The organism is Vibrio sp. WZ-1 (assembly GCF_052037695.1).
Lineage (GTDB): Bacteria > Pseudomonadota > Gammaproteobacteria > Enterobacterales > Vibrionaceae > Vibrio.
The window spans coordinates 1-51,924 of record NZ_JBQEQR010000060.1 but is presented as its reverse complement, the minus strand read 5'-3'; the positions used below and the strand labels follow the sequence as shown (position 1 = coordinate 51,924).

Below are 51,924 nucleotides of genomic sequence, written 5' to 3'. Positions count from 1 at the left end.
TGCGTCTACCAATTCCGCCACTTCCGCATAATTACTGAGTAAACTCAATAATCAAAATAGTGGCAGGTCTACCTGGATTCGAACCAGGGAATGGCGGCATCAAAAGCCGCTGCCTTACCGCTTGGCGATAGACCTGCAGGCAATAGTCAAAAGACTATTCAATATATGGTGCGGAAAGAGAGACTTGAACTCTCACACCTTGCGGCGCCAGAACCTAAATCTGGTGCGTCTACCAATTCCGCCATTTCCGCATATATTGTTTAGAGTATTTCAAGATGGTGCGGAAGGAGAGACTTGAACTCTCACACCTTGCGGCGCCAGAACCTAAATCTGGTGCGTCTACCAATTCCGCCACTTCCGCATCTTGAACTCTATAAGCTATCAGTTAATTGGTAAAAACTAATAACTAAATTTTGTCTTTCAAAAGAAAGAATGGTGGCTACGACGGGATTCGAACCTGTGACCCCATCATTATGAGTGATGTGCTCTAACCAGCTGAGCTACGTAGCCATCTTTTTGAGCGAGACAATATAAACCTTCACGCTCTAAGTGACAACCCTTTTTATCAAAGGAATCTCACTTTGAAATAATGGCAGGTCTACCTGGATTCGAACCAGGGAATGGCGGCATCAAAAGCCGCTGCCTTACCGCTTGGCGATAGACCTGCAGGCAGTAGTATTTCTACTACTTAAAACATGGTGCGGAAGGAGAGACTTGAACTCTCACACCTTGCGGCGCCAGAACCTAAATCTGGTGCGTCTACCAATTCCGCCACTTCCGCATCTATTCCTAACAGCACTTTAAGAAGAACAGTTAGGAATGGTGGCTACGACGGGATTCGAACCTGTGACCCCATCATTATGAGTGATGTGCTCTAACCAGCTGAGCTACGTAGCCAAAACCATGTTTTCTTGTTCTCTTCGCTAAGTTGCCTTGTCGTCGGGAACGGCGCGCATTATGCGAAGTTGAGTGAGATCCGTCAACAGTTTTTTTCAATAAATCCTGCAAAATCCATCGTTCGCTTTCTTTTTAAACAAAGAGGCGCGTTTATGATCTAAAACTGGAAATAAAATGGCTTACAGTAACAGACTTAATTTCTTGTCATTTATGAAAGGCATAAAAAAAGCCAGCACTATGGCTGGCTTTTTATGTAAATGAAGTGTTTAGAATTCATTCACTTAATTATACGTTGAAGCGGAAGTGTATAACATCGCCATCTTTTACGATGTATTCTTTACCTTCTAGACGCCATTTACCTGCGTCTTTCGCGCCGCTTTCACCGTTGAATTGGATGAAATCGTCGTAACCAACAACTTCAGCACGGATGAAGCCTTTTTCGAAGTCAGTGTGGATCTTCGCTGCTGCTTTTGGTGCTGTTGCACCTACAGGGATAGTCCATGCACGAACTTCTTTAACGCCAGCTGTGAAGTAAGTTTGTAGGTTCAGTAGTTCGTAACCTGCGCGGATAACGCGGTTTAGGCCTGGTTCTTCGATACCAAGGTCAGCTAGGAACTCTTCACGCTCGTCATCTTCTAGTTCAGCCATTTCTGATTCGATAGCTGCACATACTGGAACAACAACGTTGTTTTCTTTCGCTGCAAACTCACGTACTGCGTCTAGGTATGCATTGTCTTCAAAACCATCTTCGTTCACGTTAGCGATGTACATCGTTGGTTTTAGAGTCAGGAAGTTTAGGTAGCCAATTGCAGCTAGTTCTTCTTTTGCAAGCTCAATAGTACGCGCCATGCCACCTTCTGTTAGTACAGGAAGCAGTTTTTCTAGAACCGTCAGTTCGAATTTCGCGTCTTTGTCGCCGCCTTTTGCTTTCTTAGCGTTACGCTGGATAGCGCGCTCACAAGAATCAAGGTCAGCCATCGCTAGCTCAAGGTTGATAACTTCAATATCTTCAATTGGAGATACTTTACCTGCAACGTGAACGATGTTGTCGTTTTCAAAACAGCGTACAACGTGGCCGATTGCGTCAGTTTCACGGATGTTCGCTAGGAATTTGTTACCTAGACCTTCACCACGAGATGCACCTGCAACTAGGCCAGCGATGTCTACGAATTCCATTGTGGTAGGCAGAACTTTCTGTGGGTTAACGATCTTTGCTAGAGCATCTAGACGTAGATCTGGCACAGGAACCACACCAGTGTTTGGTTCAATGGTACAGAACGGGAAGTTTGCTGCTTCAATACCCGCTTTAGTTAGTGCGTTAAACAGAGTTGATTTACCAACGTTAGGTAGACCAACGATGCCACATTTAAAACCCATGATAGTAACCTTATTCAGCTTTGAACGTGTGGAGGCGATTTTGTGCTTTTGACAGACCATCCTTAATTAGGATGTCCAGACAACGCACTGATTCGTCAGCTGCGGCGTCTAGTAGCTCTTGCTCTTTTGCAGGAGCTTTGCCTAGTACAAAACCTGCCACTTTATCTTTGTGTCCCGGATGGCCGATGCCGATACGAAGACGATAAAAATCTTTGTTATTGCCCAGTTTGCTAATGGTGTCACGCAGACCATTGTGGCCACCGTGCCCTCCACCTTTCTTAAACTTAGCGACACCTGGCGGTAAGTCTAGCTCGTCATGAGCGACCATGATCTCTTCTGGCTTAATTTGGTAAAACTTCGCAAGTGCTGCGATCGCTTTGCCAGACAGGTTCATGAAAGTGGTTGGGATTAACAAACGGAGATCCTGGCCATTGACCATAATGCGTCCTGTTAGGCCAAAGAACTTTGGTTCGTTCTTCAGGGTAACGTTGTGAACGCGAGCTAATTCTTCTACAACCCAAGCGCCCGCATTGTGGCGAGTTTTGGCGTATTCTGGTCCTGGGTTAGCAAGACCAACAAGAAGTTTGATTGGTTGAGTCAAGGTTAGGATCTCTCTGGAATCTCAAAAAGCGCAGTATGATAGCACAGAATTCTCGCGGTGGGCGACCAAGGGATTTTCTGCTTATCGATACAAATAAAAAAACACCCCAAAGAGGGGTGCTTTTGAAATCAGTTTAACTGAAATGTTCGAATTAGTTGAACATTGCAGAGATTGACTCTTCGTTGCTGATACGACGAATCGCTTCAGCCAGCATGCGAGATAGGCTTAGTGTGGTTACTTTGCCTGTTGCTGCCATCTCTTTAGATAGAGAGATAGAGTCAGTTACGATAACTTGGTCAAGAACAGAGTTCTTAATGTTGTCCGCAGCGTTACCAGAGAATACAGCGTGAGTTGCGTAAGCGAATACACGCTTAGCGCCGCGCTCTTTTAGCGCTTCAGCTGCTTTACATAGTGTGCCACCTGTATCGATCATGTCATCAACGATCACACAGTCACGACCTTCAACGTCACCAATTAGGTTCATTACTTCAGAAACGTTCGCACGTGGACGACGCTTATCAACGATAGCGATGTCGATGTCGCCTAGTGCTTTTGCAGTTGCACGAGCACGAACAACGCCACCTAGGTCAGGAGAAACCACAACTGGGTTTTCTAGACCACGAGATTGCATGTCTTCTAGAAGTACAGGTGTACCGAAGATGTTATCAACTGGTACATCGAAGAAGCCTTGAATTTGCTCTGCGTGTAGGTCGATAGTCAGAACGCGGTCAACACCAACGTTAGATAGGAAATCAGCAACAACTTTTGCAGTAATTGGCACACGAGAAGAACGTACACGACGATCTTGGCGAGCGTAGCCGAAGTAAGGAATAACTGCAGTGATACGGCCTGCTGAAGCACGGCGCATTGCATCAATCATAACAACCAGTTCCATTAGGTTGTCGTTAGTCGGTGCACAAGTGGATTGAATGATGAAAACATCGCTACCACGAACATTCTCGTTGATTTGAACTGCAACTTCGCCATCAGAAAAGCGAGAAACAGATGCATCACCTAGAGAGATGTAAAGACGATCAGCAATACGTTGGGCTAGTTCAGGTGTTGCGTTACCAGCAAATAGCTTCATATCAGGCACGGTGGAAACCTCGGGTTTGCGTCCAGTTTTAGTTAGGTCGGTGTGAGGCTGATTGGTATTCAGCCAAAGTCTCTTTTAGTGGCGAAATATTGCGCCCTTGAGCGACAAATGCCGAGACTTTATCAGAGAGTTGTGCAAGGATAGCTTCTGCTTCATATTTGCTGGAAAATTCAGCAAATACGCAAGACCCTGTCCCCGTCAATCTTGACGGCGCGTATTGTAGCAGCCAAGAAAGTTGCTTATCAACCTCTGGGTAGAGCATTCGTACAATTTTTTCGCAATCGTTTACGCTTGGTGCGTTCAAAAGTGTTTCCAAATCTCGTTTTGGCGTATTTCGAGTTAAGTCTGGATGACGGAATATGTCAGCAGTTGCAATGGAAACATTTGGGCGGACCACTAAATACCATTTCTCTTCTGGATGAGCAGGAGATAGCTTTTCACCGACACCCTCGGCGAAAGCGGCGAAACCGCGCACAAATACAGGCACATCCGCGCCGAGTGCTAAGCCAATTTCTGCTAGTTGATCGTCGCTGAGATTGGTTTGCCAAAGGTAGTTAAGGGCGACTAACGCTGTTGCTGCATTGGATGAACCACCACCAATACCGCCGCCCATTGGTAAAATCTTATTTAGGTCGATATGTGCACCGTATGAGCAATTTGCGTAACGCTGAAGTGCTGTGGCGGCTTTCCAGATCAAGTTATCATGCAGAGGTACACCTTCAATCTCAGGTGAAATGCTGATCTCCCCCGAGTTATTCGCTTGAATGGTTAGCTCATCGCCGTGATCGACGAATTGGAATAGTGTTTGTAGTTCATGGTAGCCGTTTTCAGTGCGACCATTGATATATAGAAAGAGATTCAATTTCGCAGGTGATGGCCAGCGGGTTGAAAGATCGATCATTGGGTGATGTTCCATTTTGTGATCACTAAATTAATTTTTACGTCAGACGTACTTAGCTTGAGCTTGTTTGGAAGAGGCAACGTCTGGTTATGCCATTCAATGTCACCGTAACGCTGGTAATCGATATTCCAATCGTTTAAGCCAATCTGTTTATCCAGAACTTGTAACGTGTTGGTGGATGACAGTTGAAAGGAGTCAGCGTTGGTCGGCAAGCCGAGTAGCCAGTCGGGCAGGTGATCAACAGGCATCATTAAGCCAGTTAAACGATAAATTAATTGGTTGGCATTACGCGCGGTGAGTACTTGATCGTCATAAGTTTCGACAGTCGCGCCTTGCGGAGTAATGGTGAGTTTTAATGCGGTTTGGCCTAGCACGGTAGTTAAGCGGAGTTGGCTTAATGTTGTTGATTGCTTCCAATAAAAGTTGAGGCTTTGTCTTTGGTCGGGAGCGATATAGCCAAGTTTACCTGTGGCTTGAAAGTCATTAATGGTTTTGAGTCGCTGTTCGTGTGCTTGCCACTCTACGCTAGTGATGCTGTCAGGGACAGAACTACAGCCTGCGAGCACAATGCTCGAAAAAAATAAGATGAGAAAGGAGCGTAAGGTCATGTTTGATGGCTTATTAATCAGTTTCATCGGTAATCGCTCACAACTATAGCATTGAAAAGCCGAGTGAAGGAAAACAAATCCGGCTTACCCTTTCAATAAATGCGTGCTTACAGTAAAATTCTGAACCTATTTTATAACCGATCTCAGAGATACCACGTTAGATGTCCTTGCTTGCTATTGGAATCAATCACAATACAGCGTCTGTTGACTTGCGAGAGAAAGTGGCGTTCGGACCCGATAAACTGGGCCCAGCACTTGAGCAACTCAGAGACCATGAAGCCGTTAATGGTAGTGTGATTGTTTCAACCTGTAACCGTACCGAAGTGTACTGCGACGTAAAGCAAGGAGCGCGAAATAAGCTTATCGACTGGTTAGCCCAGTTCCATCAAGTTAGTCAAGAAGACTTGATGCCGAGTCTTTATGTCCATGAAGAACAAGCGGCGATTAAGCACTTGATGCGTGTTTCTTGCGGCCTTGATTCACTGGTACTAGGTGAGCCTCAGATTTTGGGTCAGGTAAAACAAGCGTTTTCCGATTCCCGAGATCATCAGGCGGTGGATGCGTCGATTGATAAGTTGTTTCAAAAGACTTTTTCAGTCGCAAAACGCGTTCGAACAGAAACCGACATTGGTGGTAACGCGGTGTCAGTAGCGTATGCTGCATGTACACTGGCGAAACACATCTTTGAATCACTTTCTGACTCCACGGTATTGTTAGTCGGGGCAGGTGAAACCATCGAATTGGTGGCGAAACACTTAGCGTCGAATGGCTGTACCAAGATGATTGTTGCTAACCGAACGCGAGAGCGTGCTCTTGGTTTGGCAGAAGAGTTTGGTGCAGAAGTGATCAGCTTGAATGAAATTCCAGATCATTTATCAAGAGCGGATATTGTGATTAGCTCGACAGCGAGTCCTTTGCCTATTATTGGTAAGGGCATGGTCGAGACTGCGTTGAAGCAACGCCGTCATCAGCCAATGCTATTGGTAGATATTGCGGTTCCACGTGATGTGGAAGCCCAGGTCGGTGAATTAAGTGATGCTTACTTGTATTCGGTGGATGACTTACAGTCGATCATCGATAACAACATTGAACAACGTAAAGTAGAAGCGATTCAAGCAGAAGCGATCGTTAGCGAAGAAAGTGCGGCATTTATGACGTGGCTACGTTCACTCCAAGCAGTGGACAGCATTCGTGATTACCGTAAATCTGCCAACGAAATTCGTGAAGACCTACTAAGTAAAAGCCTGCAATCACTGGCAACCGGTGCAGACCCGGAAAAAGTACTGCGCGAGCTTAGTAATAAACTCACCAATAAACTGATTCACGCTCCGACTCGTGCGCTGCAAAGTGCGGCAGAGCAGGGCGAACCAGCAAAATTAACGGTTATCCGCCAGACACTTGGCTTGGATGATCTGTAACTCACGCTTTTTATTAAGAAAACGACACTATGAAAGCCTCAATTCTGACTAAGCTAGAAACGCTAGTAGAACGTTACGAAGAAGTTCAACATCTTCTTGGTGATCCTGACGTAATTGGAAATCAGGACAAATTCCGCGCTCTATCAAAAGAGTATTCTCAGCTAGAAGAAGTTACTAAGTGCTTCCAAGCATACCAACAAGCGCAAGACGATCTTGTAGCCGCTGAAGAGATGGCTAACGAAGATGACGAAGAAATGCGTGAAATGGCGCAGGAAGAAATCAAAGAAGCAAAAGAAGCGATCGAGCGTCTAGCTGATGAGCTTCAGATCCTTCTTCTTCCAAAAGATCCAAACGATGACCGCAACTGTTTCCTTGAAATCCGTGCTGGTGCTGGCGGTGATGAAGCGGGTATCTTCGCAGGTGACCTGTTCCGTATGTACAGTAAGTACGCAGAGAAGCGTGGCTGGCGCATCGAAGTGATGTCTTCTAACGAAGCCGAACACGGTGGTTACAAAGAGATGATCGCTAAAGTGAGCGGCGACGGTGCATACGGTGTGCTGAAATTTGAGTCAGGCGGTCACCGTGTACAACGTGTACCTGCAACAGAATCTCAAGGTCGCGTTCACACCTCTGCATGTACGGTAGCGGTAATGGCGGAAATCCCAGAAGCGGATCTGCCAGAAATTAAAGCGGCAGACCTAAAAATCGATACATTCCGTGCATCTGGCGCGGGTGGTCAGCACGTTAACACCACGGATTCTGCAATCCGTATTACCCACTTACCAACGGGTACAGTGGTAGAGTGTCAAGACGAGCGTTCACAGCATAAGAACAAAGCAAAAGCGATGGCGGTACTTGCTGCTCGTATCGTTCAAGCGGAGCAAGAGCGTCGTGCTGCAGAAGTGTCTGACACACGTCGTAACCTATTAGGTTCTGGTGACCGTAGTGACCGTATCCGTACTTACAACTACCCACAAGGCCGTGTTTCTGACCACCGCATCAACCTAACCATCTACCGTTTGAACGAAGTGATGGAAGGTGACCTGCAAAGCTTGATTGATCCAGTACTTCAAGAACACCAAGCAGACCAACTTGCGGCGCTTGCTGAGAACAACTAATCGATGAGCCAAGTTCAATCGATTGAGCAAGCACTGAAAAGTGCAACGGCAATTCTGACAGAAGGCGGCAAAGAGTCGCCTTCTCTTGATGCTGCAGTACTTCTTTGCCATGTCCTTGGCAAACCAAGAACCTATCTACTTACTTGGCCAGAAAAAGCACTAGAAGCCGAGCAGCAAGCTCAGTTTGATGTGCTTTTAGAGCGACGTATTGCGGGCGAGCCGGTGGCTTACATCATTGGTGAGCGTGAGTTCTGGTCTTTGCCACTTAAAGTCTCCTCATCGACGTTGATACCAAGACCAGACACTGAACGTTTAGTTGAAGTCGCACTGGATAAAACGTATGGGCAGACTGGAAAAATCCTAGATTTGGGTACCGGTACAGGTGCGATTGCGCTTGCATTAGCATCAGAGATGCCGAACCGCCAAGTGATGGGCGTTGACCTCAAGCAAGAGGCGAAAGAGCTTGCTGAGTACAATGCGTCGCAGTTAAACATCAAAAATGTGACGTTTGACCAAGGTAGCTGGTTTGAACCTATTGCTAGCGGAACAAAGTTTGCTTTAATTGTCTCCAACCCGCCGTATATCGACGAAAAAGATCCGCATCTTTCTCAAGGGGATGTGCGCTTTGAACCAAAATCAGCGCTTGTCGCCGATGAAAATGGCTTAGCGGATATTCGTCATATATCTGACCATGCTCGTCAATATTTGGAAGATGGTGGGTGGCTCGCATTTGAACATGGTTATGACCAAGGAGAAGCGGTCCGTGAGATCATGACTCACTTTGGTTTTGAACAAGTAGTCACGGAAAAAGACTACGGTGGTAATGATCGAGTGACGCTTGGTTGTTACAAGCCTCAATAATAACGAGCAAGTCAGCAGTAACTTATAAAAGAGAAGAGAAATGTACGTAGCTCTAAAACATATTCACTTAGTGACGATCGCATTGAGCGCGATGTTACTATCGATCCGATTCGTGTTGTTGATGATGGACTCTCCAAAACGCAACAATCGCTTCCTGAAAGTTTTCCCACACATTGTTGATACCGCGTTGTTGCTGTCTGGTATTGGTTTGATCATGGTGACAGGCTTTATTCCTTTTACCGAATCAGCACCATGGCTAACCAACAAAATTACTTGTGTGCTTGCGTACATTGCTCTTGGCTTCTTCGCAATGAAGATGGCGAAAAACAAGCTACTGAGAATATTTGCTTTCTTTGGCGCACTTGGTTGGCTAGTGATGGCGGCCAACATTGCCGTATCTAAAAATCCGAACTTATTTGGGTAATCGTCATGCTAGAGTTTTTTGACGAAGATTTTGACAATATGGCATTGGTCGAAGGGGCGTTGGTACTGAACCAATCGGTAAACCCAGACACCAACGTGCATTGGGCAAAGCAAGAGCTAGAGCGCCTTTATAAAGAAGCGGAAGCGATTCTGGTTCATGAGACGGACGAAGAACAACGTTTTGATTCTTTTCTTCGCCTGTTCTTTTATGAATGGGGTTTTAAAGGCGATGATCAAGAGTACTTTATCTCTGACAATAGCTTTATCGACAAAGTGTTGGAGCGTAAAAAAGGCATTCCAGTAAGTCTTGGTGCGATCTTACTTTACTTGGGTAACCGCCTTGGTTTTCCGATGAAAGGCGTGACATTCCCGACTCAATTTCTGATCAAACTGGATTGGATGCACAAAACACCAGACTACATTAACCCTTTCAATGGTGAGTATGTCGGTGAGAAAATTCTTCAAGCATGGTTGATTGGTCAAGAAGGCCCACTTGCAACGTTGAAACCTGAGCACTTTGAAGAGGCGGACAACCCGACCGTTATTGGTCGCTGGTTGGCTCTCATCAAGAGCGCGATGCTACGTGAAGAGCGTTATACATTAGCCCTACGTTGCACCAACCTAGCGTTGACCTTTGTGCCGGATGACCCGTATGAAATTCGCGACCGTGGTTTCATCTTTCAGCAGCTAGACTGTCATCAGGTAGCTGTCTCAGATTTTCAGTACTTTATTGACCAATGCCCTGACGATCCGGCATCGGAGCTACTAAAATCACAAGTTAATGCCATGAGCGAAAAGCACGTTACGCTCCACTAATTTTATCGGCATGCTGAAGACGGCGTGCCGAAGACAGACAAAAGAGAATCAAAATGGAACAGAAAATCGTTAATATTGGCGACATTCAGGTTGCTAACGACAAGCCATTCACCCTATTTGCAGGTATGAACGTTCTTGAGTCTCGTGATCTTGCTATGCAGATCTGTGAGCACTACGTAAAAGTAACGGACAAGCTTGGCATCCCTTATGTATTCAAGGCGTCGTTCGACAAAGCAAACCGCAGTTCTGTTCACTCATACCGTGGTCCTGGTCTGGAAGAAGGCATGAAAATCTTCCAAGAACTAAAAGACACATTCGGTGTGAAAATCATCACTGACGTTCATACAGAAGCGCAAGCTCAGCCAGTGGCTGACGTGGTTGACGTTATCCAGCTTCCAGCATTCCTAGCTCGTCAAACTGACCTGGTTGAAGCAATGGCGAAAACAGGCGCAGTGATCAACGTGAAGAAACCTCAGTTCATGAGCCCTGGCCAAGTGGGTAACATTGTTGAGAAGTTCGCAGAATGTGGTAATGAAAACATCATCCTTTGTGAGCGCGGCTCTTGTATGGGTTACGACAACCTAGTGGTTGATATGCTTGGTTTTGGCGTAATGAAAAATGCATCGAAAGGCAGCCCAATCATCTTTGACGTAACGCACTCATTGCAAATGCGTGATCCATCGGGCGCAGCGTCTGGCGGTCGTCGTGAGCAAACTGTTGAACTTGCGAAAGCAGGTCTAGCGACAGGTATTGCAGGTCTGTTTATTGAAGCGCACCCGAACCCAGATCAAGCGCGTTGTGATGGCCCATCTGCACTGCCTCTAGACAAACTAGAGCCGTTCCTAGCACAAATGAAATCGCTAGATGATCTAATCAAGAGCTTTGCAGACATCGACATCAAATAATCGATTGTTGTGAATGTTTGAATGAAATGGTCAGCCCGTGCGCTGGCCATTTTTGTATCGACTATTTATTCAGCCTCATTATCCTTTTCTCGCTTCTCGCTTCTCGCTTCTCGCTTCTCGCTTCTCGCTTCTCGCTTCTCGCTTCTCGCTTCTCGCTTCTCGCTTTCTTACACCACTTTGATTATGTCTATAATTTGCGTAGATTTGCGGCTATCTAGCTTGCCATAAGCAAACTGCGTCGCAGAAACATGAAATCAATATATTAGTGTTTTACACTAGTTCTAAGTTTGCGCGTTTTCGCACAATGAGAAGACAGTTTCTTCATTGCTGGGCGCGCAATGCAGTGGAACCCGGACAATAATAAGGTAAAACAATGAAGCAACGCCTGATTGTAAAGACCGCTTTGAGCGCGGCTATCTTGGCTACTCTGGCCGGATGTGCAACCCAACCAGCACACGAATGGAATGAAGACACAACTTACAAACTGACGGTATTGCACACCAATGACCACCATGGTCGTTTTTGGCAAAACAAGTACGGTGAGTACGGCATGGCGGCACGTAAAACGCTGATCGATGAACTGCGAGCAGAGATTCAAGCCGAAGGTGGTAGCGTGCTTCTACTATCAGGTGGTGATATCAATACAGGTGTACCTGAATCTGATCTACAAGATGCTGAGCCAGATTTTAAAGGCATGAGCAAGATTGGTTACGACGCAATGGCGCTGGGTAACCACGAATTCGATAACCCACTGGAAGTACTGTTCAAACAGCAAGAATGGGCAAACTTCCCGATGCTGTCTGCCAACATTTACGACAAAGAAACTAGCGAGCGCCTGTTCCAACCTTTTGCCATGTTTAATAAGCAAGGCATCAAGATTGCCGTGATAGGTCTTACGACAGAAGATACGGCAAAACTAGGTAACCCAGAGTACATCGGTGAGGTTGACTTCCGCGACCCGAAACAAGAAGCGAAAAAACTGATAGCTGAACTGAAGCAAACTGAAAAGCCAGATCTTATCTTTGCGGTGACGCACATGGGGCACTATGAAAATGGCAATCGTGGTGTAAATGCTCCCGGTGATGTGGCATTGGCTCGCTACCTAAATGAGGGTGACTTGGACATGATTGTGGGTGGTCACTCACAAGAACCAGTTTGTATGGAAGGTCCTAACGTCATTAAGAAGAACTTTAAGCCGGGTGAGGAATGTAAGCCAGATGAGCAAAATGGGACTTACATAGTGCAAGCGTACGAGTGGGGTAAGTATGTGGGGCGTGCAGATTACGAGTTCCGCAACGGTGAACTGTCGATGGTGAGCTACGATCTGATTCCCGTCAACTTGAAGAAGAAAATCAAAGTGAACGGCGAATCTCAACGTGTGTTGGTGCAAGATGAAATCGCACAAGACTCGGCAATGCTGGATTTCCTTCGTCCTTACCAAGAAAAAGGTCAGGGCCAGTTGAATGTAAAAATTGCCGAATCTAACGGCAAGCTGGAAGGTGACCGCAATGTTGTTCGTTTCCAACAAACCAATCTTGGTCGTTTGATTGCAACTGCCCATATGGAGCGTGCTAAGGCGGACTTCGCTGTGATGAACTCAGGCGGTGTGCGTGATTCGATTGAAGCCGGTGACATCACGTACAAAGATGTGCTGACGGTTCAGCCATTTGGCAACATGGTATCTTACGTCGATATGTCGGGTAAAGAAGTTCTGGATTACCTCAACGTCGTGGCGACCAAACCCGTTGATTCAGGTGCTTACGCTCAGTTTGCTGGTATTTCAATGACGGTAGAAAACGGCAAAGTATCCAATGTCTTTATTGGTGAAAAGCAGCTGCGTCTGGATAGCGAGTACCGCTTTACCGTACCAAGCTACAACGCATCGGGTGGTGATGGCTATCCCAAAGTAAACACTCACCCAGGTTACGTAAATACAGGCTTTACCGATGCTGAAGTACTCAAAGAGTACTTAGAGTCACATAGCCCAATTGACGTAAATGAATACGCTCCTTCAGGTGAGATGGTTTATAAGTAAAAAGCGATTGACTCAAAGTCGCTGATACCATTAACTTAAAGCGCTGCTCCTCGCTAGGGGCAGCGTTTTTTGTTTTATAAGGAGAATCTTGATGACTCCGGCCATTAATCTTGCGAAAAAGAAAAAAGTTACACACACCATTCACCAATACGAGCACGATCCAAGAGCAGACAGCTATGGATTAGAAGCGGCAGAAGTATTGGGACAAGATCCAAAGAAAGTATTTAAAACCTTGCTGTTCTGCTTGAACGGCGAGCCAAAGAACCTTGCGGTTGCGATTATCCCTGTTGATCAAAAGCTAAACCTAAAACTGGCGGCGAAAGCGGCGAAGGGTAAAAAGGCCGATATGGCCGATCCGGAGATCGCACAAAAGACCACTGGGTATGTTGTTGGTGGGATCAGTCCCTTAGGTCAGAAAAAAGCGCTGCCAACTTTTTTACACGAAAGCGCAACAGAGCAAGACACAATCTGTGTGAGTGCAGGTAAACGTGGTTTAGAAATCGAGTTAGCACCGAAAGATTTGCTGAGCTTGACTCGTGGTCAATTTGCACCGCTGTGCTTGTAAGTTGAAGACTAAAAAAGGACGCTCATGAGCGTCCTTTTTTGATCTTGCCATTCAGTGAGGTGTTACTTCTTCAGACTCAATGTGCCACCAGAACGTTTTGCTGGTTTGCTTGGCTTCGCGGCATTTGGGTTCATGTAATGCTGCTTAGGCTTACTCGGTGATTGAGGCTTGTTTGCTGAGTGCGTATTGCTCGATGCATCTGGTTTACGGTGCGATTTACCATGCTCGCCTTGCGGTCTGCCACGTTCACCTTGTGGTTTCGTTTTGTAATGCTCTTTTGCTGGGCGTCCACCTTCATCATCACGTTGACGACGTTGTTGGCCTTTTTTCGAGTTCGGTGCATGACGGAATTCATCAGCATTGTTACCACGGAACGTACGTGTTTTTTGGTTACGACGAGCAGTAGAATCTTGATTTTCTTCACGGCTATCAAATAGCTTGGCATCGGTCGCTTTACGAATGTTGCGGCCTCTAGAATCTGTTTTTGATGCTTCTTCTGTACCCACAGAGCCTTCACACATTGCTAGGATCTCTGCCACTTCGTCGTCACTTAGGTAACGCCATTTACCGTTAGGAATGCCATCAAGTGAGATATTCATAATACGTACGCGACGCAGTTTGAAAACTTCGTAGCCTAGCGCTTCACACATACGACGGATCTGACGGTTCAAACCTTGAGTAAGTACGATACGGAAAGAGAATTTGGTCTCTTTCTCCACTTTACAAGGCAGAGTGACCGTATCAAGGATCTTCACACCGCTCGACATTTGCTTCAGGAACTCGCCCGTGATTGGCTTGTCGACACGTACTACGTATTCTTTTTCGTGGTTGTTACCGGCGCGTAAGATCTTATTCACGATGTCGCCATCGTTAGTTAGGAAGATCAAACCATCTGAAGGTTTATCCAGACGACCGATAGGGAAGATACGCTTTTTGTGACCGATGAAATCAACGATGTTACCTGGGATATTGCGCTCTGTGGTACAAGTGATACCGGTTGGTTTGTTCAGCGCGATGTAAATTGGCTTTTCTTTTGCTGCAACAGGGTTGCCATCAACACAAACATCATCGCCCGGCAGTACTTTAGTACCCATTTCTGGTTGTTGCCCATTAATGGTGACACGGCCTTGCTCGATAAGGCGATCGGCTTCACGACGTGAACAGAAGCCAGTCTCGCTGATGTATTTGTTTAAGCGTTTTGCGTTGTCTTGTGACATATAGGTCTCCTAACGTTTCACAACGGCGGTTAATTGAACTGCCTGCTGCTAATTAAAGCAGCAAGGCGAGATAAGGTCGGGCATTCTAGCACTGAGAATCCGGTTAGCCTAAACGTTTTTGATGACGTTCACGTGTCTCCATTTTCTTTTCTGCACTTTTTCTTAGTAGAACGTACACAGCGCCATTACCACCGTGGAATCGTTGGGCACTATGTACACATTGCACTTCACGGATCTGCTGCAGCCAGCTGCTGACAAAGCTCTTCATTAATGCTGGTGGATTAGAGCGTTCTCCGCGACCGTGTACGATTACTACCGTTCGGATGTCCATCTCGATACATTGTTTGAGGAATTTAACGACTTCATCGCGTGCTTCTTTGAGAGTCTTACGGTGCAGATCAAGTCGAGCTTGTATTGGGTATTTTCCAAGGCGCAGTTTGCGGTATACGCCATCTTGTACACCATCGCGCTTGAACTCGATAAAGTCATCAGGTTTGAGCATTTCTGCATGGTCAATCGACAAGTACTCAGGATCGTCTTCAGTGAGCCAAATTGCAGCTTCGCGTTTCGCTAATTGAGCATCCGTTACTTGATGCACTTTTTTATGCTCAGCAGTGTCGTGGTCGATAGGCTTTACATCGCCCATCATCTGTTGGAACAGATCAAAATCGTCGTCTTGAGACATAACGGCAATCTCATAAAGAACAGGGTAGGAATAGTAAGATTATATCAAGGAGTAGTGCATTGAGATCAAATAAAAAACCGGAGCAGGCAAATAACCAACTCCGGTGCAAAGCGTTTCTAGAGCTAAGCGAGATCTAGTGAGGAGATTTGTCGTTCATAACCTTGTAAATGAAGAAACCGCCGTAAAATAACATCAGACCAATTGCCCCAAAGATTACTATCATTGACGATAGTCCCACCGCATTACCAAATAGGAGATCAAGCCAAAAGTCCATATGTTTCCTCCAAGATATTTCCGACGAGGACTACGGTAATTGGTGGTGTTTTTTTGCACACTGATCTGGATCAATTATGTTGCCAAGGTTAATAAAGTGTGTTTTATTGTGAGTTCTTAGTCACATTTTACGTGCTAGTGTTTAGTAAATAATCAAACGAATTAAGACATTACGTTTTTTTTGAAAAAGCACTTGCGTCTCTGCAGAGAATCCGTAATATACGCATCCGTTGACGGGGATAAGTCCTCAGTTAAACATCTCGGTGAATAGCGCAGCTTGGTAGCGCATCTGGTTTGGGACCAGAGGGTCGGGGGTTCGAATCCCTCTTCACCGACCACATTTAGAAAGCCTGCTCAATGAGCAGGCTTTCGTCGTTTCAGCGGCAGCAAATTTAGACTTTGATAGTATTGAACCAAATGGGGTTCGCCTGAAGTTAGAATATGGCTCTTCACCGACCACATTAGAGAAAGCCGTAGCAGAAATGCTACGGCTTTTTTGCATTTGAGGCTGGTAAAGCTGCAATGCTGCGTGAAGTAAGAGGGCGGGGGCTGGAATGCCAGTCCAATCGAATCCCGAATCCCGTTACTTCACATCACAAGTAATATCTTTAATTGGTGTCTCTGATGTAGTAAAGCAAACGAAGGCGCTCTTAGGATGGTTTGGGCCAATCTTGATGTAACCCGCTTTTAGGTCATCCTCATCGAAAACAACAGAATGAGACGTCGCTTGTTGGCCATCAAAGAATGTGGCTTCAAAACTCTGAACCATCATATGAGCGATGCGATTACGAGTATGAGCGGTAGTGAAAGTAATGTTTGCACAGCGTGTCATGGCTTTTTTGGTGATCAATAATTGACCGTCTTCTTTTTCCAACACGCTAGCTTTTGTTTCTGGTGTGATATCGACTGATTGAATACTCTCGATGTTGCAAGAAGGCTTTGCATAGGCAATGGGCGAAGAAATTAATGCGCAGCTAAGGCATAGGTAGATTCTGTTTTTAGTATTCATATAGATTCTTACTTTACCCAAATAGTTTTTATAATGCAGGGCTCAGAGCATCGCCACTGATACTAGAGCAAAGAATACCAAGCCGTGTTATAGCCTTAACTTTCCGAGTTATCTTGCTAAACCATGCATCTCATAAGGCTACTTGGGTAAATATTTGAGTGTGTTTATACTTTTGGTGAATGTAACCTTATCATTTTCTGTGACTTGTGAAAGCAACGCCCACTAAATTTATAAATAATCTGACGCAGTCAATCACAAGTGAGTCGGTTTAAATATCACAATTTACTTTTTGGGTGTCACCTAATGATTCAACACGAAAGCCGCGTTTTTTGAGTAGTTCGATAAGGTTATCGTGGCCAACCAAGTGCAAACTGCCAACTACAACAGCGTATTGCCCTGCCTTTTGTGGTAGGACACTTCCTGAGTCAAGCTTTTCAGCCCAATCTCGGTTACGGTCATACAAGAAAGCTTGATTAAACTCATCACTTGATTGGTCAGTCATGGACGCTTCTTCTAATGTGCTACCATCACCGCTCTTCCAACTATCGATTAAGCACTGCACTAACTTCTCACCGCCGTCGTATTCTTCAATAGAAGAAAGCAACAGTTCTTTGCCACCGTCTTTTTGTCCAGCAATTAAATCTACTTGAAACTGAACCGTTTCTAGTGGAAGTACGGGAACATGTTTTTTGTCAGCGATATTAATCAAGTGCATATCGACACCTTGATCCGATGCGTATCCCAATTTGTTCATCAGTAACAGTTGAATCGTTAATGCCGCAGACCAAGGGGGAGAATTGAGTAGTTGTGATTCTTGCAAACCGAGGTCTGCCGCGATTTCAGCAAGATGTTTGCGTTGCGCACTATTTAAGACATCTTTGGCGAGAAAGATGCTTTTTGGGTAAGTGACCCCTTCAGTATGTCGAACATCGGCTTCGATGATTAAGCCATCACTGTTTTTGAGGAAGTCAGTCACCGTTTTTGGCAGTGGGTACATGGTTTTGTCACCCACATGAACGGAGCCAAGAATCATGTATTCCGTATTGCCTTTCTTGGCTAGCCAATGTTGTGGCTCGGCTTGAACCGAATAAGAAGTAAAAAAGACGATCAGAGATGACATCACAGACAAGAGTCGAAACATATTTTGCTCCTCGAATTCAATATGCACCTTATCTATAACACGGTTCGGCAAAATCGTCATTTTTAAAAATATTGACGAGTTTTAACGGCGAAGAAGTGAGAGTTAATTCACGAAAGTGTTTCAATTGAGTTTGTTGTTAATGGTTCACTTAATAACCAATAGTGATCAAAACCCTATAAAACCAGTCGAACCCCATCAATATTCGTGATTGAGATCGCAACAAACACGTCAAAAAAAGTTATTCGATTTTGACGTGTTATCTAACTTATTGAATTTAAGATGTTTATATTTTTCATCCTCAACCTGAATTTGAGCTAGATCACTTATTAGTTCCATTAATTTTACGCCTAGAAATAACTACTTGTATGTTGAATGCAACTGTTAAGCGCCTCGCATTTAGGTGCTCACCATTTTTGATAAATGTCGTTTTGAACCACTGACTTTTTGGGGAAAGTAAGATGTTGAAACATAGTCTGATTGCTGCTTCTGTTATCGCTACATTGGCAGGTTGCTCTTCACTACAAAACTCTGAGCAACAAGTTGTAAACTCATTGGCTGACAACCTTGATATTCAATATGAAGTGTTGACTAACCACGGTGCAAATGAAGGTCTTGCATGTCAAGACATGGGTGCTGAGTGGGCGTCTTGTAACAAAGTAAACATGACGCTGATTAACCAGGGCGAAGCGGTTGACTCAAAAGATTGGGCTATCTATTTCCACAGCATTCGTCTGATTCTGGATGTCGACAACGAGCAGTTCAAAATCTCTCGTGTAACGGGTGACCTACATAAATTAGAACCGACAGATAAGTTTGATGGCTTTGCGGCCGGTGAAGAGGTTGTTCTACCATTGGTTGGTGAATACTGGCAACTATTTGAAACTGACTTCATGCCAGGCGCGTTTGTTGCTGCACCAAATGCAGAGCCGAAGATGATCGCTTCTCTAAATACTGAAGATGTTGCGTCTTTTGTGACGGGTCTTGAAGGTAATAACCTAAAACGTACACCAGACGACAACAATGTATTTGCAAACGCTGTGTCTCGTTTCGAGAAGAACGAAGACCTAGCAAAACAAGACGTATCAACCACGTTACTACCAACACCGATGCACGTTGAAGCGGGTAAAGGTAAAGTAGATATCGCGGCGGGTATTGCGCTGCCTAAAGACGCATTCGATGCGGCTCAATTTGCAGCCATTCAAGAACGTGCAGAAGTGGTAGGTGTGGATGTCCGTGGTGATGTTCCAGTTAGCATCACGCTAGTTCCTGCAGACTTCACCGGTGAATTAGCAAAGTCTGGTGCTTATGATATGAGCATCAAAGGCGATGGTATTGTAATTAAAGCGTTCGACCAAGCCGGTGCGTTTTATGCGGTACAATCTATCTTTGGCCTGATAGATAGCCAAAATGCTAATTCTCTACCACAACTGTCTATTCAAGATGCACCTCGCTTTGATTACCGCGGTGTGATGGTGGATGTGGCTCGTAACTTCCACTCTAAAGACGCAATCCTTGCTACGCTAGACCAAATGGCAGCGTACAAGATGAACAAACTACACCTTCACCTAACCGATGATGAGGGTTGGCGTTTGGAAATCCCGGGTCTGCCTGAGCTGACAGAAGTGGGCGCTAATCGTTGTTTTGATACACAAGAGAAAAGCTGTTTACTGCCTCAGCTTGGCTCTGGTCCAACTACAGATAACTTTGGCTCTGGCTACTTCAGCAAAGCAGACTACGTGGAAATCCTGAAATATGCGAAAGCACGTAACATTGAAGTGATTCCAGAAATCGATATGCCAGCTCACGCTCGTGCAGCAGTAGTATCAATGGAAGCTCGTTACGACCGCCTAATGGAAGAAGGTAAAGAAGCTGAAGCGAACGAATACCGTCTGATGGATCCTCAAGATACATCGAACGTAACGACGGTTCAGTTCTACAACAAGCAAAGCTTCATCAACCCATGTATGGAATCTTCAACTCGCTTTGTGGATAAGGTGATTTCAGAAGTAGCAGCAATGCACCAAGAAGCTGGCGCTCCGCTAACAACTTGGCACTTCGGTGGTGACGAAGCGAAGAACATCAAGCTAGGTGCTGGTTTCCAAGACGTTAACGCAGAAGACAAAGTAAGCTGGAAAGGCACGATTGACCTGTCTAAACAAGACAAGCCGTTTGCACAGTCTCCACAATGTCAGACGCTAATTACAGATGGCACAGTTAGTGACTTTGCTCACCTACCAAGCCACTTCGCAGAAGAAGTGTCGAAGATTGTTGCTGAGAAAGGCATTCCAAACTTCCAAGCTTGGCAAGATGGTTTGAAATACAGCGACGGCGAGAAAGCGTTCGCTACAGAAAATACTCGCGTAAACTTCTGGGACGTTCTTTACTGGGGCGGTACTTCGTCAGTGTACGAGTGGTCTAAGAAAGGCTACGACGTGATTGTTTCTAACCCAGACTACGTGTACATGGATATGCCATACGAAGTTGACCCGAAAGAGCGTGGTTACTACTGGGCAACACGTGCAACGGATACTCGTAAGATGTTTGGCTTTGCACCAGAGAATATGCCTCAAAACGCAGAAACGTCTGTAGATCGCGATGGCAATGGCTTTACTGGTAAAGGTGAAATCGAAGCGAAACCTTTCTACGGCCTATCTGCACAACTTTGGTCCGAGACAGTACGTAACGACGAGCAATACGAGTACATGGTATTCCCTCGCGTACTAGCTGCAGCTGAGCGTGCATGGCACCGTGCAGATTGGGAAAACGACTATAAAGTGGGTGTTGAGTACTCGCAAAACTCTAACCTAGTTGATAAAACATCGCTAAACCAAGACTACAACCGCTTTGCAAACGTACTTGGCCAACGTGAACTGGCTAAGCTAGAGAAATCAGGTATCGACTACCGCCTACCTGTACCAGGTGCGAAAGTAGAAGATGGCAAGCTAGCAATGAACGTACAGTTCCCTGGCGTGAAGCTTCAGTACTCTTTAGACGGCAAGAACTGGCTAACTTACGCAGACAATGCTCGTCCAAATGTGAAAGGTGAAGTATTTATCCGCTCTCTATCTGCGACTGGTGAAAAAGTGAGTCGTGTGACCAGCGTGAAGTAATTCTACTAATCATTCACTAAAATCATTGTTCCTTACTCAAAGCCCTCAACCTATGTTGAGGGCTTTATTTATTTCACAGCAGAAAATAAGTGTGATCAATGTCTAATTATTTTTCAAAGATAAATAAGTTGTTTTTTTAGAATCGATATTGAAGTGTGATCTCAGTAACTACTTGGTCTTGTTACGGTCAGTTTTTTCTGCGTGAAATCACATTTTGTTTTGTTTATCTATTTTTATGTTTTCCATAAATAGCTGTTTTTAAATTCGATTTTTAGCATTGTTTCTTTTTGGTTTGAACTCGATCACCTTTTCTTTTTAATTATTTTTCAAGGCGAATTAAATCAAGCAGTATTGCCGTCGTCAGGGAGACTCCCTAAAAAAGTGCGGTTTAAGGTCAGTGAAGACCCATGCAGCCGCCCCAAAACACAAAGGCAGTAATTATGAAAAATGTTTTCGCTCTAAGTGCACTTTCTCTTGTTTTCGCTTCTAGCGCTTTCGCGGGTTCTTCTTACGTAACAGGTAACGTTCAGTTCCACTCGGACTTCCAACCTAACGCGACTTCAACACTTGAAGCTGGCCATACGTTTGATTCTGGCACAACTCTACTAACTGAGTTTGATGGCATCTCACTTGGTAAATACGACAATGACTTGATCCAAGATACAGGTCTAGGTAACTCTCCATACATTACGCTTGGTATTGAGCAAAGCTACAACATTAATGACAACCTTTGGGTTGCTGTGGGTTACCACCACTTGCTAAACAATGGTGAGACAGTTCAGTACCGTCCTCTAGTAAAAATCGGTTACAACTTCGATAACGGTATTTCAATCAGTAACCGTACTCGTTACCACGCAATGGAAGACAGCAAAGCTGATGACCAAACTCGCTTTGACAACCGTATTGGTTACGTAGTGAATGAAGATCTAGCGGTAAGCTACAACAACGTATACGTGATCAGCGACGCTGACAACACGATGGATCACGAGCTACGCGCTACTTGGACACGCAATGGTGTTCAACCTTACTTTGAGTACCGTAACCAAGCAGATAACGCAAACAACGCATTCGTATTTGGTGCATCTTACGGTTTCTAATGAGTCCTAGTTGTTCATATTCATTATGAGCACATCAAAGCTTAGCATTGCCCAAATGCAGTAAGCTTACGGCCTTAACATTGTTGAGGCCGTTTTTTTTGTTTGTGGATCTTGAGAATACCAATTCCGTTAATTGGATGTTCAAAAAATAGCGCGGGTAAAATCACTTAGAACAAGGCAAAGATTGCAGCTAGCTAGTTGCTCTACCTACAAAATCTTTAACACCGTTATAAGTGATTTTAACCAACAAGAATGAGTAGATTTTTGATGGAAATAAAGCATTCAGACAAAAAAGGTCCGCTAGGGGAATAGCGGACCTTTATTCGGGAGGCACCTTAACGTTCAGGTATTTCTAGCAGTTTTACTGCACTATCAACAACGTTGTTGATCACCTGATTACTCTCGAGTTTTCCTGAACTTGCTGGCCCAAGTGCACAAGCATATAGGGCTAGCTGTTTATCGAAGGGTAAATCGAGTTGGTCGTATAAGTTCTGGCGAATTTTCGCATGTTGCTCGGGTTCGTGATTAGCAAGGCTAACAAGCGTGTCATAGATAAGTGCTTTCATAAATTGTCCTTTTTATTGCACGGGGTGCAGCGGTATTTTATGAATTTAAGCGCAATAAATCACAAGAGTCAGTCACACAACGAAGCCTTAATAAAAGGAATATTCACAATAATTCAGAAGCAACATGAAGCACATCTCTACCGGTTACTTCTCATTACCTTGATGGTGACGGTACTCATATACTTGGCCTTTTTCGTTGTAGGCGTATACAACGTAACTGTCTTTTTTGTCACCATACTCCATACCCGGTGAGCCCATTGGCATTCCAGGAACGGCAAGACCTTTGGCATTGCGAGGTGGATTTTCTAAGAAGGCTTTAATGTCTGCTGCAGGGATGTGCCCTTCAAATACGTAGCCGTCAATCTCCGCCGTGTGGCAAGAATAAAGCTGTTCGTTTTTAATGCCTAAGTCGCGTTTGATGGCGTTCATGTCATCATGCAGCTTTTCTTCTACAGTGAAACCGTTCTCTTCCATGTGTTTAGTCCACTCGCCACAGCAGCCGCAATATGGCGATTTGTGGTTGATGACATCAGCGGCTAATACGTTAGCCGATGTGGCAGCAAGCATAGTAAAGGTTAATAATTTCAACTTCATAATATCCTCGAAAAGAAGGTTCGCTTACTTAATTGTAAACAGTCGTAGTCGATTTGCATTACTGACGACTGTGATTGAAGACAGCGCCATTGCTGCACCAGCAACAACAGGGCTGAGCAAAAAACCAAACGTCGGGTAAAGTACGCCAGCGGCAATAGGAATACCCAACGAGTTATAAATAAAGGCACCAAACAAGTTCTGTTTCATGTTTTTTAGCGTGGCGCGTGAAAGCTCAATTGCATGTACTACAGCCATTGGCGATGTATTCAAAACGGTCATTTGTGAGCTTTCGATGGCGACATCGCTGCCACTGCCCATCGCTACCCCGAGATCGGCAAGGGCCAAAGCTGGGGCATCGTTGATTCCATCGCCAATCATGGCAACGACTCGACCTTTAGATTGTAGCAGTTTAATGTGCTGTGCTTTCTCATCGGGCATCACCTGAGCAATGACTTCATCAATGCCGAGTTCTTTGCCGATCGCATTTGCGACATGTTGGTTGTCACCCGTGAGCATGACGGTTTTTATGCCCTGCGATTTTAATGCAGACACCGCTTGTTTAGCATCAGATTTAATCGGATCAGCGATGGCAATTAAACCAATCAGTTCGTTGTTAAGCGCCACTGCCACGGGTGTCCAAGCGTTGTTTGCACAATCTTGAATCGCTTGCTCCATTGGGCTGGTATCAATCTGCTCGTTTTGCATAAATTGCAATGAGCCAATGAATAACGGTTGTGCTTGGTAGGTCGCGGTGATACCACGGCCACGGATATTCTCAAATGAGTCCAATTCAACACTGTTGGTATTGTGTTGCTTAGCATAATCGCACACGGCTTTAGCGAGCGGGTGCTCAGATTGACGTTCAGCTGCGTAAGCCAAAGCTAACAATTGCGCTTGGGTGGAGGAGTGAGTAAACACTTGCTGCACACTTGGTTTGCCTTGGGTCAGCGTGCCGGTTTTGTCAAACACAACGGTATCGACTTTGCTTGCTAATTGCAGCGCGTCAGCGTCTTTGATCAAAATGCCAAGCTCCGCGGCTTTACCGACACCAACGGTGACCGACAGTGGCGTTGCTAACCCCAGCGCACAAGGGCAGGCGATAATCAGCACGGTGGTTGTAACGACAAGCATGTAACTGGCTTTAGGCTCTGGGCCCACAGCGAACCAAACCAACGCAGCAAGGACTGCGATCCCGACAACGACAGGGACAAACACCGATGAAATCTGGTCTGCTAATTTGGCAATCGCAGGCTTACTGCTTTGCGCCGTGCGTACCATGCGAATGATTCTAGCTAGCATGGTGTTAGCACCGATGCCTGTGGCTTCAATGATTAATGCGCCATCAGTATTTAATGTGCCCGCAGATACCTGTGCATCTTTCATTTTTAATACTGGTACTGGCTCACCAGTCAACATGGATTCATCAAGGTAAGATTCACCTTGAACCACGACTCCATCAACAGGTACCTTCTCTCCTGGTTTAATGCGCAGCTTCATACCTAGCGTGATTTGCTCAACCGCAATTTGTTGATCGCCTTGTTCTGTAATCACAGTCGCTTGCTGAGGTTGTAGATTAATCAATGCCTGTAAAGAGCGTGTTGTGTTTGCTTTGGCTTTTGCTTCTATATAGTGACCAAGAGAAATCAGGCCGATGATCATCGCACTGGCTTCAAAGTACACATGGCGTGACGCGATTGGGAACCACTCAGGAAAAATCACCACAAGCATCGAATAGAACCATGCCGCACCAGTACCTAATGCGACTAAAGTGTCCATAGTTGCACGTTTGTGAGTGGCTGCTAACCATGCGTTAGTAAAGAAGTGCTTACCTGCTGTCGCAAGTAATAAAAAACATAGAATGCCTATCGCTCCCCAAGCCAGTTGATCATTGGCATTGCGAATCATCATGTTGCCGCCAAATACACCCCAAAGCATCAGTGGTGCACCGACAACTAAGCCTGCAATGGCATCCAGCTTGAAGCGTTTTTGTTGGGCGAGTTGTTGAGCAGCTTGTTTTTCTTGTTGGGTTGCTGCGTCTTGCAGGATCTCTGCTTGGTAGCCGGCTTGTTTTATGGATTCAATAATCGTTTGGTGAAGGTCTTCAGTATCTTGAGTGACGAACACTAATGCACTTTGCTCTGCAAGGTTTACTTGTGTTTTCTCAATGCCTTCTACGTTAGTAAGTGCTTTCTCTACTGAAGAAACGCAACTTGCACAGGTCATGCCTTGAATCAACATTTGCAATTGAATGCTTTTTGGTGGCCGTTGAGTGTGTTCAATATTGGCCTGCTTTTCTACGGGTTCAGTCTCCGGTGAGCTTTCTTTTTCTACTTCAATAGAATCAAGGCTGGCGGTGTAGCCGAGAGTGGCCACAAGATCAATCACTTGCTGCTCTGAGAGTAGTGTTGTGATGTCGAGTTGTGTTGTAGACGCTTGAAACGTAATGACGTCTTGATTTGATTCTAATAAAGAAGAGAGTTTCTTCACGCATCCACCACAGCTTAACCCTGCAAGGTTAAATTGATATTGATGGCCGGCGTGATAACCCAATGACTCGATCGATTCAACAATAGAAGAAAGAGGGGATTCGGTTTTCACTTCAACCATTGTCGGGGACAAATTGATGATCTCAACACTGTGATTAGCATGTAAAGCTTTCTCAACTTTTCGCGCACAGCCCATGCAGTTAAGCCCTGACATCGGTACAACAAACTGATACATAACTTGTCCTCAATAATAGCAATGTACAGAGCATAAACCTTCCTGCAAGGGGAAGGTCAAGCATTCAATTGCTGAATTCATAACGTCAAAATTAGGTTAAAAACTGAACTTATAGAGATAAATGCTTGCGAGTCATATCAAGGTTTTTTCTCTTTCTTTATAAAGTTCCATTAATCATTGTGAAATACAGGAGCGGTGAGTCACAAATATGCTGTTAGTTTTATAAAAATGGCGTGAACAAATACGTATTTGACGTTTTTTTTTCTTTATATCTTGTGGTAACTCTTTGTTTTTAAGTTGTTTATATTGTTTTTCTTTTTGTTAGTTTGAAGTGGCTCAGATTGCCTCGCCTTTCATTTTTTGAAGCGAAAAAAGTTTGTCATATTTGCTCCGTCCACAAGTTGTTTCAGATTCCATACCTGTCCTAGTTAGCGAATTTGAAAATGGAAAAACTAATAAAATATAGGGGTTAAAAATGTCTTACCTAAAGAAAAGCTTGGTTGCGAGTGCAGTAGCCAGTTTCATGTTTGGTGGGGTTGCGGTGGCCGCCGATCCTGTTGGTCCTGAGTATGCATCAGCAGCATCAGCCTTTTTTGAAGAGTCTACCGTTACCGGTGCGTTGAATTTTTGGATGCGTGATCGTACTCGTGCAGATGTAGATTCTAACGGTAATCAAACGTCTAAGAAGCCAAACCTAGATCATGGTTCTATGTACCTTTCGTTAGGTTTTAGCTCTGGTTACATCAGTGATACCGTTGGTTTGGACCTTAACGTGTACTCGACATTTGATATGTGGAATAACGCTTCACCAGACCATGAAATGAACTTCTGGGGGGTAGATAACCCATATGATATGAACCCAACGGCTTCTTCTGGTTGTAGTGGCACTTGGGATTCTGACTGTACCGACAACGGAGCTGCATTCCAAACTGCGGCATTAAAGTTCAAGTTTGGCGACTCTGTGACGGCGAAAGCGGGTTACTTCCAACCAAGTGTTCCAACAGCGATGGGCGTTAACTGGTCGTTTGCTGCTGGTACGTATACTGGTGGTGAAATTGGGGCAAACTTTGATGATCTAGCGCTTGGTTTTGTCTATGCCGTTGAATACCGTGCTCCTTGGTTTAAGAAGAGCTACGAGTTCCGTGATGGACAAAATAAAGATGCAGGTGACGCATACTCGTTCGGTGCTCGTTACAACCTAACACCAAACTCATCGCTAGATATTGCTTACGCAGGTTTGACTGATGGCCCTCGTAAGAATGCGCACATTAAGTACAAACATACCACTGAAAACGGTTGGTACTTATCTCCTCAAGTCTACATTATGGATGATGAAGATCAGTACGATAGCACGGCATTCCAAGCTGCATTCCTATCTTCTAAATCGGTAGGTGCATACAGCTTCCGTTTAGAAGGTACATACACTTCAGCAGACTCAAGCGATACTCGTGGCAACGTAGGTAACTTTGCTTACCGTTTAACAGAGCAATACGGCGGTTCGAATGGTGCATATGATATCTGGTGGAATAACCGCTCTGACTTCAACCACGATGGTGAGATTGGCTTCTTTGGCCAAATGAGTCGTGATTTCTCAGACCTAGGTGCTCCAGGTTTCAGTGCGGGTATTAACGGTGTATACGCATTTGGTGCTGAAGCAAAAGGCTATGATGAACTTGTAGAATACTCAGGCAGCGTATTTGCTAACTACGCTATCCAAGGTGGTCCTTTGAAAGGTGCTCATCTAGGGATGTACTACACACGCTATGTTAATGACTCAGATGCGCCAAACTGGACTGGTTACTCAAACGGTTTCCAAGACGAAAACGACTTGAAAGTCACTCTAGTGATTCCAATGAGCATCAAATAATTTTTGAGCTTACATAAAAGAACAAGCCCCTCAATGTAGGGGCTTGAATTGTTTTCGGGGAATAAATTGTAGTTGTCGAGTTTGGAGTGATAGAATAACGCGCAAAAATTTAGGTTGCGCTGAGTTAGTCAGCGAATGTCTTAATATTAAGGTAATAAACAATGACGGTTAAAACACGTTTTGCTCCAAGCCCAACAGGCTACCTTCACGTAGGTGGTGCGCGCACTGCACTTTACTCTTGGTTATACGCAAAAAATCAAGGTGGTGAATTTGTTCTACGTATCGAAGACACTGACCTTGAGCGTAACTCTCAAGAAGCAGTAGATGCAATTCTTGAAGGCATGGAGTGGCTAGGTCTTGAGTGGAATGAAGGTCCTTACTTCCAAACTCAACGTTTTGACCGTTACAACGAGATGGTTGATAAACTTCTTGCAGAAGACAAAGCATACAAATGCTACGCATCTAAAGAGCTGCTAGACGAAGTTCGTGCAGAGCAAGAAGCAAACAAAGAAATGCCTCGTTACGATGCAAACCATCCAAAAATTAAAGCGGCAAACGAAGCGGCAAAAGATGGCGAACCATGCGTTATCCGTTTCCGCAACCCGAAAGAAGGCAGCGTAGTATTTGATGACCAAATCCGTGGCCGCATCGAAATCAGCAACACACAAATGGATGACCTTATCATCCGTCGTACCGATGGTTCTCCAACGTACAACTTCTGTGTAGTTGTTGATGACTGGGATATGGGCATTACTCACGTAGTACGTGGTGAAGACCACATCAACAACACGCCTCGTCAGATCAACATCTACGAAGCACTAGGTGCACCAGTACCAACATTCGCACACTGTGCAATGATTCTAGGTGATGACGGTGCGAAACTGTCTAAGCGTCACGGCGCTGTATCTGTAATGCAGTACCGCGACATGGGTTACCTACCGGCAGCACTAAATAACTACTTGGTACGTCTTGGTTGGTCTCATGGTGACCAAGAGATCTTCACTCAAGAAGAAATGATCAACCTATTTAGCCTAAACGCAGTATCTAAGTCAGCGTCTGCATTCAATACTGACAAACTGCAATGGTTGAACAACCATTACATCAAGAACTCAGATCCAGCGTACGTTGCAGAGCACCTACAATGGCATCTAGATCAGCAAAAACTAGACGTAACTAACGGCCCTGCGATCACTGAAGTGATCAAGCTTGTTGGTGAGCGTTGCAACACACTTGTTGAGCTAGCGGAGCAAATTCGTTACTTCTACGAAGATTTCTCTGAGTTTGAAGCAGGCGCAGCGAAGAAACACCTACGTGGCGTTGCTAAAGAGCCTCTAGAACTTGCTCTAGCGAAAGCAGAAGCACTAACTGAGTGGACGACTGCGAACATCAAAGATGGCGTTATCGCAGCAGTATGTGAAGAGCTAGAGATCGGTATGGGCAAAATCGGTATGCCACTACGTGTAGCAGTAACAGGCGGTGGTCAGTCTCCTTCTGTAGATGCAGTAATGGAACTGATTGGTAAAGAACGTTGTGTTGCTCGTATTAAGATGGCACTTGAGTTCATTGCAGAGCGTGAAGCGAACGCATAATTACTTGAAGAAATAGTGAAAAGCCGCGGAAATTACCGCGGCTTTTTTGTTTTCCTTTATCTAGCTACCACCACTTTCTCATCAAAATGAACGAAAGTTCGTCTATTTCTTCGCCAATGTGTTCAATAGTTGATTAGTTTTATTTATTAAAATATAGCTAACACAAATATAATTTGGCTGCTTCTATTCAAAATATACTACTGAAACTTAGAGATAATTCCTAAAGTTCCTCAAAATTCATCTCATAAATGAGAAATTAATTTGCTTTAGATATTCTATTCCAATTATTGGCGCAATCGTTTGCGTCCTTGTGTGGTGGGCTATGACGTGCACTGGATCACATAAATTAGCGTATTTCGATGACATTAAATTGACAGTTTGGGGTTTTGTCTTCGGATTTCTTGGAGTTATAGTGCTCGCCGTCAGTGAAGCAGCGATATGCATCACTGGACAGGATACATACCCAAGTGACTTTTACTCATTGAGTTGGAAGTTATTTCGGTATCAAACTCAAAGGAACTGAAGAAAAGAATAGGAATACAACGTCTCCAAGACAGTGCATTTCGTTAACAAACAAAAGAACTTCTTTTAGAGGAATCAATAATGAAAAAACTAGCAGCGGTAATTTCAGCTTCTTTACTTATGGCTTCAGCAGCACACGCAGAAGTATACATGGGCGGTAAGATGGGTAAGTCTTGGATGGACGACGCTTGTGTAGCTGGCCAAGCTTGTGACAAAGATGGCTCTACTCTAGGTGCTTTTGTTGGTTACGAAATGAATGACTACTTCTCAGTAGAAGCTGGCTTCGACAACCTAGGTAACTTCGACCAAACATCTTTCGGTGGTCACGTAGAAGCAATCACTCTTGCTCCTAAATTCAGTCTACCAATCACTGAAGACATTGCTCTTTACGGTAAAGTGGGTGGCGCTTACCTAATGATGAAAGATGGTAAAGATGATTACTCTTACCTAGGTGCAGCGGGTGTTGAATTCAACGTTAGCGAAAACGTAACAGCACGTGCGGAATACCAAACAATCACAGATATCAACAACGATTCAGTGAAAGCAATGGGTAACTCTGCGACTCTAGGCGTTGCGTTTAAGTTTGGCGGTAACGACGAAGTTGTTGTTGAAGAAGAGCCAATCGTAGAAGAAGTAGTAGTAGAAGAAGTTGTTGCACCAGTTGTTGTAACTAAAACGTTTGAAACTCAAACAATCGGTACTGGTAGCTTTGCGCTAAACAGCACTACTCTTAAACCAGAGAGCGCAGCTAAACTAGATAACCTAGTAGCATTCCTTAACGAGTACCCACAAGCAAACGTTGATGTAATTGGTTACACAGACACTTCTGGTCCAGCAGCATACAACCAAAAAGTTTCTGAGAAGCGTGCAGAGTCTGTAGCGAACGCGCTAGTAGAAAAAGGCATCGATGCTTCACGCATTCACGCTCGTGGCGAAGGTGAGAACAACCCAATCGCTTCAAACGAGACTCGTGAAGGTCGTGAACAAAACCGTCGCGTAGAAATCGTTGTTCCTGAGTTTGAATACCAAGTTCAACAATAAGCGCGAATCTAACGCTAGTCGTTAGAAAGCTGAAAAATAAAAGCCCCAAAGAGTTCGCTCTTTGGGGCTTTTTAATATGAATGAGATACTCAAGTCGTAGAGAAAGTAACGGTTACTTTAGGTCAATGCTGTTAAGTCGGCCCATAAACATCAGGATCTCAAGGTTATCCTTGTGTGCGTCTAGCAATGCTTTTTTGGTTTGCATATAAGCGGCGAGCTTTCCGTACTTGTTAATCGAACGAACCACGGTCTTATACTTGTATTCGCCGGAATCGTTAAATTCACGCCATTTAGCAATGTAGCAAGTGTCTCGGTTGTCTGGATCTTCTAACGTTGGGTTCGGTTTGTGAACAATTTTCGGTTCGACACTATGCGGCAGCCTCGTCATTAGGTAGGGATCCTTCAATAGACGGCGCCAAAACTTGCCCCACATTTCACGCCCAAGCTCGTTACGTAGCTTAATTGCCTTCTTGAGCCCTTTCTTTTCTCCAATACGAATAAATCCCACAGAGCGGTGCAAGACCGTATCATCTGGGGTATGGATATGAATTTTAAAGGCAGTTTTGCCTTTTGAAATAAAGCGGTGTCCAGTATTTGTAATTAAATTGCTCTTAGACATATTGCTAAATAATATTTTTATTAATACCTAAAGGGTAAGCAAAACTTATGGATAGTTAAAGTAATAAAACATAAAACTGCAAAGAGATGACATTTCTCTACGACAAGTTTAGGTCTTAACAGTAAAAAGGGCGAACAATAGAGGTAAATGGGTGTTTTATGCTCAAGTAACCTTGAGGTGCTTGGTTTAGCAAGAATGACTTGGTTTGAAGGCGAGGCAACCATTTGGAAAGAGCTAGCTATTCCGTTTCGTTGTTTTCCTTGCTTACTTTCGGTAAACAGGGAGTCAGTGACAATGCTCTGAACTCTGCATCTTGAAGTCACTTGAGTATATTGCCTTGGCTTTCTGTCATAAAGCCAAGGCAGAGATGGCGCCCCCAGTAGGATTCGAACCTACGACCTGTCCCTTAGGAGGGGACTGCGCTATCCAGCTGTGCCATGGGGGCGTAATCATATATGAAGCGTTACCTATGATATTCAAAAGAAAGCATATGGCAATGCTTTATGTGTGCAGCTATAACAACTTGTTCATTACATCGCCAATTTGCACGCTAGAGGCAAGATTCGGCTGATCAATCGTCAACTCTGCTTCATGTTCGTATACGCGAGAGACGGTAAGGGTTATTTCGCTCTGAGAGACCTTGTTACGTGGTAATCCATTTTGGTCGATGAAAGATGCTGTGTGCCACAATTGTAACTTGTCACCTTCTTGTACGCCGTGTATCCGGCCAAGATCCATTGTCACTGTGTTGCCAAATACCGCAACCACTTCAGGAAGTGTAATTTTGCACGAAAGCTCTGATTCCAGATCCAACATTATGTTGCGGCTAACACGTAGCATCATTTCACCATAAGTTGATGCCCAGAAGCGTGCGCTTCGTGTATCTACTTGGCTTGTTTTAGCAAATGGCCATTTTGCTACTTCGCGGTAATTCTTGTTATAAACTTCATGCCCAGTTTTACCATCATAGACTTGCATTTCTAAAGCAAACTGACGATTGATGATATCGTCTTTTAACAGCTTTGACTCAACAGTGGCAGTCAAATCGGTAATAACGCCGCCAATGATGTATTGTGAGCCAGTATCTTGAGCGATCATTTTTATGCGCTCTGGGTAATTCTTATCGATGGCATAGTCGGTTGTGCCTACAGAAACAAAGCTACGTGATGTTTGAGCGAGTTGTCGATTCACAACATGACTGAAATCATCACCGACACGATAGATCTGTCCCATGACCGCTTGTTGCGGGGAAGCGACATCAATATTACCTACCAGTACCGTTTTTTTGTATTGATCAACGTGGCAACCCGTTGCCGATGGATAGATATCGACGCGGATCTTTAGTTCCATCTTGCCACCACGTTTACGCTCTGATTCCACCAATATGTAGCGTACTTCATGGTTTGTGAATTGATACTCTTTGCGACTCTCTTCTAACAAAGGCATTAAATTACTAATACTACCGATGTCTGCGCCAGAAAAGTTGACGGCTTTAAATAGGGCGTCCTCCAATGCGTGCAATCTAGCCGCATCTTCAGAAGAAACGATCGTGGCAACGCCTGTTACTTCATACCAAGACGCAATAGCTCGAAATGGCATGATCAAGATAAAAGCGGTTGATATTAGGCTTAAAACTATTTTTTTCATTGTGTTTGACCGTTCAGGTATAAATATTGCTTTAACAATTTCAGTAACGTTTGGTGGTTTTTCTTTAGTTCAGCAAACAGAAGAAAAGCAAAGACTGTTCCAATAATACATTTATTTTTAAATGAAGTGGCAGAGAACAGTGACACCCAAGATTATCTGGAGAACAAAACCATGAAGAGATGGCTTATTGCTATATCGATGATGACATTGTTAACATCGTGCGCATATGCACCTATATATAATGGTAAAGAACCATATTCTGGTAGCCAATTCATGTTGATGGATAGCCCTCGCCATACGATGGACTTTTTTATCGAAAGCATGACAGAGGATTTAATGGTATCAAATGTGGCGGTTTCATCACGAACGCCAATTGCTATTACTTCATTTGTCGATCTACAAAATATGGATGCAACTAATTGGCTGGGCAATTCGGTATCAGAAGGCTTTATTCACCAATTTCAACGTCGTGGTTTTAAAGTAGTCGATTTCAAAACAACGGGTTCGATTCAAGTGACTCAACAAGGGGATTTCGCACTTAGTCGAGATTGGCAAGATCTCGCGCAAGAGCAGCAAATTCAGTATGTGCTAACCGGCACAATGCTGCGCCAAGAGGGCGGTGTATTAGTTAATGCACGTGTTGTGGGGATGCAAAGCCGTGTTGTAGTAGCAACGGCTCAAGGGTTCTTGCCTGCTGACCGTATTGGTCGCGATTTGGATACATTAAACAGTATTCGTACACAAGATGGCGTTCTTATCCGTTCTGACCCAACTATTCGTCAGCCGTACACTGTGATTCTCCGCCCGTAGGATACGAAAATGAAGAAATTATTATTTATTATTGCGACGCTCGTGTTAGTGGGTTGCCAACCTTTGCAGCAAATGCGTCAAGATGAAATTTTAGTAGCGGTCGGTTACGCAAGCATTAGTGAGCAAACAGGACGTACTATTGAAGAAAAACGCGTTCGTGCGATGCGTGCCTCCAAAATCGATGCGTATCGTGAGCTTGCAGAACAGGTTTATGGCATGCGTGTGAGTGGTCGTGCTGAGCTTGAAGATCAACGACTGGGTATAGAGAGCACGTCAGGTGCGGTTGATGGCGTTATTCGTGGTGCCGAAGTTGTGCGTAGTTACTTGGTTGAAGATAGTTACGTAACAGAGCTTCGTCTTGATATTCGTAAGATGGACAAGCTGCGTGATTATGGAGAAGTTCAACAAGTTCCGGAGAAGCGTCAGCAGACATTGTTCTAATCGAACTAAGCTTTGTTAACCCGATAATCTTTGTGGGCGGCTGATTGGCAACAATCGGTCGCTTTTTTATGGGCGACATTCTGAGTTGTTGTAGCCATTGGCTAGGTAAATTCTAGGGTGGCTTAGGCTTTGATATTGGTGCCCAGAGTGGAGATTGTGTGAGTCTTACCTCCGGCATTGTAAGTCATACCGACTTTACCGTGGGTACGTTGAAGCATGTTATTAAGCTTATTGTAGCTAGACTGAGCCCGGTTAAGAGATTCGCCATTTACGTGGTTCACTTGTTGGCAGTCTAGGACTATCGACTGTATTTGCTTGACGGTTTGGCTTAGTTGTTCGTCTTCGGTAAGTTGATTGACATGCGGGTGAGAGGCAATACGCTGATCGGTTGTACGAAGTTGATCAATGAGTGTCATCTTTTCTCTGGCAACTTTTTCGATATCAGCAGACACACGAGATGCAATCGCACGTGTTTCTTGCTGTAGTACTTGAGACAATGCTTTCGCGTTCTCAAGTTGGAAATTAACCAAATCGACGAGTGCTGCCATATTGGAGTTACCTTACAAACTAAGCCAATTAACCTTCGGTTTTTAGCTCATTTTCAAACCTGATCATATTATCGGCTAACTTCTCTGGATCAACTTTGTATGAGCCATTAGCAATAGCATCTTTAATTGCAGCAACCTTTGCACTATCGTACGCAGGTGAAGCGGCAAGATCTTGATGCATTTGGCTTACGGCTTTGCCTTGTTTGCTAAGCGATACTGCGTCTTGAGCCACAGTAGATTTTTTCGATTCTGTACTTGTGGTGGTACTAGAATCGCTACGTGCTGGCGAACGACTTGTTGTCGTCATTATTTGCCCAGAACGTATGTTGTCTATACCTGCCATATATCAACCTTTTAGTCATGTCGTAGTATTGGTATCCAAACTATCGACCAGAACGTGTAAAACTTTAGCTTTTTTTCGTGTTTTATTTACACGATTTATTGCTAAGGGATAGTGTCAGATTTTGGTCTAAAATGTAACCGTTATTTCTGCTGCTCCCGTTACTATTCCCTCAATTATACGCTGAGACTTATCGTTTTTCACTCTCACTTGATCTCCAGTCCCGCCATCTTGCAGTGAAGTCCCTTGAGTGGTGATCGTCATTCCTGATTTTATCGCTCGAATGGTCACCTTTTCATTACGGCATACCACACAGATATCGTTTCGTTCTACAACGTCCCCTAAGCGAACATTACGCTTTAGTTTTGCACCGACAACTTGGCTAGGTTCAGAAAAGCCTTCTTTCCTAAATCTCTGGAGTTCGATCATTGTGATCCTAACATCCGATAAAGAGATCATTTCCCCCCGTGCTAAAGGACGAGCAGACACCACCATTGGTATCGAAACAGATAATCGAACGGGAACGTACACTTTCCAGTCATCAATAGGGCACTCAACGAGAACGTTGATATTGCTTCTAGTACTGCTTGTCGAAGATGCTGACGTTGTTAGTGGCTCGGGACAGTCTGTGGCTTTGATACGTTGATCAATATTTGCTGCATTGACACTTAAATTCCCTCCCTCAGGATGGGGAACCGTGGTTAGAATATGGTTTTCTGCTGCTACTTTTATCTGCTCGATCTGATTTTCTGTCGCTGAATGCGCAAAAAAACTAAACATAATGAGTAAAATGCCGATAGACTTAGCGAGATTTGTATAGAACACTCTACATACATTCATAGAAATTGGTATCCAACTAGTATTAAAATACGCCATACTGTTTTTTTTGGTATCGTGCTGCCAGATGTAGAGTATCATTTAAAACCAAAAAGTTTGAGATGGAGATGAGCATATGACGGGGATTCTTGATTCGGTGAATCAACGTACGCAACTCGTCGGCCAAAACCGATTGGAGCTATTGACCTTTCGGCTAATGGGACGACAGCGTTACGGCATCAACGTATTTAAAGTAAAAGAAGTACTACAATGCCCTAAGTTGACTTCTATGCCAAACCTACACCCGCTAGTTAAAGGTGTCGCTCATATCCGTGGCCATACAGTGTCGGTTATTGATTTGAGTTTGGCTATCGGCGGTCGACCAACAACAGACATCGAAAAATGTTTTGTTGTTATTGCAGAATTTAACCGCACGATCCAGGCATTTTTGGTGACTTCAGTAGAGCGAATCATCAACATGCACTGGGAAGCTATTTTGCCACCACCTGACGGTGCAGGTAAGGCAAACTATCTAACGGCTGTAACCAATATTGATAATGAGTTGGTTGAAATTCTTGATGTTGAGAAGATTCTTGCTGAGATTGCGCCTGTTGATGAAACAATGGATAGCACTATCGGTGAAGAGATTGCTCAAGTAGAGCAAGATAAGCCAATTGTGCGTCGAATCTTAATTGCAGATGATTCAACCGTGGCGCGTAAACAGGTTGAACGAGCAATTACTTCAATTGGATTTGAAGTCGTATCAGTTAAAGATGGCAAAGAAGCGTATAATAAGTTGCTTGAGATGGCTCAGCAGGGCAGTATTTACGATCAAATATCTTTAGTTATTTCTGATATTGAAATGCCTGAAATGGATGGCTATACGCTAACTGCTGAAATTCGTCGCAATGCTGATCTTAAAGATCTATATGTAATCCTCCACTCTTCCTTAAGTGGGGTATTCAACCAAGCAATGGTTGAGCGTGTTGGCGCAAACTCGTTCATTGCGAAATTTAACCCGGACGAATTAGGTAACGCGGTTAAATCTGCTTTAACTAAGTAAAAGAGACATTAATGACTGCTATTACAATCAGTGATCAAGAGTATCGTGACTTTAGCCGTTTTCTAGAATCACAATGCGGTATTGTTTTAGGTGACAGTAAGCAGTATCTAGTGCGTAGTCGTTTGAGCCCTTTGGTGACAAAGTTCAAGCTAGCGTCACTTTCTGATCTGCTTCGTGATGTAGTGACTGGACGTAATCGTGAATTACGTGTTGCTGCTGTAGATGCCATGACAACCAACGAGACATTGTGGTTCAGAGATACTTACCCGTTCACGGTTTTAGCTGACAAATTATTGCCTGAAGTGGCGGCGAACAAACGTCCAATTAAAATCTGGTCAGCAGCAAGCTCATCAGGTCAAGAGCCTTACTCAATGGCGATGACAATATTGGAAACTCAACAGCGTAAACCTGGTTTGTTGCCTAGCGTTTCTATTACAGCAACCGACATTTCAGCAAGCATGCTTGATATGTGCCGTACAGGCGTATATGACAACTTGGCTTTGGGACGAGGACTCTCACCAGAGCGACGTCGTAATTTCTTTGAAGATGCGGGCGATGGCCGCATGAAGGTCAAAGACAACGTTAAGCGACTTGTCAACTTCCGCCCACAAAACTTAATGGATAGCTACGCCTTACTTGGTAAGTTTGACATTATCTTTTGTCGTAATGTACTTATTTACTTCTCTCCAGAGATGAAGTCTAAGGTGCTGAACCAAATGGCAAATAGCTTGAATCCAGGAGGCTACTTGTTGCTTGGTGCGTCAGAGTCGTTAACTGGATTAACAGATCGTTTTGAAATGGTGCGTTGTAATCCAGGCATCATTTACAAACTAAAATAGCGGACTGCTTTAATATTTATCAAGCCTGACTTTATGTCAGGCTTTTCTTTTTCTAGCGTCTTCCCCTCTTCAGTTTTTCATTTCTTTTCTGCATTTTTGGCTAAGGTACTTTTGCCTGTATCTGAGCATACGGTGTATTCTTTTAGTGAGTCAGGTGATTAATACCAATTCCATCAATTATCTGCTCATTCTTGCTGGTTAAAATCACTTATAACGGTGTTAAAGATTTTGTAGGTAGAGTAACTAGCTAGCTGCAATCTTTGCCTTGTTCTAAGCGATTTTACCGGCGCAATTTTTTGAACATCTAATTAACGGAATTGGTATAACTGACTTGATATGACACTTCATCATTCACTTTGGCTTGCTTATTGCAATCCTTTACGTCGATAACCTAAGCGGCAAAATGGCATGTTTTATTTTTGGCACGTTAATTGCTTTTTAGTTATCAATAACGGTCAGTTCTTAATGTAGAGGCAAACATGGCTATATCTTTTGACAATGCACTAGGCATCCACCAATACACGGTGGGTGTACGTGAGCGCAACGCTGAGGTGATTTCCACCAATATCGCGCAAGCTAACACGCCTGGGTATAAATCAAGAGGTCTAGACTTTGCTAAGGAATTGCAGGCGGCAACTTCTGGGGCAAGCATTGGTCTTAGCCGCACAGATGGTCGGCACATTCCTGCCACTACAACGTTGGTCGGGGACAAGCTATATCGTTTACCTACTCAGCCAGATACGGGCGATGGCAATACGGTTGATTTGGATTTAGAGCGTAACTTGTTTATGCAGAACCAAATCCGACACCAAGCATCACTCGAATTTTTAGGTAGTAAATTTAAGAACTTAACCAAGGCAATCAAAGGGGAATAATTTAGATGAGCTTATTTAACGTTTTCAATGTAACAGGTTCTGCAATGAGCGCTGAGTCTGTTCGTCTAAATACAACTTCGAGTAATTTAGCCAACGCGGACAGTGTAAGTAGTTCAGCAAAAGATACTTACAAAGCCCGTCACGCTGTCTTTGGTGCCGAGTTAAGTAATGCGTTGCGAGGCGGTGATACAGTACCTGTTCAAGTTTTGGGTATTGTTGAAAGCGATAAACCTCTCAATGCGGAGTATAACCCTGATCATCCACTTGCAAATGACGAAGGCTATATCTACAAGCCAAACGTTAATGTGATGGAAGAAATGGCAAATATGATCTCTGCTTCTCGTGCGTACCAAACGAACGTGCAAGTAGCTGATTCAGGCAAACAAATGCTGCTGCGTACGCTGCAGATGGGTCAATAAGGATAAGGGGGTAGCGTATGGCCGGATTTAACAACGTTGGTCAAAGCGGCTTGTCCTATGTTGATCAGCTTAAGAGTCTACAAGAGAACAAAAAGCCCGATGAAACAACAGGTAAGCAGGATCTTAAACAAGAAGATTTCTTATCCCTGTTGACCAAGCAGCTTTCTCAGCAGGACCCTTTTAAGCCGGTTAGCAACGATCAGATGATTGCGCAAATGGCTTCATTTGCGACCGTAGATGGTATCGGCAAGATGAACTCTCAGTTTGAGAGCTTGAACTCGTCAATGACTTCTAACCAAGCGTTACAAGCTTCTTCATTAGTTGGGCGTGATGTTTTGGTTCCTGGTGCCGCTGGTGTGAAAACAGAGGATGCTGCAATGGCAGCGATGGTTAAGCTTCCTCAAGCGCTGGATAACTTATTTGTCCGTGTCGAGAATCAAGCTGGCCAATTGGTTCGTACCTTTGAAGTTGGTGCGAAGCCCGCTGGAGACACACGCGTGGTTTGGGACGGAAATGATGAAAACGGTAACCCATTGCCTGCTGGAAAATACAATGTCAAAGCGTCTGGGTTGGTTGAAGGAGAGTCGCAAGAGTTTCCGGTATCAACATACGCAAACGTAAACAGTGTATTGCTAGGTAAAGGCGATGGTAACGTACTGCTCAACCTGGCTGGCTTTGAATCGCCAGTTCGACTTGCTGAAGTACTAGAGGTAGGCAAGGCGTAATTGAGCGTTAGCCAGATTAGGAGATTTTGAAATGTCATATGTATCTTTAAGTGGTTTATCTTCAGCTCAGCTGGACCTAAACACAACCAGTAATAACATCGCTAACGCGAACACCTACGGCTTTAAAGAGTCTCGTGCAGAGTTTAGTGATGTATATTCTAACTCGTTATTTACCAATGCTAAAACCACACCAGGTGGTGGTGTTCAAGCAAACCAAGTTGCTCAGCAGTTCCACGAGGGTTCAAGTGTTTATACTAATAACCCAATGGACTTGCGCGTGTCGGGTACAGGTTTTTTTGCAGTAGCAAAAGATCGTTTGATCCCTCAACAAAATGAAATGACACGTAATGGTGCATTTCATTTAAATAAAGACAACTACATGGTGACGGCGAATGATGAGTTTTTGCTTGGCTACCAAGTAAACCCTGAGTCAGGTGAAGTTTCATCTTATGAACCGCAACCAATCAATATTCCGGCTGAATTCGGTAAACCGAAGCAGACTGCAAATATTGAAGTTGGGGTAAACTTACCAGCAAATGGTGACCTTAAAGATCCAACTCAGTTTGATTTCTCAGACCCGGATACATATAACCGTTCAACGTCATCGACAATTTACGACTCGATGGGCCAATCTTATAAGTTGACTACATATTACTTAAAAGATCAGACTCAGCCTAACACATGGCAAACCTACTATACCGTAACAGATAAAACGGGCGAGAAACCGTTAAACGTTGCAAATGGTGATGCGACCACTCCTGGCGGTCACGTTGGCCATACCATGCGATTTAACAATGATGGTACTTTGGCAAGCTTGAATAATGGCCAACCAATTACTTCTGTTGCGCTTGGGGATCCGGCAACTAATGGCACACCTGTCGATCTTAACGGTGCCGATCCTGCTCAGACCCTAAACTTTGGTTTGGACTCAGCAACTCAGTTTGCTGCACCATTTGAACTAACTAAGTTTGATGAAGATGGCGCAACAACAGGTTTCCTGACAAAGATTGACTTTGATGAAAACGGTAGTGTGTTGGGTACCTATTCTAACGGTGAAAACGTCACTTTAGGTCGTGTTGCACTCGTGCGTGTTCCTAATGAGCAAGGTCTGGATAAGAAAGGTGGTACCCAGTGGGATTCAACTCAGTTCTCTGGAGATAAGATCTGGGGCGAGTCAAACAAGGGCTCTTTCGGTACAGTAAATAACGGTATGCTAGAGCAATCAAACATTGATATGACTCAAGAGCTGGTGGATCTGATTTCAGCCCAGCGTAACTTCCAAGCCAACTCACGTGCGCTAGAAGTTCACAACCAGCTACAACAAAATATCCTGCAGATTCGCTAGAGCATTAGTCCGATAATCTGTTTTATCAGGTGTAACGAGCTGATGCTTTTTCACCTGATGACATCATGACATTCATCTGATGCCCAACCTGAATTTTCCTCAATTTGGGTTGGGCATGCTTTGATCTCGCCCTTGCCGCTGTTGCCGCTGGATAGATCAAAAAATTGCCTCTCTGGGAATGAATGCTCTTCATTTCGGTCAGTTAAAATCTTGCCTGTTACCTTAAGTGTTTGATGAATAACTACATTTCAACTATGGCATAACTTTTGCTTTTACTCCGTTGTACAGAGACTTTTGGAGTAATTTATGGATCGCGCACTGTTTCTCGCAATGAGCGGCGCTAAGCAAAATATGCAAGCCCTGCAATTGCGTGCTAATAACTTGGCTAACGTGAGCACAACAGGCTTTCGTGCCGATTTAGCACAAGCTCGTTCAATGCAAGCCTATGGTGAAGGCCATGCTTCACGTGTTTTTAGTATGACAGAGCGACCAGGACATAATTTTGCTCAGGGTAGTGTCATTACTACTGGGCGCGACCTCGATATCACGGTTGAAGGCCAGGGGTGGATCTCTGTTCTTGATCCGATGGGTAAAGAAGGCCTTACGCGCAACGGTAATCTGAAAGTTGATCAAAATGGCTTGCTAACCAATAGCTCAGGCCATGTTGTACTTGGTGAAAATGACGCGCCAATTACACTTCCTATCCCATTATCCAAAATTGAAATTGGCCGTGATGGCACCATCTCTGTACTTCCACAAGGTGCTCCGGCAGAAGAATTAGAAGTTGTTGATCGTATTAAGTTAGTTCGTACTGACGATCAAGGACTTTTTAAAGATATCAATGGCTTATTTCGCCATAAAACTCCAAACCAACCTTACGAAGCAGACGCAACAGTAAGCATCCAAACAGGTGCGATTGAAGGCAGTAACGTCAATGCCGTAGGTGAGATGACCGCTTTGATTGATTTACAGCGTCAATTTGAAATGCAGGTCAAGATGATGAGCACAGCTGAAGAGATGGACAAGTCGTCCGATTCACTGCTTCGTATGAGTTAATTGAGTTAGAGGTTTACAATGCATCCAGCACTATGGGTAAGCAAAACCGGTCTAGACGCCCAGCAGACCAATATCGCAACCATTTCCAACAACTTGGCTAACGCCTCAACCGTTGGGTACAAAAAAAGCCGCGCCGTATTTGAAGATTTGTTCTACCAGAATATTAATCAACCGGGTGGTCAGTCATCACAAAACACTGAATTACCGAGTGGTTTGATGTTAGGCGCTGGTTCTAAAGTGGTAGCAACGCAAAAAGTACATACGCACGGAAACGCACAAACCACTACTAATGCGCTAGATATGATGGTGGAGGGTGATGGTTTCTTCCAAGTTACCCTTCCTGACGGCAACATTGGCTACACGCGAAACGGCCAGTTCACTCTGAACGGCGAAGGCACACTCGTTACCTCTGGCTCTGGTTACCCCGTTGAGCCTGAGATCGTTATTCCAGAAGACGCGATTTCAATTACGGTTGGTACCGATGGTGAGGTGTCTGTACGTGTTCGTGGTCAACAAGATAACCAAGTTGTTGGTCAGTTAACCATCACCGATTTCGTTAACCCGGGTGGTCTCGAGCCTATCGGCCAAAACCTATACTTACCAACGGGTGCAAGTGGTGACCCTCAAGAGGGTGTTCCGGGGCTAGATGGTTTAGGGGAAATTCGTCAATCCATGCTCGAGGCGTCTAACGTGAACGTGACTGAAGAGTTAGTCAACATGATTGAAGCTCAGCGAGTGTACGAAATGAACTCTAAAGTTATCTCATCCGTCGATAAGATGATGAGCTTTGTCAACCAGCAACTATAACGACTAATTCGAATTGAGGGCCTTCAGATGAAACGTATCTCACTACTTGCACTGATTTTAACCATGTCTGGTTGTTCAATGTTAGAGCCAATTGAAACGGATGAAGTATCGCAAGCGACAACGGTAGTTGATGCGGTTGAAGGTGATAAATCTCAAGATGAAAGTAATGGTCTGGTTGATACGCTAAGAGGTAGAACCGATCCTATAGCGGGCGACCCTGCGTGGGCACCGATTCACCCTAAACAAAAGCCAGAGCATTATGCAGCAGCAACAGGTTCATTGTTTAGTGCAGACCATATTTCTGATTTATACGATGACTCTAAGCCTCGTGGTGTCGGCGATATTATTACGGTTACCTTAGATGAGACAACCAGCGCAACGAAAAGCGCTAATGCTGATATGTCTAAATCGAATGATGCGACGATGGATCCTCTCTCTGTAGGTGGTCAAGAGCTGCAAGTTGGTGGCAAGTACAACTTTTCTTATGACTTGAGTAATAGTAATACATTTGCTGGTGATGCTTCTTCTAAGCAAAGTAATAGCATCAGTGGCTACATTACTGTTGAGGTGATTGAAGTTTTAGCTAATGGTAACTTAGTTATTCGAGGTGAAAAGTGGATGACCTTGAACACTGGCGATGAGTATGTTCGTTTAAGTGGCACCATCCGTCCGGATGACATCAATTTCGACAATACCATTGCATCCAATCGAGTTTCCAATGCCCGAATTCAATACTCAGGTACGGGAATCCAACAAGATATGCAAGAGCCTGGATTCTTGGCACGATTCTTTAATGTATCGCTGTAACAAATGCAAATTTGACGACAATTTGACTGCATAAGAAAGGTAACCATGAAAAGAATCGTACTACTGTTGATGAGCATCGCACTATTTTCGGCAACGACACAAGCTGCGCGAATTAAAGATGTTGCACAAGTTGCTGGTGTACGTAGTAACCAGTTAGTCGGTTATGGTTTGGTTTCAGGTTTGCCAGGTACTGGTGAGTCGAACCCTTTTACAGAACAAAGCTTTAATGCGATGTTGCAGAATTTTGGTATTCAACTGCCACCGGGTACTAAGCCAAAAATCAAGAACGTTGCAGCAGTAATGGTAACTGCTGAGCTACCCCCATTTTCGAAACCTGGCCAGCAAGTAGATGTAACGGTTTCTTCTATTGGCAGTGCGAAAAGTCTTCGTGGTGGTACGCTGTTACAAACTTTTCTTAAAGGCCTTGATGGGCAAGTTTATGCCGTAGCGCAAGGAAACTTAGTCGTTAGTGGTTTTAGCGCTCAAGGTGCTGATGGTTCAAAGTTGGTAGGCAACAACCCAACTGTAGGACTTATCTCTAGCGGAGCAATGGTTGAACGTGAAGTTCCGACGCCATTTGGCCGAGGTGACTATATAACTTTTAACTTATTGGATTCTGACTTTACAACAGCACAGCGCATGGCGGATGCGGTAAACAATTTCTTAGGTCCTCAAATGGCAAATGCGGTTGACGCGACATCAGTAAGAGTTCGTGCACCACGTGACATCAGCCAGCGAGTAGCATTTCTCTCTGCGATTGAAAACCTGGAGTTTGATCCAGCAGATGGTGCGGCAAAAATTATCGTAAACTCTCGTACTGGCACCATTGTTGTTGGTAAACATGTTCGCCTTAAACCTGCGGCAGTGACCCATGGTGGAATGACTGTTGCAATTAAAGAGAACTTAAATGTAAGTCAGCCCAATGGTTTTTCTGGTGGGCAAACTGTAGTTGTGCCTGATTCGGATATCGAAGTGACTGAAGAAAAAGGAAAAATGTTTAAGTTCGAGCCAGGACTTACACTGGATGATCTCGTTAGAGCCGTGAATGAAGTTGGTGCAGCGCCTTCTGATTTGATGGCAATTTTGCAAGCATTAAAACAAGCTGGTGCTATTGAAGGCCAGTTGATCATCATTTAATCGATTAGGAGACAAACCATGGTGAACAATCCTAACGATATTGGTTTTATTCATGACATCAGCTCACTTGATACGCTGCGCCAAAAAGCAGTAAAAGAAGGTAAAGACGGTGAGCAAGAAGCGCTGCGTGCGGCAGCTCGTCAGTTTGAATCTATTTTCACATCAATGATGTTGAAGTCGATGCGAGAAGCCAATGAAGGCTTTGAATCCAACTTCATGAATAGCCAAAACGAAAAGTTCTACCGTCAAATGCTAGATGAGCAGATGGCGAGTAATTTAAGTGCGTCAGGCTCGATGGGGCTCGCAGACATGATTGTTAAGCAATTAACAGTTGGTCAAGGTGATGACAAGAGTGAAACGGCAATGCGCGAAGCGGCAAACAATGCTGTGGAATATCGTCGCGTGGATCCAAAGAAAGCGCGTGAAATTGAGCAGCGTTTAATTGAATCTGGCCAGCTATCGCGTCCTGGTTCAGAGCCCTCACGCTTTGATACACCAGAGTCTTTTGTTAACTCAATGAAGCCATACGCTGATCGCGCAGCAAAAGCTTTGGGTGTTGAGCCATCTCTACTAATTGCACAGGCAGCACTAGAAACTGGCTGGGGGCAAAAGATGGTTAAAAATGCCCGGGGTAGCAGTAACAACTTATTCAATATAAAAGCAGACAGAAGTTGGCAAGGGGACAAAGTTACCACTCAAACTCTGGAGTTTCATGATAACACTCCAGTAAAAGAAACCGCCGCTTTTCGTTCTTACTCAAGCTACCAAGACAGCTTTAATGACTACGTTAGATTTTTAAATGATAACCCTCGCTATGAGACGGCACTTCAGCATCAAGGCAGTTCAGAATCATTTATTCGCGGCATTCACAGTGCTGGTTACGCGACAGACCCAAATTACGCAGACAAAGTGCTGCAGGTGAAGCAAAAAATCGAAAGTATGTAATTTATAACGATTCTGAATTTATCCCTCCTCTTTATAAGGCTTGCGATGGTGCAAGCCTTTCTTTTTTCCTCAGTTTACTTCTTACTTCGATGCTGGCACGCCTTTTGCTAACTTCTAATTAGGTGATCGGTCAATACCGATTTTATTTTGTTTGTTGGGGGCATGTATGGCGTCAGATCTTCTGAATGTAGGTACTCAAAGTGTGCTTACTGCTCAGAGACAGCTAAATACGACAGGTCATAACATCTCGAATGTTAATACTGAGGGCTATAGCCGTCAGTCTGTCATACAAGGCACCAATGATCCTCGTCAATTTGGTGGTTCAACTTATGGTATGGGTGTGCATGTGGAAAATGTTCGCCGCTCATGGGATGAATTTGCCGTTAAAGAATTGAACCTGTCCACAACGAACTACGCAAATAAGCTAGACAAAGAAGCAGACCTCGATTTGCTTTCTAGCATGCTCTCATCTGTTGCCTCAAAGAAAATTCCAGAGAACCTTAACGAATGGTTTGACGCGGTAAAAACTTTAGCGGATACGCCAAATGATATTGGTGCACGTAAAGTCGTGCTTGAGAAAGCAAAACTGTTGAGTGAAACCTTAAATGGTTTCCATGAGACAGTACGACAACAGTCTGACGTGACAAACCGTAAACTCGACATGGGTATTGAGCGTGTCAACCAACTTGCTGTTGAGATTCGTGACGTACATCGATTGATGATGCGCTCCCCTGGTCCTCATAACGATTTGATGGACCAACATGAAAAGTTAATTAAAGAGTTATCTGACTACACCAAGGTGACAGTGACTCCGCGCAAGAATGCTGAAGGCTTTAATGTCCATATCGGTAATGGCCATACATTGGTATCTGGTACGGAAGCGAGTCAACTCAAAATGATTGATGGTTACCCTGATGTTCACCAGCGTCGACTGGCTATGGTTGAAGGTGGCGGAATAAAACCAATTAAATCAGATGATATAGATGGAAAAATAGGCGCCATGCTAAGTATGAGAGATGAGCAAATCCCATACATAATGGACGAGCTTGGCCGTCTAGCTACCGCATTTTCTCACGAAGTAAACCAGCTACAGAGCCAAGGGTTAGATCTCTATGGCAACGTTGGTGAGTTGATTTTTACCGATGTAAACTCAGAGCTGCTTGCAAAGTCGAGAGTGGTGACATCAGCTCAATCGACAGCTGATATGGCGGTTTATATTAATGACTTGAGCCAATTAAAAGGTGGTGAGTACGCATTACGTTATGACGGTAATAGCTATAGCATCACCAAGCCTAATGGCGAAACAGTTAAAGTTGATACAGATTCGTCAGGTAAAGCGTTTTATCTTGATGGGATGCGCGTCGAAGTTCGCAATGAGCCTAAAGTGGGTGAGCAAGTGTTAATTCGCCCAACCAGAAGCAGCGCTGCACAGATTCAGATGGAAACCAACGATCCAAAGGTAATTGCGGCTCAAAGTTATGAAGCATCCACGACCTTTGCACAAGGCAAAGCCACATTCGAAATTGTCGATGCAGGTGACCTGCGTGAATTTGAGGTCGTTGTTTCTCCGATGGGAGACCAATTTGCGGTAACAGATACCAACGGCAATGTAGTGATGCCACCTCAGGCATATCCACCATCAGGCCCGGTATCGGTAACATTACCGCCGGAGCACCCTCTATATAAAAATGGTTCGGCGACAGTGTTTGAGTTGTCGTCCGGTGCTATTGCGAATGACAAATTTACGGCAAACCTTGTCCCTTCAGAGGGTGATAACGGCAACTTGAGAAAGATGCTGCATATTCAAACGGATAAAAAAATGGATGGCAAAGAAGCGACCATTTTGAATATCTATCAAAATTTGAATACCAATGTTGGACTTAAAGCCTCTACGGCAAGTCGTTTATCCGATGTCGCTCGACTAGAAAATGAGTCTGCTCAAGAGCGATTAGCGTCTATTTCCGGTGTAAATCTGGACGAAGAAGCCGCGAATATGATGAAGTTTCAACAAGCATACATGGCCTCTTCACGCATTATGCAGGCGGCGAACGACACGTTTAATACCATTCTTCAGTTGCGATAGGGGAGAGAATAAATGTTAACTCGAATTTCTAGCTTCCATAACTATCAATCAGTACAGAATGATCTTCGTCGTCAAGAAAACAAAGTACATCATAATCAAGAGCAACTAGCATCTGGCAAGAAGTTAACTAAACCGAGTGATGATCCACTTGCGACCCACTACATCCAAAGTATTGGTCAGCAAGAAGAACAACTGAAACAGTACTTAGATGCCATTGTTTTAGTACGTAATCGCCTCGAGCATCATGAAGTCACCATTGCAAATGCTGAACAATATACCGATGACGCTAAACGCTTAAGTATGGAAATGATCAACGGTGCAATGTCGCCAGAAGATCGTGAAGCAAAAAAGCGAGAGTTAGAGGAAATATCCAACAACCTCCTCGCACTGGTTAACTCCCAAGATGAAGCGGGTAACTATGTTTTTGCGGGCACCAAGCCGAAAAACCAACCTTTTTTCCGAGATTTTGATGGCACGGTCACTTATACCGGTGATGACTACCAAAGAAAAATGCGCATTTCGTCGAACATAGAAATGGCAACGAACGATCCCGGTAGCAAGCTATTCATGGATATTCCGAACCCTTTCGGTGACTTTGAGCCTAGATATGATCTACAGGAAGGCTCAGAGCTGTTGTTAAGCACCGCGACAACTCGATCAAGAGATGAATCCAATTACAAACTCACTTTTGTTGATATGAGCAATGGTAAATTTGGTTATCAATTGGAAAAGAACGGCAGTGTCGTGCAAGTTGATGACTATTCACCAATTGATGGTATTAAATATGAAGGGGTGAGCATCCAACTGAAAGGGCAAGTCACTGCCGGAGACAGTATTACGATTGAACCGCGTAAGAGCTTTAGTATCTTCGATACATTCAGAGATACGGCAAAATGGTCTGATGAATCAGTTTCTGATGCATCAGCAACCGCACAGCTTCATCAAATGACAGAAGAATTTCAAGCCGCGTTTATTCATTTAAACAAAGCAAGAACTGATGTTGGTGCTCGACTGAGTACGCTAGATATTCAAGAGCAGAATCATGAAGACTTCAATCTCTCTCTGGCCAAATCAAAGAGTAATTTTGAAGACTTAGATTATTCCAAGGCTGTTATTGAATTTTCGGAAAACACAAGAGCACTGCAAGCATCGCAGCAAGCTTTTGGTAAGACGAAAGACTTGACGTTATTTAACTACATCTAAATATCGATGCGTGCTGCGGCGCTTCTCTCTATGCCTTATGTGCAATGCCTTAAGTGCGAGAGATAAATAAGCGGCATGTTATTTCCCAAAGCGGCAAAGTTTGGGGGAAGTTCATCAGGAATGATGTATTTGTTGGGATGAGTAATGCCACTCAACGTATTTTTCGGCGGAATTAATGGGGTTGGCTTTATTGTAACCCTATGCTGATAAAGGCTTTTGCTGATTTTGATTATTTTTTATTAAAGTTGGCATGTATATTGTATCTATGTGGTCAGAATAGATTTACGGATTCTAAACCTTGCCTAGTAGGCAGCTTTAGCAAGTAATTTTTACGGTCAGTGCTTTTCCAAATGAGAGTAAAGCTGGCCGCTTCGCAAAGCTTGCGAACTCAAAAGGAGAGCAAAATGGCTGTAACGGTTAGTACTAACGTTTCTGCGATGACCGCACAACGTTACTTAAATAAAGCGTCAAACGAACTCAATACTTCAATGGAGCGTTTGTCATCAGGTCATAAGATTAACAGCGCAAAAGATGACGCTGCTGGTCTACAAATTTCGAACCGTCTGACAGCTCAGTCTCGTGGTCTGGATGTGGCGATGCGCAACGCGAACGATGGTATTTCCATTGCACAGACAGCAGAAGGTGCAATGAATGAAGCAACATCTATCATGCAGCGCATGCGTGACCTTGCCATTCAGTCGGCAAACGGTACGAACTCGCCAGCAGAACGAGAAGCTATCAACGAAGAGTCAAATGCGCTTCAAGATGAGTTGAACCGTATCGCTGAAACCACATCATTTGGTGGCCGTCGTTTGCTAAATGGTACATTTGGTGAAGCAGCGTTCCAAATTGGTTCAAGCTCCGGTGAAGCAATGATCATGGGTTTAACCAGCATTCGTGCAGATGACCATCGTATGGGTGGTACAACGTTCTTGACTGAGAATGGTAAAGGTAAAGACTGGGGCGTATCTGCAGATAACGCTGACCTAAAAATTACTTTACCAGGCATGGGTCAAGATGAAGAAGGTAATACGACCGATCTAGATATCGAAATCACAGCAAAAGCAGGTGATGATATCGAAGAGTTGGCGACATACATCAATGGTCAGTCTGACTTGATCAATGCATCAGTCGGTGAAGATGGTAAGTTGCAGATCTTTGTAGCAGAACCGAACGTGAAAGGAGATATCTCTATTTCAGGTGGTTTGGCATCAGATCTAGGATTTACTGGCGAACCTATTGCGACCACGGTACAAGATATCGATATGACATCGGTTCAAGGCTCTCAAAATGCAATTGGTGTTTTGGATGCAGCATTGAAATACGTGGACTCACAACGTGCAGACTTAGGTGCGAAACAAAACCGTCTAAGTCATAGCATTAATAACTTGGCAAACATTCAAGAGAACGTAGACTCTTCGAATAGCCGAATTAAAGATACAGATTTTGCGAAAGAAACGACGCAAATGACTAAAGCTCAAATTTTGCAACAGGCAGGTACTTCTATTCTTGCTCAAGCAAAACAGTTGCCAAACTCTGCAATGTCACTATTGCAGTAGTTTACCTAGCCTGTACTCAATACATTCAGACGTGGATGGGAATACAGGCTTTTGGCAAGCAACTTTGCAATAGAATGTGCGGCTCTCTCATCTCTCACCTGCCAATCATTTTCAATGTAAGGTTGCACCCGGTATGTCGGATATGTGTTCATTTCTCTTGATCTCCACATAGGCTCTGGCTACCAACCTAGCCCCGGTTCTCTCAAAGGAAAAGGGGCTTTTTCTTTTTATCTATTCCCTCGCCTGTACTGGCTGTCCCATTTATCAATCGCTAATGATTGATTCAACGAATCCTCGTCGACGTATCGTATTAAAACTTTAGTGTTTTCTTTATTATTTTTTAAAACTGCTGTTCGAATCTCGCATTGCCATTTTTCTTATTTTTTTTCTAAAGCTTCTCAAATTGACGTCGTTATAAGGGTAACTTTGAGAGAACTACTTGGTTTTCCGAGACGTCGGAAACCGCTTTATCGGAAAATCAATTGGAGAAATCACCATGGCAGTGAATGTAAATACAAACGTATCGGCGATGACCGCTCAGCGTTACCTAAACAACGCAAACTCAGCTCAACAAACTTCAATGGAGCGTTTGTCTTCAGGCTTCAAAATCAACAGCGCAAAAGATGATGCTGCGGGTCTACAAATCTCGAACCGCTTGAACGTTCAAAGCCGTGGTTTAGACGTTGCGGTACGTAACGCGAATGATGGTATTTCAATTGCACAGACCGCTGAAGGTGCAATGAATGAGACAACCAATATCCTACAACGTATGCGTGACCTATCTCTA

At 44.2% G+C, this 51,924-nt stretch carries 48 protein-coding genes and 9 tRNA genes; 31 read left to right on the top strand and 26 right to left on the bottom strand.

Annotated elements, in window-relative coordinates; all coding sequences use genetic code 11:
* Nucleotides 1–60: 60 nt before the first annotated feature.
* The 12 genes from ACTS60_RS06090 to lolB form a co-directional block, all read right to left on the bottom strand.
* Nucleotides 61–135: transfer RNA gene (locus ACTS60_RS06090), tRNA-Gln, on the bottom strand.
* Nucleotides 136–166: 31 nt separating this feature from the next.
* Nucleotides 167–251 (bottom strand) — tRNA-Leu (locus ACTS60_RS06085).
* A 25-nt stretch (nucleotides 252–276) separates the two neighbouring features.
* Nucleotides 277–361: transfer RNA gene (locus ACTS60_RS06080), tRNA-Leu, on the bottom strand.
* Between the two features lie 72 nt (nucleotides 362–433).
* A tRNA-Met gene (locus ACTS60_RS06075) sits at nucleotides 434–510 on the bottom strand.
* 80 nt (nucleotides 511–590) lie between these two features.
* Nucleotides 591–665 (bottom strand) — tRNA-Gln (locus tag ACTS60_RS06070).
* Between the two features lie 31 nt (nucleotides 666–696).
* Nucleotides 697–781 (bottom strand) — tRNA-Leu (locus ACTS60_RS06065).
* A 39-nt stretch (nucleotides 782–820) separates the two neighbouring features.
* Nucleotides 821–897 (bottom strand) — tRNA-Met (locus ACTS60_RS06060).
* A gap of 285 nt (nucleotides 898–1,182) precedes the next feature.
* The gene (gene ychF, locus ACTS60_RS06055; protein ID WP_038885382.1) at nucleotides 1,183–2,274 is read right to left on the bottom strand and encodes a redox-regulated ATPase YchF; all 1,092 of its coding nucleotides are present in this window, start codon (nucleotides 2,272–2,274) and stop codon (nucleotides 1,183–1,185) included.
* A gap of 10 nt (nucleotides 2,275–2,284) precedes the next feature.
* On the bottom strand, nucleotides 2,285–2,875 hold the full coding sequence (gene pth / locus ACTS60_RS06050; RefSeq protein ID WP_005438598.1) for an aminoacyl-tRNA hydrolase: 591 nt from the start codon (nucleotides 2,873–2,875) through the stop codon (nucleotides 2,285–2,287).
* Nucleotides 2,876–3,026: 151 nt separating this feature from the next.
* On the bottom strand, nucleotides 3,027–3,971 hold the full coding sequence (locus ACTS60_RS06045; RefSeq protein ID WP_010446481.1) for a ribose-phosphate pyrophosphokinase: 945 nt from the start codon (nucleotides 3,969–3,971) through the stop codon (nucleotides 3,027–3,029).
* Nucleotides 3,972–3,999: 28 nt separating this feature from the next.
* A complete protein-coding gene (ispE, locus tag ACTS60_RS06040; protein WP_440887506.1) occupies nucleotides 4,000–4,872 on the bottom strand; it encodes a 4-(cytidine 5'-diphospho)-2-C-methyl-D-erythritol kinase in 873 nt (290 codons plus the stop codon).
* Nucleotides 4,869–5,507, bottom strand: coding sequence for a lipoprotein insertase outer membrane protein LolB (lolB, locus tag ACTS60_RS06035; RefSeq protein WP_440887504.1), 639 nt, complete (start codon nucleotides 5,505–5,507; stop codon nucleotides 4,869–4,871). The genes ispE and lolB overlap by 4 nt, the downstream gene beginning before the upstream one ends.
* Before the next feature lie 134 nt (nucleotides 5,508–5,641).
* Between lolB and hemA the strand changes: the two genes are divergently transcribed.
* The 8 genes from hemA (at nucleotide 5,642) to ybaK (ending at nucleotide 13,621) form a co-directional block, all read left to right on the top strand.
* Nucleotides 5,642–6,898 carry a glutamyl-tRNA reductase gene (gene hemA / locus ACTS60_RS06030; protein WP_038885385.1) on the top strand — a complete coding sequence of 419 codons (1,257 nt, stop codon included), beginning with the start codon at nucleotides 5,642–5,644 and terminating at the stop codon, nucleotides 6,896–6,898.
* A 29-nt stretch (nucleotides 6,899–6,927) separates the two neighbouring features.
* A complete protein-coding gene (prfA, locus tag ACTS60_RS06025; protein ID WP_409576746.1) occupies nucleotides 6,928–8,016 on the top strand; it encodes a peptide chain release factor 1 in 1,089 nt (362 codons plus the stop codon).
* A 3-nt stretch (nucleotides 8,017–8,019) separates the two neighbouring features.
* A complete protein-coding gene (gene prmC / locus ACTS60_RS06020; RefSeq protein ID WP_440887503.1) occupies nucleotides 8,020–8,877 on the top strand; it encodes a peptide chain release factor N(5)-glutamine methyltransferase in 858 nt (285 codons plus the stop codon).
* A gap of 40 nt (nucleotides 8,878–8,917) precedes the next feature.
* Complete coding sequence (locus ACTS60_RS06015) at nucleotides 8,918–9,301, top strand: SirB2 family protein (RefSeq protein WP_010446496.1); 384 nt, start codon at nucleotides 8,918–8,920, stop codon at nucleotides 9,299–9,301.
* 5 nt (nucleotides 9,302–9,306) lie between these two features.
* Nucleotides 9,307–10,116: a SirB1 family protein gene (locus tag ACTS60_RS06010; protein ID WP_407832770.1), complete on the top strand. Its 810-nt coding sequence runs from the start codon at nucleotides 9,307–9,309 to the stop codon at nucleotides 10,114–10,116.
* A gap of 53 nt (nucleotides 10,117–10,169) precedes the next feature.
* Nucleotides 10,170–11,021, top strand: a complete 852-nt coding sequence (gene kdsA, locus ACTS60_RS06005; RefSeq protein ID WP_012127204.1) for a 3-deoxy-8-phosphooctulonate synthase — start codon at nucleotides 10,170–10,172, stop codon at nucleotides 11,019–11,021.
* Nucleotides 11,022–11,394: 373 nt separating this feature from the next.
* Nucleotides 11,395–13,056 carry a bifunctional UDP-sugar hydrolase/5'-nucleotidase UshA gene (ushA, locus tag ACTS60_RS06000; RefSeq protein WP_440887502.1) on the top strand — a complete coding sequence of 554 codons (1,662 nt, stop codon included), beginning with the start codon at nucleotides 11,395–11,397 and terminating at the stop codon, nucleotides 13,054–13,056.
* Nucleotides 13,057–13,147: 91 nt separating this feature from the next.
* Nucleotides 13,148–13,621, top strand: a complete 474-nt coding sequence (ybaK, locus tag ACTS60_RS05995) for a Cys-tRNA(Pro) deacylase (protein ID WP_005438610.1) — start codon at nucleotides 13,148–13,150, stop codon at nucleotides 13,619–13,621.
* A 62-nt stretch (nucleotides 13,622–13,683) separates the two neighbouring features.
* Here ybaK and rluF read toward each other — a convergent pair whose 3' ends face one another.
* From rluF to ACTS60_RS05980, 3 genes are all read right to left on the bottom strand, one after another.
* A complete protein-coding gene (gene rluF, locus ACTS60_RS05990; protein WP_440887501.1) occupies nucleotides 13,684–14,838 on the bottom strand; it encodes a 23S rRNA pseudouridine(2604) synthase RluF in 1,155 nt (384 codons plus the stop codon).
* Between the two features lie 103 nt (nucleotides 14,839–14,941).
* Nucleotides 14,942–15,523: a DNA endonuclease SmrA gene (smrA, locus tag ACTS60_RS05985; protein WP_440887500.1), complete on the bottom strand. Its 582-nt coding sequence runs from the start codon at nucleotides 15,521–15,523 to the stop codon at nucleotides 14,942–14,944.
* A gap of 133 nt (nucleotides 15,524–15,656) precedes the next feature.
* Nucleotides 15,657–15,797 carry a DUF3149 domain-containing protein gene (locus ACTS60_RS05980; protein ID WP_440887499.1) on the bottom strand — a complete coding sequence of 47 codons (141 nt, stop codon included), beginning with the start codon at nucleotides 15,795–15,797 and terminating at the stop codon, nucleotides 15,657–15,659.
* A gap of 260 nt (nucleotides 15,798–16,057) precedes the next feature.
* On the opposite strand from ACTS60_RS05980, the gene ACTS60_RS05975 reads away from it, so the two are divergent.
* Nucleotides 16,058–16,134 (top strand) — tRNA-Pro (locus ACTS60_RS05975).
* A 245-nt stretch (nucleotides 16,135–16,379) separates the two neighbouring features.
* Here the strand turns inward: ACTS60_RS05975 and ACTS60_RS05970 are convergent.
* Nucleotides 16,380–16,805: a hypothetical protein gene (locus ACTS60_RS05970; RefSeq protein WP_440887498.1), complete on the bottom strand. Its 426-nt coding sequence runs from the start codon at nucleotides 16,803–16,805 to the stop codon at nucleotides 16,380–16,382.
* A 268-nt stretch (nucleotides 16,806–17,073) separates the two neighbouring features.
* Nucleotides 17,074–17,946, bottom strand: coding sequence for a TraB/GumN family protein (locus ACTS60_RS05965; protein WP_440887497.1), 873 nt, complete (start codon nucleotides 17,944–17,946; stop codon nucleotides 17,074–17,076).
* Nucleotides 17,947–18,404: 458 nt separating this feature from the next.
* On the opposite strand from ACTS60_RS05965, the gene ACTS60_RS05960 reads away from it, so the two are divergent.
* Entirely contained in the window at nucleotides 18,405–21,056 is a 2,652-nt protein-coding gene (locus ACTS60_RS05960; protein ID WP_440887496.1) for a beta-N-acetylhexosaminidase, read from the top strand.
* A 440-nt stretch (nucleotides 21,057–21,496) separates the two neighbouring features.
* Nucleotides 21,497–22,153, top strand: coding sequence for an oligogalacturonate-specific porin KdgM family protein (locus ACTS60_RS05955; protein WP_440887495.1), 657 nt, complete (start codon nucleotides 21,497–21,499; stop codon nucleotides 22,151–22,153).
* A gap of 335 nt (nucleotides 22,154–22,488) precedes the next feature.
* Here the strand turns inward: ACTS60_RS05955 and ACTS60_RS05950 are convergent, their stop codons facing one another.
* The 3 genes from ACTS60_RS05950 to ACTS60_RS05940 all read right to left on the bottom strand — a co-directional run bounded on the left by ACTS60_RS05950 (nucleotide 22,489) and on the right by ACTS60_RS05940 (nucleotide 26,034).
* Nucleotides 22,489–22,719, bottom strand: a complete 231-nt coding sequence (locus ACTS60_RS05950) for a PAS factor family protein (protein WP_440887494.1) — start codon at nucleotides 22,717–22,719, stop codon at nucleotides 22,489–22,491.
* A 144-nt stretch (nucleotides 22,720–22,863) separates the two neighbouring features.
* Complete coding sequence (locus tag ACTS60_RS05945) at nucleotides 22,864–23,313, bottom strand: DUF411 domain-containing protein (protein ID WP_440887493.1); 450 nt, start codon at nucleotides 23,311–23,313, stop codon at nucleotides 22,864–22,866.
* Between the two features lie 24 nt (nucleotides 23,314–23,337).
* Nucleotides 23,338–26,034, bottom strand: a complete 2,697-nt coding sequence (locus ACTS60_RS05940; RefSeq protein WP_440887492.1) for a heavy metal translocating P-type ATPase — start codon at nucleotides 26,032–26,034, stop codon at nucleotides 23,338–23,340.
* 523 nt (nucleotides 26,035–26,557) lie between these two features.
* On the opposite strand from ACTS60_RS05940, the gene ACTS60_RS05935 reads away from it, so the two are divergent.
* The 3 genes from ACTS60_RS05935 to ACTS60_RS05925 all read left to right on the top strand — a co-directional run bounded on the left by ACTS60_RS05935 (nucleotide 26,558) and on the right by ACTS60_RS05925 (nucleotide 31,053).
* The gene (locus tag ACTS60_RS05935; protein WP_440887505.1) at nucleotides 26,558–27,901 is read left to right on the top strand and encodes a multidrug transporter; all 1,344 of its coding nucleotides are present in this window, start codon (nucleotides 26,558–26,560) and stop codon (nucleotides 27,899–27,901) included.
* Between the two features lie 161 nt (nucleotides 27,902–28,062).
* Complete coding sequence (gene gltX, locus ACTS60_RS05930; protein WP_440887491.1) at nucleotides 28,063–29,490, top strand: glutamate--tRNA ligase; 1,428 nt, start codon at nucleotides 28,063–28,065, stop codon at nucleotides 29,488–29,490.
* A 603-nt stretch (nucleotides 29,491–30,093) separates the two neighbouring features.
* Nucleotides 30,094–31,053, top strand: coding sequence for an OmpA family protein (locus ACTS60_RS05925; protein ID WP_409386520.1), 960 nt, complete (start codon nucleotides 30,094–30,096; stop codon nucleotides 31,051–31,053).
* Between the two features lie 112 nt (nucleotides 31,054–31,165).
* Here ACTS60_RS05925 and ACTS60_RS05920 read toward each other — a convergent pair whose 3' ends face one another.
* The 3 genes from ACTS60_RS05920 to ACTS60_RS05910 all read right to left on the bottom strand — a co-directional run bounded on the left by ACTS60_RS05920 (nucleotide 31,166) and on the right by ACTS60_RS05910 (nucleotide 33,319).
* Nucleotides 31,166–31,672, bottom strand: a complete 507-nt coding sequence (locus ACTS60_RS05920) for a Fe3+-citrate ABC transporter substrate-binding protein (RefSeq protein WP_440887490.1) — start codon at nucleotides 31,670–31,672, stop codon at nucleotides 31,166–31,168.
* 368 nt (nucleotides 31,673–32,040) lie between these two features.
* Nucleotides 32,041–32,117 (bottom strand) — tRNA-Arg (locus ACTS60_RS05915).
* A gap of 68 nt (nucleotides 32,118–32,185) precedes the next feature.
* Nucleotides 32,186–33,319, bottom strand: coding sequence for a flagellar assembly protein FlgT (locus tag ACTS60_RS05910; protein WP_440887489.1), 1,134 nt, complete (start codon nucleotides 33,317–33,319; stop codon nucleotides 32,186–32,188).
* A 171-nt stretch (nucleotides 33,320–33,490) separates the two neighbouring features.
* Here ACTS60_RS05910 and ACTS60_RS05905 point away from each other — a divergent pair, with 171 nt between their 5' ends.
* Both ACTS60_RS05905 and flgP read left to right on the top strand, forming a co-directional pair.
* Nucleotides 33,491–34,129: a FlgO family outer membrane protein gene (locus ACTS60_RS05905; RefSeq protein WP_088881220.1), complete on the top strand. Its 639-nt coding sequence runs from the start codon at nucleotides 33,491–33,493 to the stop codon at nucleotides 34,127–34,129.
* A gap of 9 nt (nucleotides 34,130–34,138) precedes the next feature.
* A complete protein-coding gene (flgP, locus tag ACTS60_RS05900; RefSeq protein ID WP_440887488.1) occupies nucleotides 34,139–34,570 on the top strand; it encodes a flagellar assembly lipoprotein FlgP in 432 nt (143 codons plus the stop codon).
* Nucleotides 34,571–34,692: 122 nt separating this feature from the next.
* On the opposite strand, the gene ACTS60_RS05895 is transcribed toward flgP, so the two are convergent.
* The 3 genes from ACTS60_RS05895 to flgA all read right to left on the bottom strand — a co-directional run bounded on the left by ACTS60_RS05895 (nucleotide 34,693) and on the right by flgA (nucleotide 36,334).
* Nucleotides 34,693–35,118 (bottom strand): flagella synthesis protein FlgN, encoded by a 426-nt coding sequence (locus tag ACTS60_RS05895; protein WP_088881218.1) that lies wholly within the window; start codon nucleotides 35,116–35,118, stop codon nucleotides 34,693–34,695.
* A 28-nt stretch (nucleotides 35,119–35,146) separates the two neighbouring features.
* Nucleotides 35,147–35,461 (bottom strand): flagellar biosynthesis anti-sigma factor FlgM, encoded by a 315-nt coding sequence (flgM, locus tag ACTS60_RS05890; RefSeq protein ID WP_440887487.1) that lies wholly within the window; start codon nucleotides 35,459–35,461, stop codon nucleotides 35,147–35,149.
* Nucleotides 35,462–35,587: 126 nt separating this feature from the next.
* Nucleotides 35,588–36,334 (bottom strand): flagellar basal body P-ring formation chaperone FlgA, encoded by a 747-nt coding sequence (gene flgA, locus ACTS60_RS05885; protein ID WP_440887486.1) that lies wholly within the window; start codon nucleotides 36,332–36,334, stop codon nucleotides 35,588–35,590.
* A gap of 76 nt (nucleotides 36,335–36,410) precedes the next feature.
* Between flgA and ACTS60_RS05880 the strand changes: the two genes are divergently transcribed.
* From ACTS60_RS05880 to ACTS60_RS05810, 15 genes are all read left to right on the top strand, one after another.
* Nucleotides 36,411–37,337, top strand: coding sequence for a chemotaxis protein CheV (locus ACTS60_RS05880; protein ID WP_440887485.1), 927 nt, complete (start codon nucleotides 36,411–36,413; stop codon nucleotides 37,335–37,337).
* An 11-nt stretch (nucleotides 37,338–37,348) separates the two neighbouring features.
* Entirely contained in the window at nucleotides 37,349–38,176 is an 828-nt protein-coding gene (locus tag ACTS60_RS05875) for a protein-glutamate O-methyltransferase (protein WP_440887484.1), read from the top strand.
* 479 nt (nucleotides 38,177–38,655) lie between these two features.
* Nucleotides 38,656–39,051 carry a flagellar basal body rod protein FlgB gene (gene flgB / locus ACTS60_RS05870; protein ID WP_010446694.1) on the top strand — a complete coding sequence of 132 codons (396 nt, stop codon included), beginning with the start codon at nucleotides 38,656–38,658 and terminating at the stop codon, nucleotides 39,049–39,051.
* 5 nt (nucleotides 39,052–39,056) lie between these two features.
* Nucleotides 39,057–39,470 (top strand): flagellar basal body rod protein FlgC, encoded by a 414-nt coding sequence (flgC, locus tag ACTS60_RS05865; RefSeq protein WP_440887483.1) that lies wholly within the window; start codon nucleotides 39,057–39,059, stop codon nucleotides 39,468–39,470.
* A 17-nt stretch (nucleotides 39,471–39,487) separates the two neighbouring features.
* Nucleotides 39,488–40,195 carry a flagellar hook assembly protein FlgD gene (gene flgD / locus ACTS60_RS05860; RefSeq protein WP_440887482.1) on the top strand — a complete coding sequence of 236 codons (708 nt, stop codon included), beginning with the start codon at nucleotides 39,488–39,490 and terminating at the stop codon, nucleotides 40,193–40,195.
* A 31-nt stretch (nucleotides 40,196–40,226) separates the two neighbouring features.
* The gene (gene flgE / locus ACTS60_RS05855) at nucleotides 40,227–41,540 is read left to right on the top strand and encodes a flagellar hook protein FlgE (protein ID WP_440887481.1); all 1,314 of its coding nucleotides are present in this window, start codon (nucleotides 40,227–40,229) and stop codon (nucleotides 41,538–41,540) included.
* Nucleotides 41,541–41,846: 306 nt separating this feature from the next.
* On the top strand, nucleotides 41,847–42,596 hold the full coding sequence (locus ACTS60_RS05850; protein WP_440887480.1) for a flagellar basal body rod protein FlgF: 750 nt from the start codon (nucleotides 41,847–41,849) through the stop codon (nucleotides 42,594–42,596).
* An 18-nt stretch (nucleotides 42,597–42,614) separates the two neighbouring features.
* Complete coding sequence (gene flgG / locus ACTS60_RS05845; protein ID WP_005382032.1) at nucleotides 42,615–43,403, top strand: flagellar basal-body rod protein FlgG; 789 nt, start codon at nucleotides 42,615–42,617, stop codon at nucleotides 43,401–43,403.
* Between the two features lie 27 nt (nucleotides 43,404–43,430).
* On the top strand, nucleotides 43,431–44,210 hold the full coding sequence (flgH, locus tag ACTS60_RS05840; protein ID WP_440887479.1) for a flagellar basal body L-ring protein FlgH: 780 nt from the start codon (nucleotides 43,431–43,433) through the stop codon (nucleotides 44,208–44,210).
* Nucleotides 44,211–44,255: 45 nt separating this feature from the next.
* On the top strand, nucleotides 44,256–45,347 hold the full coding sequence (locus tag ACTS60_RS05835) for a flagellar basal body P-ring protein FlgI (protein WP_440887478.1): 1,092 nt from the start codon (nucleotides 44,256–44,258) through the stop codon (nucleotides 45,345–45,347).
* A gap of 18 nt (nucleotides 45,348–45,365) precedes the next feature.
* The gene (gene flgJ / locus ACTS60_RS05830) at nucleotides 45,366–46,292 is read left to right on the top strand and encodes a flagellar assembly peptidoglycan hydrolase FlgJ (protein WP_440887477.1); all 927 of its coding nucleotides are present in this window, start codon (nucleotides 45,366–45,368) and stop codon (nucleotides 46,290–46,292) included.
* Nucleotides 46,293–46,458: 166 nt separating this feature from the next.
* Nucleotides 46,459–48,375, top strand: a complete 1,917-nt coding sequence (gene flgK / locus ACTS60_RS05825; protein ID WP_440887476.1) for a flagellar hook-associated protein FlgK — start codon at nucleotides 46,459–46,461, stop codon at nucleotides 48,373–48,375.
* A gap of 12 nt (nucleotides 48,376–48,387) precedes the next feature.
* Nucleotides 48,388–49,578, top strand: coding sequence for a flagellar hook-associated protein FlgL (flgL, locus tag ACTS60_RS05820; RefSeq protein ID WP_440887475.1), 1,191 nt, complete (start codon nucleotides 48,388–48,390; stop codon nucleotides 49,576–49,578).
* Nucleotides 49,579–49,982: 404 nt separating this feature from the next.
* The gene (locus tag ACTS60_RS05815) at nucleotides 49,983–51,137 is read left to right on the top strand and encodes a flagellin (RefSeq protein WP_088881210.1); all 1,155 of its coding nucleotides are present in this window, start codon (nucleotides 49,983–49,985) and stop codon (nucleotides 51,135–51,137) included.
* Between the two features lie 496 nt (nucleotides 51,138–51,633).
* Nucleotides 51,634–51,924: flagellin N-terminal helical domain-containing protein (locus ACTS60_RS05810; protein ID WP_440887474.1), on the top strand; the 291-nt coding region annotated here is incomplete at its 3' end.

Coding starts and splice junctions, on each gene's coding strand:
- ACTS60_RS05920 (WP_440887490.1), bottom strand. CDS start 31,672: ATGTCTAAGAGCAATTTAATTACAAATACTGGACACCGCTTTATTTCA.
- ACTS60_RS05940 (WP_440887492.1), bottom strand. CDS start 26,034: ATGTATCAGTTTGTTGTACCGATGTCAGGGCTTAACTGCATGGGCTGT.
- ACTS60_RS05950 (WP_440887494.1), bottom strand. CDS start 22,719: ATGAAAGCACTTATCTATGACACGCTTGTTAGCCTTGCTAATCACGAA.
- flgH (WP_440887479.1), top strand. CDS start 43,431: ATGAAACGTATCTCACTACTTGCACTGATTTTAACCATGTCTGGTTGT.
- gltX (WP_440887491.1), top strand. CDS start 28,063: ATGACGGTTAAAACACGTTTTGCTCCAAGCCCAACAGGCTACCTTCAC.
- flgK (WP_440887476.1), top strand. CDS start 46,459: ATGGCGTCAGATCTTCTGAATGTAGGTACTCAAAGTGTGCTTACTGCT.
- ispE (WP_440887506.1), bottom strand. CDS start 4,872: ATGATCGATCTTTCAACCCGCTGGCCATCACCTGCGAAATTGAATCTC.
- prmC (WP_440887503.1), top strand. CDS start 8,020: ATGAGCCAAGTTCAATCGATTGAGCAAGCACTGAAAAGTGCAACGGCA.
- flgD (WP_440887482.1), top strand. CDS start 39,488: ATGGCCGGATTTAACAACGTTGGTCAAAGCGGCTTGTCCTATGTTGAT.
- flgE (WP_440887481.1), top strand. CDS start 40,227: ATGTCATATGTATCTTTAAGTGGTTTATCTTCAGCTCAGCTGGACCTA.
- ACTS60_RS05895 (WP_088881218.1), bottom strand. CDS start 35,118: ATGGCAGCACTCGTCGATTTGGTTAATTTCCAACTTGAGAACGCGAAA.
- ACTS60_RS05905 (WP_088881220.1), top strand. CDS start 33,491: ATGAAGAGATGGCTTATTGCTATATCGATGATGACATTGTTAACATCG.
- ACTS60_RS05955 (WP_440887495.1), top strand. CDS start 21,497: ATGAAAAATGTTTTCGCTCTAAGTGCACTTTCTCTTGTTTTCGCTTCT.
- ACTS60_RS05945 (WP_440887493.1), bottom strand. CDS start 23,313: ATGAAGTTGAAATTATTAACCTTTACTATGCTTGCTGCCACATCGGCT.
- ACTS60_RS05970 (WP_440887498.1), bottom strand. CDS start 16,805: ATGAATACTAAAAACAGAATCTACCTATGCCTTAGCTGCGCATTAATT.
- ACTS60_RS06015 (WP_010446496.1), top strand. CDS start 8,918: ATGTACGTAGCTCTAAAACATATTCACTTAGTGACGATCGCATTGAGC.
- ybaK (WP_005438610.1), top strand. CDS start 13,148: ATGACTCCGGCCATTAATCTTGCGAAAAAGAAAAAAGTTACACACACC.
- prfA (WP_409576746.1), top strand. CDS start 6,928: ATGAAAGCCTCAATTCTGACTAAGCTAGAAACGCTAGTAGAACGTTAC.
- ACTS60_RS05875 (WP_440887484.1), top strand. CDS start 37,349: ATGACTGCTATTACAATCAGTGATCAAGAGTATCGTGACTTTAGCCGT.
- smrA (WP_440887500.1), bottom strand. CDS start 15,523: ATGTCTCAAGACGACGATTTTGATCTGTTCCAACAGATGATGGGCGAT.
- hemA (WP_038885385.1), top strand. CDS start 5,642: ATGTCCTTGCTTGCTATTGGAATCAATCACAATACAGCGTCTGTTGAC.
- ACTS60_RS05815 (WP_088881210.1), top strand. CDS start 49,983: ATGGCTGTAACGGTTAGTACTAACGTTTCTGCGATGACCGCACAACGT.
- ACTS60_RS05960 (WP_440887496.1), top strand. CDS start 18,405: ATGTTGAAACATAGTCTGATTGCTGCTTCTGTTATCGCTACATTGGCA.
- flgP (WP_440887488.1), top strand. CDS start 34,139: ATGAAGAAATTATTATTTATTATTGCGACGCTCGTGTTAGTGGGTTGC.
- flgL (WP_440887475.1), top strand. CDS start 48,388: ATGTTAACTCGAATTTCTAGCTTCCATAACTATCAATCAGTACAGAAT.
- ACTS60_RS05965 (WP_440887497.1), bottom strand. CDS start 17,946: ATGTTTCGACTCTTGTCTGTGATGTCATCTCTGATCGTCTTTTTTACT.
- flgC (WP_440887483.1), top strand. CDS start 39,057: ATGAGCTTATTTAACGTTTTCAATGTAACAGGTTCTGCAATGAGCGCT.
- kdsA (WP_012127204.1), top strand. CDS start 10,170: ATGGAACAGAAAATCGTTAATATTGGCGACATTCAGGTTGCTAACGAC.
- ACTS60_RS06010 (WP_407832770.1), top strand. CDS start 9,307: ATGCTAGAGTTTTTTGACGAAGATTTTGACAATATGGCATTGGTCGAA.
- ACTS60_RS05880 (WP_440887485.1), top strand. CDS start 36,411: ATGACGGGGATTCTTGATTCGGTGAATCAACGTACGCAACTCGTCGGC.
- ACTS60_RS05980 (WP_440887499.1), bottom strand. CDS start 15,797: ATGGACTTTTGGCTTGATCTCCTATTTGGTAATGCGGTGGGACTATCG.
- ychF (WP_038885382.1), bottom strand. CDS start 2,274: ATGGGTTTTAAATGTGGCATCGTTGGTCTACCTAACGTTGGTAAATCA.
- ACTS60_RS05835 (WP_440887478.1), top strand. CDS start 44,256: ATGAAAAGAATCGTACTACTGTTGATGAGCATCGCACTATTTTCGGCA.
- lolB (WP_440887504.1), bottom strand. CDS start 5,507: ATGAAACTGATTAATAAGCCATCAAACATGACCTTACGCTCCTTTCTC.
- ACTS60_RS05910 (WP_440887489.1), bottom strand. CDS start 33,319: ATGAAAAAAATAGTTTTAAGCCTAATATCAACCGCTTTTATCTTGATC.
- ushA (WP_440887502.1), top strand. CDS start 11,395: ATGAAGCAACGCCTGATTGTAAAGACCGCTTTGAGCGCGGCTATCTTG.
- rluF (WP_440887501.1), bottom strand. CDS start 14,838: ATGTCACAAGACAACGCAAAACGCTTAAACAAATACATCAGCGAGACT.
- ACTS60_RS05925 (WP_409386520.1), top strand. CDS start 30,094: ATGAAAAAACTAGCAGCGGTAATTTCAGCTTCTTTACTTATGGCTTCA.
- flgM (WP_440887487.1), bottom strand. CDS start 35,461: ATGGCAGGTATAGACAACATACGTTCTGGGCAAATAATGACGACAACA.
- flgB (WP_010446694.1), top strand. CDS start 38,656: ATGGCTATATCTTTTGACAATGCACTAGGCATCCACCAATACACGGTG.
- flgG (WP_005382032.1), top strand. CDS start 42,615: ATGCATCCAGCACTATGGGTAAGCAAAACCGGTCTAGACGCCCAGCAG.
- flgJ (WP_440887477.1), top strand. CDS start 45,366: ATGGTGAACAATCCTAACGATATTGGTTTTATTCATGACATCAGCTCA.
- flgA (WP_440887486.1), bottom strand. CDS start 36,334: ATGGCGTATTTTAATACTAGTTGGATACCAATTTCTATGAATGTATGT.
- ACTS60_RS05935 (WP_440887505.1), top strand. CDS start 26,558: ATGTTTGGTGGGGTTGCGGTGGCCGCCGATCCTGTTGGTCCTGAGTAT.
- ACTS60_RS05850 (WP_440887480.1), top strand. CDS start 41,847: ATGGATCGCGCACTGTTTCTCGCAATGAGCGGCGCTAAGCAAAATATG.